This window comes from Mycobacterium sp. DBP42 (assembly GCF_005924235.1).
Classification (GTDB): Bacteria; Actinomycetota; Actinomycetes; order Mycobacteriales; family Mycobacteriaceae; genus Mycobacterium; species Mycobacterium syngnathidarum.
The window spans coordinates 112,632-168,917 of record NZ_VCMY01000009.1; the positions used below are offsets into that span (position 1 = coordinate 112,632).

Genomic DNA, 56,286 nt, shown 5'->3' on the forward strand with positions numbered 1-56,286 from the left:
GCCCACGGGATCGTCCCGCTCGGCAGCACCGGTGAGTCGGCCTATCTCGCCGAGGCAGAGTTCGACGCCGTCGTCGACACCACGATCGGCGTGGTCGACGGTCGGGTTCCCGTCGTCATCGGCGCGTCAGATCTCACCACTGCCAACACCATTCGCCGCGCGCGATACGCCCAGCGGGCCGGTGCGGATGCGGTGATGGTGCTGCCTATTTCCTACTGGAAACTGTCAGAACGAGAGATCGCCCAGCATTACGCAGCGATCGGCGCCGCGATCGACATTCCGATCATGGTGTACAACAACCCGGCCACCAGTGGCATCGACATGCGGCCGGAACTGCTGGTCCAGATGTTCACCGACATCGACAACGTCACCATGGTCAAGGAATCCACCGGGGACATCGCCCGCATGGAGCGCCTGTCCGAGCTCACCGACGGCGGGCTGCCGTTCTACAACGGCAGTAATCCGATGATTCTCAAAGCCTTCAAGGCGGGTGCGAGGGGCTGGTGCACGGCGGCGCCGAACCTGCTTCCGCAGCCGTGCCTGGATCTCTACGCCGCGGCACAGGGCGGAGACTGGGCCAAGGCCGAGACCATCTACACCGAACTCAAGCCGTTCCTGGAGTTCATCGTGGCCGGCGGTCTGCCCACCACGATCAAGGGTGGACTCGAGCTGCTCGGCCGGGGTGTCGGAGACCCGCGTCCGCCGCTGCTGCCTCTCGACGCGGGCGGACGCGAGGAATTGCGCCGGCTCCTGCTGTGAGCCTTACCTGCCCAACAACTTTCGCGTGCGGGTCGGTGCCGCAGCCGGGATGTCGGCGAGGATGTCGGCAAGTGTGACGCCGTCGAGGCTGGCCCGCCAGGCCTGGTGGGCGTCGGCCATCTTCACCGCCAGGATGCACTCGTGGCGGCACCAACTCGCAGGAAGCGCACCGCGGCCCTGCCGCCGAATCTCGCGGCATTCGTAGGGTGGCGACGCGCCGTCGACGGCCTCGACGATCTGCAGCAGGGTGGTGTCGGCGGGTGCCCGCCCGAGCCGGAATCCGCCGCGCGGCCCGGTCGTCGCGGCCAGCACACCCGCCCGCGTCAAGGCTTGCAGTTGCTTGGCGAGGTAGGCGGCGGGCAGGTCGAAATGCTCCGCGAGATCGGCGGCCGACGCGGTGGTCCCGGGCTCGAGCTGCGCCAGCGACGTCGCGCAGTGCAGGGCCCACTCGGTGGCCACGGGAAGTTTCACGACTCCTACCTTATTACAGATATTGCGGACCTATATAGTCCGAGATATCCATCGTCGAGGACGGGAGACATCATGCGAATCGCAGTTGCCGGGGCTACGGGAAACATCGGGGCACGCGTGGTCGCGGCCTTGCGGGGCGCGGGACACGAGGTGGTGGCGATCAGCCGCTCGTCCGGGGTGGACTTGTCCACCGGGGACGGCCTCGACGCCGCGCTGGAAGGGGTGCAGGCCGTGGTCGACGCTATCAGTGCCCCGCCCGCCGATCGTGAGCGCACGGTCGACTACCTGGGTACCGCCACCCGCAATCTGTTGGTCGCCGAGCACCGCGCCAACGTTTCGCATCACGTGTTGCTGTCCATCGTGGGGATACACGGCATCGACGGCAATCCGCACTACGCCGGAAAACGCGAGCAGGAGAAGCAGATCGGGGCGGGGCCAGTGCCGTGGACGATCGTGCCGGCCACCCAGTTCCACGACTTCGCCGAGATGGTGGTGGGCTGGACCGAGCAGTCCGGTCCCGACGGTGCCAGTGCCGAGATCGCGCCCCTGCTGGTCCAGCCCATCGACCCCGACGACATCGCCGCCGTGCTCGCCGAGGTCGTGACGGGCGACCCGCGGGGCCGCTACGCCGATGTGGCCGGCCCCCAGACCCAGGACCTGGTGGACATGGCCCGGCGAACCCTGGCAGCTCGCGGGCGGGAGGTGACCTTGGTGCCGACGTGGTCGTCGATCTTCGGTGTCGAGATGGCGGGCAATGCGCTACTGCCCGGCGACGACGCGCGCATCGCTCCCACCACCTTCGACCAGTGGCTGAGCCGACAGCGGTAGTTGCCGGGCACGCCGGGACCGGGATTGTCAGCGGTCTCTGACACCATGGACTGCATGCCGTTGGAGGCTCCCTCGTCCGCACTGGGCGATCTGGACGATGAGCAGCGGGAGGCAGTGCTGGCCGCCCGCGGCCCGGTGTGCGTGCTGGCCGGCGCGGGCACCGGCAAGACCCGCACCATCACCCGTCGCATCGCGCACCTGGTGGCCGCCGGTCATGTCGCACCCAGCCAGGTGCTCGCGGTGACGTTCACCGCGCGGGCCGCGGGGGAGATGCGCGGCCGGTTGCGGGCACTGGGCCAAGAGTCGGGCGTGAACACGTCGGCGGTGCAGGCGGTGACATTCCACGCTGCGGCACGTCGGCAGTTGCAGTACTTCTGGCCTCGGCTGGTCGGTGACACCGGTTGGGAGCTGCTGGACAGCAAGTTTGCCGTGGTGGCGCAGGCCGCGAACCGGGCTGGTATGCAGACCAGCACCGACGACGTCCGTGACCTGGCCGGCGAAATCGAGTGGGCCAAGGCATCTTTGATCACCCCGGAGAGCTACGGCACAGCGGTGGCCAAGGTCGGCCGCGACATCCCGTTCGATGCCGCCAAGGTCGCCGCGGTCTATTCGAACTACGAGAAGCTCAAGGCCCGCCGGGACGGCTCGGCCCTGTTGGACTTCGACGATCTGCTGCTGCACACCGCCGCGGCAATCGAGAACGATGCCGCCGTCGCGCAGGAATTCCGCGACCGCTACCGCTGTTTCGTCGTCGACGAGTACCAGGACGTCACGCCCCTGCAGCAGCGCGTACTCGACGCCTGGTTGGGGGAGCGCGACGATCTCACCGTGGTCGGTGACGCCAACCAGACCATCTATTCGTTCACCGGGGCCACCCCGCGCTTCCTGCTGGACTTCTCGCGGCGCTTCCCCGACGCCGCGGTGGTGCGCCTGGAGCGTGACTACCGGTCGACGCCGCAGGTGGTGTCGTTGGCCAACCGGGTGATCGCCGCCGCCCGCGGTCGGATGGCAGGCAGCAAGCTGCATCTGGTGGGGCAGCGGGATCCGGGCCCCGAGCCGACGTTCTCCGAGTATCCCGACGAGGTGGCCGAGGCGAATGCCGTGGCCCGGTCCATCAAGAAGCTGATCGAAAACGGAACGGAGCCCGCCGAAATCGCGGTGCTCTACCGGATCAACGCCCAGTCCGAGGTGTATGAGGAGGCGCTCACCGAGGCCGGCGTGGCGTTCCAGGTTCGTGGCGGTGAGGGCTTCTTCAGCCGCCAGGAGATCCGCCAGGCGCTGGTGGCCATGCAGCGCTTCGCCGAACGTGACATCCCCGAGGACGACCTGTCCGCGCTGGTGCGTGAACTGCTCGAGCCGCTCGGCCTGACCGCCGAACCGCCGGCCGGCACGAAAGCCCGCGAGCGCTGGGAGGCGTTGACGGCGTTGGCCGAATTGGTCGACGAGGAGGTGGCGCTGCGCCCCGGTCTGGATCTGCGCGCACTGGTCGCCGAGCTGCGTCAGCGGGCCGACGCGCGGCACCCACCGGTGGTGCAGGGCGTCACGTTGGCCTCGTTGCATGCGGCCAAGGGCCTGGAGTGGGATGCGGTGTTCCTCGTCGGCCTGGCCGACAACACGCTGCCCATCTCGCATGCACTCGCACACGGGCCTGACAGCGAGCCCGTGGAAGAGGAGCGGCGCCTGCTCTATGTCGGGGTGACCCGCGCCCGGGTTCATCTCGGGCTGAGCTGGGCGCTGGCCCGCACACCCGGCGGGCGCCAGGGCCGTCGGCCGTCGCGATTCCTCAACGGCATCGCACCGCAACTGCAGAATTCGGTGGGCACCGGGCCGGACCGCACGCGCCGCCAACGCGGTCCGGCTCCGCGCTGCCGGGTGTGCAACGCCGCGTTGACGACACCGCCGGCGATCATGTTGCGCCGCTGCGAAACCTGTCCGTCGGATCTGGATGAAGAGCTGCTTTCCGAGCTCAAGGAGTGGCGGCTGCGCGTCTCCAAAGAGATGAAGGTGCCGGCCTATGTGGTGTTCACCGACAACACCCTGATCGCCATCGCCGAGTCGCTGCCGTCCGACGAGGCCGCGCTGGTGGCCCTGCCCGGAATCGGTGCGCGCAAGCTCGAGCAGTACGGCCCGGACGTGCTCGAGTTGGTCAAAGGCCGCCAAAATTCGTAAAGATCACGCCAAAACCGCAGGTAGAAAATATGTTGTGCGATTTGGCTGCTAGGCTTTAGCCTCGTAACACAGCTCTGGTGACGAGACGGAAGGAGGGTGCCCGCAATGGATAACAACATCGAATTCAGCGGTGTAGCGGTTGCTGGCATGCCGTTGTCCGTACTCGCCGTCGGCGTTTCCCCGGTTGCCCCGGAGGGCCGCCGGCATGCCGCATCCGCTGCCCCCGCCGCCGCTGGATGGCCCGTCGCTGCCGCCGCCGCTATTGCGCCGCAGCACAAGCGCCGCCCCGCCGCCGCGACAGGCGCGTCCGTGGATCGGAGATTCTTCTAGGAAGAGCTCCCATCACCCGCCAAATGGCCACGGACCCGCAGTCAACCGGATCCGTGGCCAAATTTTTTGGGAGTTGTTCCACCCCGAGAAACCTGGTCGCAGATCCCTCGAAAAGACAGATCGCCGACAACTACGACCAGGAAGCAGGGGGACATACACATGTCCATTGCGATGACCGCTCCGCAGATGAGCGTCGCGCCGGTGACATGCGAACAGCGGCTACCGGCGGTGCCGTGCCACATCGGGAATCCCGATCTGTGGTTCGCCGAGAGCCCAGTCGATCTGGAGCAGGCCAAGGCCCTGTGTGCGGATTGCCCGATCCGCAACGAGTGCCTGGCCGCTGCGCTGGAACGGCAAGAGCCGTGGGGTGTTTGGGGCGGTGAGATCCTCGACCGCGGAACCATTGTGGCCCGCAAGCGGCCGCGGGGTCGCCCGCGGAAGGTGGCCGCCGCCTGACACACCCGCGCACCCGCGCACCCGCCATTGTCACGCTGGAGTGACGCCCGAAGCCGGGCGTCACTCCAGCGTGACATTCGAGAGACAACTGCGGTACTAGGCGGCTTCCTCGGTGAAGCCCGGAACGAATTGCGTGGCAATGGCTTTCACTGGCACATGGGCGTCGAGCTGGCAGCAGATTGCCGTTATCGAGGCGATGACCCGCGCCGGGATCGCCAGATTCGCCGGCAGATCGAGCTGCCGGGCCATCTTGATCTGTGCGACCGAATTGTCCATCTGCCCGGCAGCCATCTTCTGCAGCCACCGGCGGTTGTAGTGGAAAACGTCGACCTCGATGGGTTCGACATACTGGCGCAGCATGTCGTTGACCTCTTCGATGGAGACCTGTTCGCCCTTCTGGATGAACCCCGCTGTTTCCATCACCGGAAGTAGCTCGTCATAGTTCTTGTCGCGGGCCAGCCGGATCATCTCGCCGAGCGCGTAGGGCAACCCGCCGGGCAGCGGTGCCACCGCTCCGAAGTCGATGACACCCATCCGGCCGTCGGGCAGCAGCATGAAGTTCCCCGGATGCGCGTCGCCGTGCATCATCTCCAGCCGATCGGGCGAGCCGAAGGTCAGCTCGGTCAGCCGGGTGCCCATCAGGTCGCGTTGCTCGGCCGTTCCGTCGCGGATGATCTCCGACATCGGGATGCCCTCCATCCATTCGGCGATCACCACCTTGGGGGCGCTGGCCACGATGTGGGGGATCGCGAAATGGGGATCGTCGGCGTAGGCCTTGGCGAAGGCCCGCTGATTGTCTGCCTCCAGCCGGTAGTCGAGCTCCATCTCGGTGCGTTCGATCAGCTCGTCGACCACGCCCTGGATGTCCGCACCCGGGGCCAACTGCTTGAACACCCCGACCAGCCGCTGGATGGACTTGAGGTCGGCGCGTAGCGCCTCGTCGGCCCCGGGGTACTGAATCTTGACGGCCACCTCGCGGCCGTCCGACCACACCGCCCTGTGCACCTGGCCGATGCTCGCCGAGGCCACCGGGGTGTCATCGAAGGAGGTGAACCGTTCCCGCCACTTGGTGCCCAGCTGAGTGTCGAGCATCCGGTGCACCTTGGCAGCGGGCAGAGGCGGGGCCTCGCGCTGCAATTTGGTCAGGGCCTCGCGGTACGGCTTGCCGTACTGCTCGGGGATGGCTGCTTCCATCACCGACAGGGCCTGGCCCACCTTCATCGCGCCGCCCTTGAGCTCACCCAATACGGTGAACAGCTGCTGTGCGGCTTTGTCCATCAACTCGGCAGTGACTTCGTCCTTGGACTTGCCGGTCAGACGCTTGCCGAAGCCTAGTGCGGCCCGACCCGCCATGCCGCCGGCCAAGCCGGCGAGCTTCGCATTCCGTGCCACGCTTCCACGTTTGATGTCAGACACCAGACCATCATCCATGACTCGCCTGAATGGCCCACAACCAACTGGCAACAAACGTTTTCAACACGGACAGTCGGGGTGCCGGGACCAGTGCCTCGCGATGATCGTGTACCCGTCGGCGCCGAGTTCCAGGGTGGTGTTCAGGGTGGGCGGTACATCGGGTGCAGGTTGGTCTTCGCCGGTGCGCCCGACCGCCCGGATCACCAGGTCCACCTGGTGCAACGCCAAGGCGGCGGTGGCCAGGATGGTCGCCCGGCCGGCGCTGCCCACGGCGCCCCGCAGCTGGGTGGCCAGAGCCGGCCAGGCCGCGTCGCGATCGGTGCGGTGCAGATCGGTGCAGTGCAGGCAGCACGTCAGCCCCGGAATCACCAGCGGACCTACCAGCCCGGCTCCGTCGCGGACGCACACCGACAAATGGGCGATGCCGTCGCGATGCAGGTCCTGCAGGAGCCGTGGGTCGTTGACCTGATCGTCGGCCAGCACCATCAGGTCGGTGGCGGCCGCCACGGTGGTGGTGTGCGGATTCGAGCTACGCCTGACCTTCGCGCCCGAGCAGCGCAGGCCATTGGCCAGCAGCTCTGACAGGGGACCGCGGCCGTGGATACGGATGGACGGCGAGCGGGTCGGTCGTGCCCGCCGCGTGCGCAGGGCTGTGAGCATGCCGGCCGCGGTGAGCGCGTCGATCAACTCGTCGATCGCCTCGGTGTCGTCGAATGGGTCTGCGGCGGTGACCAATTCGTCGCGGGTGGCGCCCGCCTGCAGGCAGCGCAGCAGGTCGGCCAGTTGGTTCTGGGTCATCCCACCAGGAGGCCGGACCAGCACCGCGCGCCGCGGATCCCAGCCGAGCTGGACCGCCTCGTCCGGACGCAGCAGGATCTGCCGGCCTGCGGCGAGAACATAGCGCGTCATGGGATGACTCTGCCACGGAGGCGGGGACCGCCGTTTCAGTTATCCACAGGCCTTGGGGTTAGTCGTCACCTTCGGTGTCGCGGCGCTCGTCCTGCTCTTTCTCCAAGTCGGCGATCGCCTGCTCGAAGGCGCTGTCGATGCCGGTGGTGTCGCCGCCGATCATCCGGTCGATGAAGCCGGCCGGCTCGTCGAGATCGGACGCGCTCGGCAGCAGGTCGGGGTGCTGCCACACACCGTCGCGGGCGTCGGTGCCGACGGCCTCGGTCAGCCGTTCCCACAGCATCGCGGCCTCGCGCATCTTGCGGGGGCGCAATTCGAGGCCCACCAGCGTGGCGAAGGTCTGCTCGGCCGGCCCGCCGGTGGCACGACGCCGCCGCAACGTCTCGGCCAGTGCCGAGGTGCCGGGGATCCGGTCGCCCAGGGCAGCGGTGACGACGGTCTGTACCCAGCCCTCGATCAGCGCGAGCAGGGTTTCCAGCCGTTCCAGGGCGGCTTCTTGCTCAGGGGTCGCTTTCGGTTCGAAGATGCCCTGGTTGAGCAGCTGCTCCATCTCCGACGGGTCGCCGAGGGAGGCCGGGTTGAACCCTCGGGCGAAATCCTCGATGCCCGACATGTCGACCTTCATGCCCTTGGCGAAGGCCTCGACGGCGCCGAGCAGCTGGCTCGGCAGCCACGGCACGTGGCTGAACAGCCGGTGATGGGCGGCCTCGCGGGCAGCCAGGAAGGTCAGGATCTCGCTGCGGGGGCGTTCGAGCCCCTCGGCGAGGGTTTCGACGGCCTCAGGCATGAGTGCGGCGACGCCTTTGGGCCCCAGCGGCAGGCCGACATCGGTAGAGGTCAGCACCTCGCGGGACAGCTTGCCCAGCGCTTGGCCCAGCTGTGAGCCGAACGCCATGCCGCCCATCTGCGACATCATCGCCAGCAGCGGGCCGGCCATGCTCTTGGCCTCTTCGGGCAACGCCGAGGCCCACACCGACGAGATCTGTTCTGCCACCGGGTCGCACAGTCGCTTCCAGGTGTCGAGGGTGTTGTCCAGCCAGTCGCTGGGCGTCCAGGCCACCGTCCGGGTGGTGCCGGCAGGCAGCGGGGTGACCCCGTCGAGCCACGTCTCGGCCAACCGAACCGCGTCGGCGACGGCACCGGTGGTCTTCTCCGGTACCGGCGCGACGAACCCGATCGAGTTGGATGCCAACTGTCGGGCCAGGTCGTAGTTCACGGGGCCCGATTGTTTGCCACCGGCCATCGCGCTGCCGGCGCCACTGAACATCTCGCCGAGTTTGGTGAAGATCTGCCCCAGGTCGCCCATGTCGAAGTTGGCTCCGCCCATGCCGAGACCGAACGGATCCGATCCCGGACCTGGTCCGGAGTTGCCGGAACCGGACCCCGAATCGGGGTCCTTCTTGTCTTTGTCTCGGTCGGGGTCGTTCCCGGCGGAGAAGCCGAAAGGCAGGTCAGCCATACCCACAACGGTACTCATGACGGGGTGCTCGGGTGCGGCTGCGGGTCACGCTGTGGGTGAACACGGAGGTGCAGGCTTTACTGTGGGCGGCGTGAACAGGCGGATTTTGACACTGCTGGTTGCGCTGGTGCCGATCGTGGCGTTCGGTGTGCTGCTGTCGGTGGTGACGGTGCCCTTCGTCTCGTTGGGGCCCGGTCCGACCTTCAACACGCTCGGCGAGGTCGAAGGCAAGCAGGTCGTCGACATCAAAGGCACCGCAGGGTCCGGCGATTTGGTCCACCCCACCTCGGGGCACCTGAACATGACCACGGTGTCCCAGCGTGACGGCCTGACCCTCGGCCAGGCGATGGCGCTGTGGATGTCGGGTCGTGAGCAGCTGGTGCCGCGCGACCTGGTGTACCCGCCGGACAAGTCCAAGAGCGAGATCGACGAGGCCAACAACTCCGACTTCAAGAAGTCCGAGGACAGCGCCGAGTACGCGGCCCTGGCGTTCTTGAAGTACCCGGTGGCGGTCACCGTGCAGAGCGTCACCGACCCCGGCCCGTCGGCGGGCAAGCTGCGCGACGGTGACGCGATCGACGGCGTGAACGGCACACCGGTGGCCAACCTCGACGAGTTCCAGGCCCTCTTGAAGAAGACCAAGCCGGGCGATCAATTGGTGATCGACTTCCGGCGCAAGAACGCTCCGCCCGGAGTCACCACCATCACGCTCGGCGACAACCCGGACCGGGACTACGGGTTCCTCGGCGTTGGCGTGCTCGACGCCCCGTGGGCGCCGTTCAGCATCGACTTCCACCTGGCCAACATCGGCGGCCCGTCGGCGGGCCTGATGTTCAGCCTGGCCGTCGTCGACAAGCTGACCACCGGCGACCTCAACGACGGCAAGTTCGTCGCCGGCACCGGAACCATCACCGGCGAGGGAAAGGTGGGGTCGATCGGCGGCATCACCCACAAGATGCTGGCCGCCAAGGAAGCCGGCGCAACGGTGTTCCTGGTGCCGGCCGACAACTGCACCGAGGCGCGGTCGGCACCGCAGGACGGCATGGATTTGGTCAAGGTCGAGACGCTGACCCAGGCGGTCGACGCGCTGCACACGATTTCTGCCGGTGGCGAACCGCCTCGCTGCTAGCCCGCACCCGGCCGGTGGATGACTAGAGTTGTAGAAAATCGGGCGGCCCCGTCGGGCATGTCACGAGTCCACCGAGGCTGAAACGGGAGTTCGCGAGTGGGGATGCGGCCGACGGCGAGGATGCCGAAGCTGACACGACGTAGCCGGGTACTGATCGGGCTGGCACTGGTGGTGGTGCTGGCGTTGTTGATCGGACCCCGCGTGGTCGACGGTTACGTCGACTGGCTGTGGTTCGGTGAGTTGGGGTACCGCTCGGTGTTCACCACCGTGCTGGTGACCCGGCTCATCGTGTTCCTCGTGGTGGGGCTGTTCATCGGGGCCGTGGTGTTCGCGGGGCTGGCGTTGGCCTACCGCAGCCGTCCGGTGTTCGTCCCGGCCGCCGGCCCGAACGATCCGGTGGCGCGGTACCGCACCACCGTGCTGGCCCGGTTGCGGCTGTTCGGGATCGGGGTGCCGGTCTTCATCGGCCTGCTGGCCGGTGTGATCGCGCAGAGCTACTGGGTGCGCGTGCAGTTGTTCCTGCACGGCAGCGATTTCGGGATCACCGATCCGCAGTTCGGCCGGGATCTGGGTTTCTACGCCTTCGATCTGCCGTTCTACCGGCTGGTGCTGACGTACCTGTTCGTCGCGACGTTCCTGGCTTTCGTCGCGAATCTGCTGGGCCATTACGTGTTCGGCGGGATCCGGCTGACGGGGCGCAGCGGAGCGCTGAGCCGTGCCGCACGTATCCAGCTGATCAGCCTGATCGGCTTCCTGATCCTGCTGAAGGCGTTCGCGTACTGGCTGGACCGCTACGAGCTGCTGAGCAATACCCGCGCCGGCAAGCCGTTCACCGGTGCCGGTTACACCGACATCAACGCCGTGCTGCCGGCCAAGCTGATCCTGCTGGCCATCGCCGTGATCTGTGCGGTGGCGGTGTTCTCGGCGATCGTGCTGCGCGACTTGCGGATCCCGGCCATCGGTGTGGTGCTGTTGCTGCTGAGCTCGCTGGTGGTCGGCGCGGGATGGCCACTGGTCGTCGAGCAGTTCAGCGTCAAGCCCAACGCGGCGCAGAAGGAAAGCGAGTACATCAGTCGCAGTATCGCCGCGACCCGGCAGGCCTATGGGCTCACCAGTGACACGGTGACGTATCGCAGCTACGAGAGCAGCGGACAGACGACGGCCCAGCAGGTCGCTGCGGACCGCGCGACGACATCGAACATCCGGCTGCTCGATCCGACGATCGTCAGCCCCGCCTTCACCCAGTTCCAGCAGGGCAAGAACTTCTACTTCTTCCCGGATCAGCTGGCCATCGACCGCTACGCCGGCCCCGATGGCAATCTGCGCGACTTCGTGGTCGCCGCACGCGAACTGAACCCGGACCGGTTGATCGAGAACCAGCGCGACTGGATCAACCGGCACACCGTCTACACGCACGGCAACGGCTTCATCGCCTCACCGGCCAACACCGTGCGCGGAATTGCCAACGACCCCAACCAGAACGGCGGTTACCCCGAGTTCCTCGCCAGCGTGGTCGGCGCCAACGGCAACGTGGTCTCACCCGGACCGGCGCCGCTGGACCAGCCCCGGGTCTACTACGGGCCGGTGATCGCCGACACCGCGGCCGACTATGCGATCGTCGGCAAGAACGGCGATGTCGACCGCGAGTACGACTATGAGACCAACACCGAGACGAAGAACTACACGTACTCGGGCAGCGGCGGTGTGCGGATCGGCAACTGGCTGGCCCGCACGGTGTTCGCCGCGAAGTTCGCCGAGCGCAACTTCCTGCTGTCCAACGTGATCGGTGAGAACAGCAAGATCCTGTTCAACCGGGATCCGGCGGAACGCGTCGAGGCGGTGGCGCCGTGGCTGACCACCGACACCAGCGTGTACCCGGCGATCGTCAACAAGCGCATGGTCTGGATCGTCGACGGATACACGACGCTGGACAACTACCCGTATTCGGAGTTGACCACACTGTCCAGTGCGACAGCCGATTCCAACGAAGTGGCGGTCAACCGGCTGGCCCCGGACAAGCAGGTGTCCTACATTCGCAACTCGGTCAAGGCCACCGTCGACGCGTACGACGGGACGGTCACGCTGTATGCCCAGGATGAACAGGATCCGGTGCTCAAGGCCTGGATGAGCGTGTTCCCGGGCACCGTCAAACCCAAGTCGGACATCTCCCCGGAGCTGCAGGAGCACCTGCGTTATCCCGAGGATCTGTTCAAGGTGCAGCGTTCATTGCTGGCCAAGTACCACGTCGACGATCCGGTGAAGTTCTTCACCAACGCCGACTTCTGGGATGTTCCACTGGATCCCAACCCGACGGCCAGCAGTTTCCAACCGCCGTACTACATCGTGGCGCGGGATCTCGCCAACAACGACAGCTCGTCGTCGTTCCAGTTGACCAGTGCGATGAACTGGATTCGCCGTGACTTCCTGGCCGCCTATGTCAGCGCCAGCTCCGATCCGTCGAATTACGGCAAGATCACCGTGTTGACGATTCCGGGTCAGGTCAACGGACCCAAGCTGGCCTTCAACGCGATCAGTACCGATACCGCGGTCAGCCAGGATCTCGGTGTGATCGGCCGGGACAACACGAACCGGATCCGATGGGGCAATCTGCTTACCCTGCCGGTGGCCGACGGCGGATTGTTGTACGTCGCACCCGTTTACGCCTCGCCAGGCAGCAGCGACGCGGCGTCGTCGTATCCGCGCCTGATCCGGGTGGCCATGATGTACAACGACAAGGTCGGCTACGGCCCCACGGTCAGCGACGCACTGACCGAACTGTTCGGCCCGGGTGCGGGCGACACCGCCACCAATGTGGCTCCTACGGACGGCAAGCCGCAGGCGGCCGCAGGCACCCCGGAAGAGCCACCGGCCGCCCAGCCGCCGGCCAATGCGGACGGTCAAGCGCCTCGGGCAGCTACGCCGCCGCCCGCGGCGGTCCCGCCGGGCGAGCCGGTGCAGCTGTCCCCGGCGAAGTCGGCTGCGCTCAAGGAGGTCGAGTCGGCCCTGTCGGCGGCCCAGGATGCGCAGCGCAGCGGTGACTTCGGCAAGTACGGGCAGGCGTTGCAGCGGTTGAACGATGCGATGAACAAGTTCAATTCGTCCAAGTAGCGTCCCAGCACGACTGCCAAGAGTGCCCACTTTCCCTGGAAGGTGGGCACTTTTGGTCTGCCCAGTCCTGCTGAGCTGGCCGCCAAGTGGATACCAAGTGGCCTCCGCGATGCTGGGCGCCGAGAAATTCGCACCGGCTGCCTGAGCAGCATTCCTGGGAGGACCCCGATGACCCTGACCGACCTTGCGCACGACGGCCTGGACGACGCGCTGGAGGGGCTACGTGCCCACGTCGCGGCCCCGGTCGCGCTGCCGGGCGAGGCCGGCTACGAGCGGGCCACCCCGTGGAATCTGGCGGCCACCGTGCGGCCCGCCGCCGTGGTGTTGGCGGCCACCGCCTATGACATCGCCAACACGGTCGGATACGCGGCCGTCCGGGGATATCGGGTGGGTGTCCAGGCCACCGGCCATGGTGCCCTGTCGGTCGAGTCCGACACCATCCTGGTGGTGACGTCCGGCATGACCGAGGTCACCGTGGATCCGGTGGCCCGCACCGCACGGGTGGCGGCCGGGGCGACGTGGCAGCACGTGCTCGACGCGGCCGCTGGCCACGGCCTGGCCGGATTGGGTGGCTCCGCAACGCATGTCGGTGTGGTGGGGTTCCTGACCGGCGGAGGGATCGGGCCGCTGGTCCGCAGCGTCGGGCTGTCGTCGGACTATGTGCGATCCTTCGAGTTGGTCACCGGCGCAGGAGAGTTGCTGCGCGCCACACCCGAGGAGAACGCGGAGCTGTTCTGGGGACTGCGCGGCGGAAAGTCGACCCTGGGTATCGTCACCGCCGTCGAGATCGAACTCCTCCCGATTCGGGAGTTCTACGGCGGCGCGGTGTATTTCGATGGTGCGGACGCCGCGGTGGTGTTGCACGAATGGAACCGCTGGTGTGCCGACCTGCCCGAGTCCATCTCGACTTCGATCGCGCTACAACGGCTTCCGCCGCTGCCCGGGATTCCTGAGCCATTGGCCGGGAAGTTCACCGTTGCGGTGCGCTACGCGGCCCTCGGTGACTTCGCCGAGGCGCAACGTCTCCTGGCGCCGATGCGCGCGGTTGCCACGGCGGTGCTCGACACCGTCGCGGTTATGCCGTACGCCGCGATCGGTGCGGTACATGCCGATCCGATCGATCCGATGCCGATCTACGAACACCACACGCTGCTGCGGGAATTGACTGCGGAGACGGTCGAGGTGCTGCTGGCCGCGGCCGGTCCGGATTCGGGCTCGGTGCAGACGATCGTCGAAGTCCGGATGCTCGGCGGGGCACTGGCACGTGAGGCACGACACCGCAGTGCGTTCTGCCACCGCGACGCCGCGTTTGCGGTAGCCGTCATCGGAGTCCTGGCACCGCCGGCCGCCGAGTTGGTGGTGCCGCAGGCCGGCGCGCTCATCGTGGCCCTGTCACAGTGGTCCAGCGGCGGCCAGATCGCCAATTTCGCACCCTCGGAGGACGCCGGGAGGGCCGTACGGGTCTACGACGAACAGACCCGGCACTGGCTGGCCGCACTGGGTGATCGGCACGACCCGGCAGGGGTGTTCCGGTGCGGCCAGGTGGTGCGCTCCGTGGGCTGATTCTGCGGTCGTTTTCGGGTCAGAAACCCCTCTGAGCACCCGATTTGGAGCTCTACGTAAGACCCCGGTAACCTTGTATTCGCAACGCGGGGTGGAGCAGCTCGGTAGCTCGCTGGGCTCATAACCCAGAGGTCGCAGGTTCGAATCCTGTCCCCGCTACCAAGAGGAAATGGCCCTCGGAGGAAACTCCGGGGGCCATTTTCATCGAGGGGTTTGGATCGTTCCGGCACAGGCCGCGCCGACTTACGTCGTCAACCTCTCCTGCATCCCCGGCGCAAGTACGCCGGCAAGGGCGTCCCAGCTCACGGTGACCGGGTAATAGTCGCCGAGCACGTGGGCGACGGAGATGTAAACAACCAAGCCGTCGTCATCGGGCAGCCAGTTGGCGAGCTGATCGGCAACCGGTTCGGGCGCAGGCTGATTGGCCAGCTTGTCGTCGGCTGCGATCTGGGCCTCGATGCCGTCCACCAAAGCGTTGAGCCCGGCGGTCCGGTCGGTGAACAGATCGGTGATCATGATCGGCTTGGCGGTGTGGGCGTCGATCACGATTGTGGACACCGTGTTGAACGGATGCGCTGCGTGGTCGACGAAGATGTTGAGCAGCAACACACCCGCCACCGCGCCCGTACCGACGTGGGTTACCTCGCTGCGCGCGTCCTCGGCGAGCACGCCGGGCGCGACCGTGACCGGGAGGTTGTTCTCGGTGGGTTTGAGGTAGTCGTCGAGGGCGGCGCGCATGCTGGCGTTGAACTTGTCGCGGACCGCGGCGTCGCCGCCTTTCAGCTGCGGGAGTTCCGCCTTGTAGGTGACCTTTCCTGCGGTGCCGTCGACGGGCTCGATGCAACCCGCGAACGACGGGGCGTCGGCGGTCGGTGACGCGCTGGTGGTCGTCGACTCTGCGGGTTCGGAACGGTCTGACCCGCATGCTGTCCCGGTGCCGATCATCGACAGGATGACTGCTGCCGAGGCCAGCTTGCGTCCCACCGTTGAGTCGCCCATTTTCCGACCCTAGCCCGCGGTGTCCCCGGTCGGAGCCAAAATTGAACTGGCCCAAAGTGAACGGCGCGATGAGACCCGGGCTGATCGGTGGCGGTGCTCAGGTTCCCGCAGTGAGGATCGTGGCGGTTCGGCCCGCGCTGATCAGTCCGCTGATCACGTCGGACACAGTGTGTGCGGCCTCGTGCAGGAGCATGTGCCCGGCGGTCGGCCAATGGATGTGCGTGGCGTTGGGGATCGTGCCGGCAAGTTCGTGAGAATGTGCCGGCGGGGTGAGGACGTCCACGCCGCCGCTGATCACGGTGGTGGCCGCGGTGATTCGAGACAGTGTCGAGCGTTGGTCATAGTTTTTCAGGGCCCGAAGAAATCCGAGCGCGGTGGTCCACGGTGTGCGCTCCAGCCCATCAGCGGCGGCGGCAAGGGTGCTGCGTTCTGCGGGGCCGAAGGCATTGTGGTGGGTCAGTAGGGCCCAGATCGGTCGAGCGAGGGTTCGCAGGAGATGTTCGGCGGCTCGGTGTGGCGCGTAATCGATGAGGCCGGTGAGGGTGAGGAGGCCGGGTGTGGCGAGCAGCCGTCCGAGACCGTGATCGGTGAGGCGTCCCGCTGCGGTGGCGACCAGAACGAGCCCGCTTGGCTGAACGGGTTGGTGGCCGGCCGGGCGTGCGAGGTATGCGAGTGCACACATGCCTCCCATGGAATGACCGGCGAGAGTGGTGGGTCCGGTGACATGCAGGGCAGCCAGGACCTCGGACAGGTCACTGGCCAGCTGGTGGATGCTGTAGCTGTCCAGCGGTGCAGAAGTGGACCGGCCGTGGCCGCGGTGGTCGTAACTGATGATGCGGAGGCCGGGGTGGTCGGATCGCTGGAGTTGGTTGATTTGGTTCTCCCAGGACAGCTGGGTGAGGCACAGCCCGTGTAGGAGGACCACGGTGTGCTCAATGGGGGTCGGTGGCCAGTGGTCGCGCACCGCCAGCGCCACACCGTCGTGCGTCGTGACAGTCCGATGCGTGCAGCGGTACAGACCGGGCTCCGGCGTCGGAGTGGTGACGCTGTGCAGGACGGCGTTGCGTGTATGCATCGTGGTCATGGTCGGTGCGCCTCGGCTCGGATGGGGTCAGCGAATGGCCAGATGACGCCTCGTTGGCCGTCGGTCGCCCAGCGGCAGTTGTGTCCGCCGCGGTTCTCTCCTCGCCCGCAGATCCGGCTGTGGTGAACCGGGCATCCGGCTGCGAATCGGGCAACGGCAGCGCGCAGCGTCGGGTGGGCGGGACGTAGCAGAGCGATGGTCCCGCTCAGGCTCGTTGTGGGGCAGCGGATGTCGGCGATGTCGGCGCCGAGCTGCTCCAGTTCGTCTGCCAGCAGAGTGACCTCGCTGCTGGACAAGGGGTTGAGGGGGCCATTCGTCCCGAGGCCCCAGTGAACGTGCGCGACTTCGACGACGATGCCAGGTTTCCAAGCCCACCCCAGCGGTACGAGACGTATGACGCGATTGACCGACGCGAGCCGGGTGGAGGCGACGCGGCCGTCGATGACGGCCTCCGCCGGCTGCGCGGTGTCGTAGAGCCAGCGCAAGCCTTGCCGGAGCAATTCAGCTGTGCGGCAGTCGGTTTGCTGCTGTCCCGGTGGGTTGAACCGCTCAGTCACTGCGGAGGTCATCGGACGATCTCCCTGCGGACCGGTGGTGGCATCGACGCGGCCGGGCCCCGTAACGGTGCCCACGTCGGCTGTCGACGCCCAGGGCGGATTTGCGTCACGCGATTTGTGTGCACTACCGATTGCACGGTGCGACGTGGTGCGGCAGAGGCGAAGCCTTCGACGATGCCGCGGAGGTACTCGTATTCTTCGTGCCCGGCGTAGGTCGCGAGCCATGTTCTGCACAGCAGCACCAGCCGGGACTGCAGTGGGATTCGTTTGGCCGCAATGATTTTGAGTAGCTGGTGAACGGCGGCGAAGGTGTCTCCCGCTCCGAGCGCCACGAAGGTGTAGTTGCGTTCGAGGGCGCTCAGATGAGGTTTCGCGACCTCGACGAGCGCCCAGGCCAGGTCGGGTCCGTGCACGTTGCTCACGCCCATGACCGACCATTCCGGCGGTCGTGCGAGCCGCAAAGTCTCACGAGCTCCCACGGGCACACCATTCGCGAGATGCCCGTGGTTGTCTTTATCTGGACGAGTACTGTTCCCACATCGGCCACCGTGCCGACGTGCATGCCTTCGCGGACTACATCGCCCGTGCGGAATTGTGCGTCGTTCGTCACAGCCGTCCCCGCCCGTAATCGAGTCGCGGGACAGTCAATTCATGGCGGCCGTGCCAGGCCAGGGTGTCCCTGCCGTCGCGCCAGTAGACCTTGTACCTGATCGCATCTGTGTCAACGATGATGCCGGCACCGCGGTGATGGTCGCTTTGCGCGAGCACGGTGTCGCTGATCACGGGAGTTCGTGGGTTGCGTCCGACGATCATCGCCACGGCCTTCCGGTGCGATGCCGGATCTCGGCGATGAAGCGCCGTCCCCCGTCGTCGACGACGTCCCAGGAAAAGGGGCCGCGCAATTGTGTGGTGCCCAGAGTGTGAACGGTGCGGCGCGCATCCTGTTCGGACCCGATGTTCGCGAGTCGAAGCCCGTCACTGGTGATGAGAGTCCACATGGTCACGGCCGATCGCTGGGTGGGCTTTCGCAGCACCTTGTCGATGTGTTCGTCATCGGTGGCGGCTCCTCTCACTCGTAGTCCGAGACGGCCAGGCGGTCGAGTGAACGAGTGACGTTTTACGTAATATGTCACACTGTCGCGCAATAGGGAAGTATATGGAGGTAAAAGAACCATGAGAGGTCGACGCGACACGCGAATGGTTACAAAATGACGAAAAACGTCCAGCGTGCCCTAGGATGGGCGCATGCCTCGAGGTGCGCGCAACCGGTCGACCGAACCCGCGGCGAAGGGCGATACGCGTGATCGCATCCTTGATGCCGCCGAGCGCTGCATCATCCGCCATGGAGTTCGAAAGACCACCATGGAGGACATTGCCTCCGAGGTGGGTATGTCGAGGCCTGGTGTCTACCGCTATTTCAGCGACCGGGATGATCTGCTCATCGAACTGGTAACTCGGCACGCAGCGACGCTGCGCGAGCGCGCACACAAGCTGATGTCCCGGCAGGACGGCCTTCAGGATCAGATCGTCGAGGGGCTTGTCTTCACCGTCAAGGAAGCCCGCCTCGATCCGGTGATGCGATACCTCGTAGACCCTGAAGGCTCCGGCCTTGGTCGCCGAATCATCGATTCGCGCTTGGGGCAGATGATGGCCGCGGAGTTCTTCGACCCCTTCCTCGACGTCGCGTATGTCAACAACGAATTGCCTCGCGACCTACCCCGAACAGACGTCTACCTCTGGTTGAGCAACCTGGTATGGATGCTGCTGCGAGGGCTGGAGGGTGGCGAAATCGACGTCGCACGGTACCGGTCGATATTGCGCCGTTTCGTCGCGCCGGCTTTTGCTCCAGCCGGAAGTTGACGTCGCGCCGTTCGAGCTCATCAGCTTCGGGCGGCGCCGCCAATAACCCGTTTCCTTCACGTCGGGTGCCCCACCTACCCTGAATGGCTGCGCAGACGAGTCTCGGGGGAGACAGGGGAGTGGTAATGACATCGGGCCCGAGCACCAGGGAGGTCGCGGCGCCACCGCGTGCCCAGGCGAGCGCCAACGTCGTCATCGCGCTGTTGGTGGGCTCGGCATTCGTGATGATTCTCAACGAGACGATCATGAGCGTGGCGCTGCCGGCGCTGATCGTGGACCTGGACATCTCGGCGAGCACGGCGCAGTGGCTGACCAGTGGTTTCCTGCTGACGATGGCGGTGGTCATCCCGATGTCGGGTTCGCTGCTGCAGCGCTACCCGGTGCGCAGCATCTACCTGGCGTCGATGACGTTGTTCTGCACCGGCACCCTGGTCGCCGCGCTGGCGCCGGGGTTCGCGGTGCTGTTGGTGGGGCGGATCGTGCAGGCGTGCGGGACGGCCGTGATGATGCCGCTGTTGATGACGACGGTCATGACGTTGATCCCGGCCGACCGGCGCGGCCAGATGATGGGCACCATTTCGATCGTCATCGCCGTCGCACCGGCGATCGGTCCCACGCTGTCGGGGTTCATCTTGGGCTCGCTCGACTGGCGGTGGATGTTCTGGATCGTGCTGCCCATCGCGATGGTCGCGCTCGGCGCCGGTCTGGCCTGGCTGCGGGTCGCCGACAAGCGTGAGGAGCCGACCCCGATCGACCCTGTCTCGGTACCCCTGTCGGCGATTGCGTTCGCGGGCTTGGTATTCGGGTTGTCGCTGATGGGCGAATCGGCCCACGGCCGGCAGTCGCTACCGGCCTGGGTGCCGATGTCGATCGGTGCGGTGGCGATGGTGCTGTTCGGCGCGCGGCAGATACAACTGCAGCGACGCGACCGCGCGTTCCTCGATCTGCGCCCGTTCACCTATCGCCGGTTCTCCGTGTCGCTCGGCCTGGTCGTCCTCGGGTTCATGGGGCTGTTCGGCGCCATCATCATGGTGCCGCTGTACGTCCAGGACGTGTTGAAGCAGAGCGCGCTGGTCGCCGGTTTGGCGACGCTGCCGGGTGGGCTGCTGATGGGAATGGCGGGCCCGCTGGTGGGGCGAGCCTACGACCGCCACGGTGCCCGGGTGCTCGCGCTGCCCGGGTCGGTGCTGCTGTGCGCGTCTCTGTGGGGATTCACGCTGTTGTCGGCGACTTCTCCGGTGTGGGAACTGGTTGTGCTGCAGACGATCATGATGGTGGGCTTGTCGATGATGTTCACCCCGTTGATGACTGATGCACTGGGTGTTCTGCCCGACCGGTTCTATTCACACGGCAGTGCCATCTTGACGACGCTTCAGCAGGTTGCGGGCGCGGCGGGGACGGCGTTGTTCGTCACCGTCATGACAAAGGCCTCCCGATCGGGCGGCGCCCCGGACCTGCCCGGAGTGCACGCGGCGTTCACGGTCGCCGCGTTGATCAGCGTGATCGGCGTGATAACCGCGCTCTTCACCGCACAGCGCCCGAGCCCGGCCGGCGGTACGCCGACGCATTGAGTGCCGGCGGTCGGGCACAATCGGCGCATGGACAAAGTCGTGGTCATCACCGGCGCCGGCAGTGGCATCGGCCGCGCCACGGCCCGGGTCCTGTTGGATGCCGGCCATCGCGTGGTGCTGGCAGGCCGCCGCGCCGAACCGCTGGCCGAGGTGGGTGGCGGGAACCCGAATGCCCGCGTGGTCCCCACTGACGTCACGGATTCGGCTTCGGTGCAGGCGCTGTTCGCCGGGACGGTGTCGGCATTCGGACGTGTCGACGTATTGTTCAACAACGCAGGCGTTTTCGGTCCGTCGGCGTCGATCGCCGACATCGACGACCAGCGGTGGCACTCCACGTGGCGCACCAACGTCGACGGTGCGGTGTTCTGCGCCAGGGAAGCCGCGCGGGTCATGGCCGGCCAGCTGCCCAGGGGTGGGCGAATCATCAACAACGGATCGATCTCTGCGCACCGGCCCCGGCCGAACAGCCTCGCCTACACCGTCACCAAGCACGCGATGAGTGGCTTGACGGCGTCAATGTTGTTGGATCTGCGCGATATCGACATCTGCGTCACCCAGATCGACATCGGCAATGCCGCCACCGAGATGACCGCCGGGTTCAGTCACCAGACTCTGCAGGCCGATGGGAGTCTGGCGGCTGAGCCGACGTTCGACGTCGAGCATGTGGCGCGCGCCATCGCGCATCTGGTCGATCTGCCACTGGAGGTGTCGGTTCCGTCGCTGACCGTGATGGCGCGGTCCATGCCGTACTTCGGCCGAGGCTGACGCCGGATCCGGCCAGGACCCGCTGAATCCACGACGGCGATTCCGTCGTGGGCGGTCGTCAGCGGAAGGCCGCGTGCCCGGTCAGTGCCTTGCCGATGGACAGCAGATGCATCTCGGAGGTGCCTTCATAGGTGAGGACCGATTCGAGGTTGTTGGCGTGCCGCAGGGGTGAGTATTCGAGGGTGATTCCGCTGCCGCCCAACAGGGTTCGGCACTCTCGTGCGATGGCCAGCGCTTCGCGGACGTTGTTCAGCTTGCCCAGGCTGATCTGCTCGGGGCGGACACCCTCGCCGTCCTTGATGCGGCCGAGGTGGATCGCCAGCAGCATCCCCTTACCGAGTTCGACGGTCATGTTGGCCAGCTTTTCCTGGGTGAGCTGGTAGCTGGTGAGCGGTTGGTCGAAGACCTCGCGCGAGCCGGCGTAGTCGATCGCGGTCTCCAGGCTGTCGCGGGCCGCGCCGAGCGAGCCGAACACGATGCCGAACCGGGCTTCGTTGAGGCACGACAGCGGGGCCGACAGCCCTTCGGCCAGGGGTAGCCGCGCCGAGGCGGGCAGCCGGACATTGTCGAGCACGAGCTCGGAGGTCACCGAGGCGCGCAGGGACAGCTTGCGGTGAATCTCGTTCGCGGTGAACCCCGGGGTGTCAGTGGGGACCAGGAAGCCGCTGATATCCCCGTCGCCGTTCCCAGTTCTAGCCCACACCGTGGCCACGTCGGCGAGGTTGCCGTTGGTGATCCACATCTTGGTGCCGTCGAGTACCCAGTCTGCATTCTCTCCGGCGCCCGAGCGCCGAGCCCGGGTGCGCATGCCCGCGGGGTTGGAGCCGAAGTCCGGCTCGGTCAGGCCGAAGCAACCGATCGCGTCACCGGCGGCGAGCCGGGGCAGCCATTCGTTCTTCTGTTCTTCGGATCCGTAGCGGTAGATCGAGAACATCGACAGCGAGCCCTGTACGGACACGAAACTGCGGAACCCGCTGTCGCCGGCTTCCAGCTCCATGCATGCCAGGCCATAGCTGACGGCGTTGGTTCCGGCGCAGCCATATCCCTGCAGATGCATGCCGAGCACGCCGAGCTTGCCGAACTCCTTGGCCAGTTCCTTGGGCAGCGTGGCCGATTCGAACCACTGCCCGACGTTGGGCTTGAGCCGGCTGTCGACAAACTTGCGAACGGTGGCGCCGATCTCGCGCTCGTCGTGGTCGAGCAGCCGGTCGGTGTCGAACAGCTCCAGCGGCCGGTAGGTGGACTTCTTGGCAGCCGGTGCGGTGGTGGCGGTCATGGGTCAAGGCTAGATTTTCCGGGCCGATGCGCCTATGGCCGGTTGTACAACGAGGGGACGGGACCTTGTCCCGTCGGGCGTCGGGATGCGTCTCGCCGCCGGAAGCGGCCCGGTTGCGGTGGCCTATGCTCTGGGCGGCGAACGGAGTGGCCCCAGGTGTTCTCGTCGTCATCGACCGGCGAAGGCGGGCCAGGGAAAGTTGACTGTGCAGGCGATTGTTGACGATCCGGTTCGCGTTCCCGGGGTGCACCGGCGGGTTCGTGACGACCTGATCGGCCTGAGTGGTGTGGCCGTGGTCATGGTGGTCGTCTGTCATCTCTGGTTCGGTCGCGCTGCCGGTGGTCTGGACGTTCTGCTGGTCTTGGCCGGCTTCTTCACCGGCGGCCGGGTGCTTCGGGTGATCGGCACGGCGAGTGCGAGGACGCTGGTCGCCGAAGCCGGACGGGTGGTGCGCCGGCTGGTACCGCCGCTGGTCCTGGTGGTGGCCGTGAGTGCGGGGCTCACGGTCCTGGTTCAGCCGCAGACCCGGTGGGAGGCGTTCGCCGATCAGACGCTGGCCGGCCTGGGCTTCTTTCAGAATTGGCAGTTGCTCGGCTCGGCGGACGACTATGTGCAGGCCGGTGAGGCGGTGACCCCGTTGCATCACCTGTGGGCCGTCTCGGTGGTGGGTCAGTTCGCGCTCGCGTTGTTTCTGCTCGCCGGCGCCGTCATCGCGCTGACGGCGGTCCGGGGCCGTGGCGCACGGCGTACCAGCCTGGTCGTCGCGTCCGGTATCGCGGCGGCAGCGTCGCTGTACTACGCGCTCACCACGCAGTCGGCCAATCCGATGCTCGCCTACTACAGCACCGCCGCCCGCGGCTGGGAGCTGTTGGTGGGAGTGCTGGCCGCGGCACTCGTGGCCGGCCCGACGGGGCGGACTCGGTGGCCCGGCTGGGTGCGCGGAGGTGCGGCTGCCGTCGGTGTGGCGGCGATCCTGGTGTGCGGTGCGCTCACCGACCGGGCCGTGCAGTCCCCGGGCATGTGGACGTTGATTCCCGTGACGGCGACGGTACTGGTGATCCTGAGTGCTGCCGGGGACACACCACCGAGGACGAATGAATACTTGCGCAGCGCCCCGCTGGTCGCCGTCGGGGCCGCGGCCTATCCGCTGTATCTGTGGCACTGGCCGTTGTTGATCTTCTGGCTGGCCACTGTCAACGACGATGCCGTGGGCCTGACTGACGGCATTGTGATCCTGGGGGTGGCGGTGGTGCTGGCCCTGCTCACCGTGCGATGCGCCCAGTTGCCCTGGCGTCGGTGGCCGGGCATGTGGATGGTGTCGGGCGCGGTCGTCGCGTTGGTGGCGGGAGTGCTCGTGGCGACTTCGCTGATGTGGCAGGGGCATGTCGCGCACGCTCGGGCCAGCGGTGCCGAACTCGGCATGCTCCCGATCCGCGACTATCCGGGCGCGCAGGCGCTCATCGAGAATCGACCGGTCGCCAAGCTGCCGATGCGTCCGAGTGCGCTGGAGGCCGACAACGACCTTCCTCCGTCGTCGATCGACCACTGCGTGACCGGGTTCACCGGTGCTGAGGTCGGCACCTGTGTTTACGGAGATCCGAAGGGCGCCCGCACGATTGCGCTGGCCGGCGGGTCGCATTCGGAGCATTGGCTGACCGCGCTGCATGAGATCGGGCGGCAACACGGTTTCAAGGTGATCACCTACCTGAAGGCCGGCTGCCCGCTGACCACCAAGCGGCTGCCGATCATCGCCGGATCCTTCGAGGCGTACCCGTCCTGCCGGGCATGGTCGGACAACGCGCTCGCCCAGATCATCGCCGACCGGCCGGATTACGTGTTCTTCACCTCGACGCGCCCGATCCTCAACGGCCCGGGCGACTATGTACCCGACTACTACCTCGGGATCTGGGATGAGTTGTCCGCCAATGTAATTCCGATGCTCGGCATACGGGATACGCCGTGGATGATCCGCGACGGCTGGTTCTTCTCACCGGTCGACTGTCTGTCCAACGGTGGCGACGCCGACACTTGTGGATTGCCGCGGGACGAGGCCCTGGCCCAGCGCAATCCCACCCTGGACCATCTGGCCGCCTATCCGCTCATGAAGGCACTCGACCTCACCGATGCGGTGTGCCGGCCGACCATCTGCCGTGCCGTGGAGGGCAACGTGCTGGTGTACCACGATGCCCACCACCTGTCGGCGGCCTACGTTCGCACGCTCACCACCGAGTTGACGCGGCAGATGTCAGCCGCCCTCGGTTGGTGGTAGCCGTCATTCGACGATGAAGACCGGAATCTGTCGAGTGGTCTTGGTCTGGTATTCGGCGTACGGCGGGTAGGCCTCGACGGCCAGCTTCCACCAGTGTTCGCGCTCGTCACCGGAAAGCTCGCGGGCGGTCAGCGACGCGGCCTTGTCGCCGTCTTGGACCGTCACGGCCGGGTTGGCCTTGACGTTGAAGTACCACGACGGGTGCGCCGGGTCACCGCCCTTGGAAGCCACCATCGCGTAGCGGCCGTTCTCCTCGACACGCATCAGCGGCACGTACCGCTTCTTGCCTGATTTGGCACCGGTGGTCGTGAACAGCACGATGGGGCGGTCCAGTACCTCGACGCCGTCGGTGGTGCCTTGTTCCAGGATGCGTTCGGTCTGTGCGCGTACCCAGTCGGTCGGGCTCAATTCGGCATGTTCGGTCACGCGGTGCACAACGCCGGCCGCTGCGCCGCTATTCCGCGATCACCGCAGCGTCAGCACCACTTTGCCCTTGGCGCTGCGGTTCTCCAGGGATGCGATGGCCTGGGCGGCCTGCTCCAGTGGATAGACCTCGGGCCGGGGTGCGGGCAGCGCGCCGGAAGCCAGCAGCGGTTGCAGTTCGGCCCACTGTTCCTGCAGGTAGCCCGGGTGAGAGAAGGTCCAGGCGCCCCAACCCGCACCGATCACGTCGACGTTGTTGAGCAGCAGGCGATTGACCTTGACGGTGGGAATCTCACCGCCGGTGAAGCCGACGACCAGCAACCGCCCACCCACAGCCAGCGACCGCAACGAATCCGTGAAGCGATCGCCGCCCACCGGGTCGAGCACGAGGTCCACGCCCCGGCCGCCGGTGAGTTCCTTGACCGCGTCACGGAACCCGTCGGCCAGCACCACATCCGAGGCGCCTGCGGCCCGGGCGGTCTCGGCCTTCTCCTCGGTGGACACCACCGCGATGGTGCGCGCAGCGCCCAGCGCCGGTGCCAGTCGCAGCGCCGAGGTGCCGATACCGCCCGCCGCGCCGTGCACCAGCACGGTCTCGCCCTGGGCCAGCCGGCCGCGGGTGCGCAACGCGAACTGAACGGTCAGGTCGTTGAACAGGATGCCGGCTCCGGCCTCGAACGACACCGAGTCCGGCAGGGGGAACACCCGCTCGGCGGGCAGCGCCACGACTTCGGCCATGCCGCCGGACAGCATGGTCAGGCCCAGTACGCGGTCACCGGCGCCGACATGTGCACCGGCCGGCGCGCTGCGCACCACACCGGCGATCTCGGCGCCCGGGCTGAACGGCAGCTCGGGCTTGTACTGGTAGAGACCGCGGGTCAGCAGGGCGTCGGGGAACGCCACGCCGGCCGCGTGGACGTCGATCACCACGTCACCGGAGTCCGCGTTCGGTTCCTCGACCTCGGCCACCCGCACCGCGTCGGGACCGTCGAGGGTGGTGATCTGGGCTGCACGCATCGGTGTCTCCTTCTGGTGGGGGCGCCAGCCAATTGTGACAGGTGTCAACTCGGTGGTTAGCATCACCGGATGCTCAACGCCCGCGCCGCGGTGGTGCTCGAGGCTGGTGCCGATCCGCAGCTCACCGACGTCCAGATTCGTGAACCGGTCGGGGACGAGGTGCTGGTCCGTATCGAGGCCGTAGGCATCTGCCATACCGATGTGAGTGTGGCAGCACGGTTTCGCAAGTTACCGATGGTGTTCGGTCACGAAGGTGTGGGCACGGTGGTCCAGGCGGGGCTGGAGGCCACCCCCATCCCCGGCGACCAGGTGGTCCTCACCTTCGCCAGTTGCGGCACCTGCCCCAACTGCCGGGCGGACATGCCGGCCTACTGCGAGCGCTCCACCGACCTCAACATGCGCGGCAGCCGCCGCGATGAATCCAGTGCGCTGTACCTCGACGGCGCTCCCGTTGGTGGCGGCTTCTTCGGCCAGTCCAGCTTCTGCACCTACGCGCTTGCCGGCAGCCGCAACGCGGTGGTGCTGCCCGAACCGATCGACGCCGCACTGGCCGCACCGCTGGGCTGCAGCGTGCAGACCGGTGTGGGCGCCGTGCTCAACGTGCTCGCTGTGCAACCTTCCGATGCGATCGTGGTGTTCGGGGCCGGCGCCGTCGGGCTCTCGGCGGTGATGGGTGCCCGCATCGCGGGCTGCCACACCATCGTCGCCGTCGACCCGATCGCGCAGCGGCGCACGCTGGCAACCGAACTGGGTGCTACCGCGACCCTCGACCCGACCGCTTCCGATGTCGCCGCCGCGGTGCTCGAGCTCACCGGGGGAGCGGCCTGCGCCGTCGACACCACCGCCCGGCCCGACGCTCTGGCCGCCGCGGTCGCAGTGCTGCGGGAGCGCGGCACCCTGGCGCTGTTGGGCCTCGGCGCGTTGACGGCAGAACTGCCCGTCGCGGCGATCATGGGCAAGGGCCTGACCCTGCGCGGTGTGGTGGAAGGCGACAGCGATCCGCAGACCTTCATCCCGCGCCTGGTCGATCTGCACCGCCGTGGCGAACTTCCGCTCGACAGAATCGTGAGCCGCTACCCGTTCGACGACTTCGACCGGGCCTGGGCCGCCGCCAAGGCCGCTGACGTCGTAAAACCGGTGTTGGTCACCGGCGAGGTAGGCTCGTAAACCCTCGGATTCACCCGGCAACGACGCCAATGATCGGAGCATCATGACCCTTCCTCAGCTACCACCGGGACGCGCTGTCGAGGTGCGCGCCGTCGATGGCGTCCGGTTGCATGCCGAGGTGTTCGGCCCGGAGGACGGCTACCCGATCGTGCTGGCCCACGGCATCACCTGCGCCATCGGGGTCTGGGCCCACCAGATCGCCGACCTGGCCACCGACTACCGCGTCATCGCCTATGACCACCGCGGGCACGGGCGCAGCGAGACCCCGCGCGGGCGGAACCGCTACAGCCTCAACCACCTCGCAGCCGACCTTGACGCGGTACTCGACGCCACACTGAATCCCGGCGAACGGGCCGTCGTCGCCGGACATTCGATGGGCGGCATCGCGATCACGTCGTGGTCGCAGCGCTACCCGGCCCGGGTGACCGCCCGAGCCGACGCCGTCGCACTGATCAACACCACTACCGGTGACCTGGTGCGCGACGTGAATCTGCTCAGGGTTCCGGCGCCGTTGGCGGCCACCCGAGTTCGGGCCGCCGGTACCGCGATCAGGGCCATGGGAGGGGCATGGATGCCCCGGATCACCGAGCGCCCCAACAAGCGTTTCGTCGCACACCTGGCGGTCGGCCATGATGCCGAGCCGTGGGTCGCCGAGTTCGTCTACCAGCTGTTCGCCCAGACCCCGGCCGCCGGTCGCGGCGGGTGGGCCCGCACGCTGGTCAACGGTCTGGGGTCCCAGCACATCTCGGTGCGCAACCTGACGGTGCCGACGCTGGTGATCGGCAGCGTCAAGGACCGGCTGCTGCCCATCAACGCCTCGCGCCGGATTGCGGCCGATGTCCCGAACCTCAGCGCCTTCGTCGAGATGCCCGGTGGGCACTGCGCCATTCTGGAGTGCCCGTCACGGGTGAACGCCCAGCTGCGCGCACTGGCCGAGTCGGTGGCCTTGCCCCCGGCGGTCAGCCAGTAAGCCGGCCCGCCACTTCGGCTGCTGCGCGCTGACCGGACCGGACCGCCCCGTCGAGAAATCCGGTCCACTCGTCGGCGGTTTCGGTGCCGGCCCAATGAATGGAGTCCACTGGTTCGCGCAGCCACTGGCCGTACTGTGTCCACGATCCGGGCGGCACCGCCGCGGTCGGTCCACCGGGCGCGAATTGTTCTGTGCCCCAACAGTGGTCGATGTAGTCGATCGGCTGCAGCGCCGCGTCGCCGAACAGGGTGGCGAATCCGTTCAGGGCCTGCTCGCGCCGCTGATCGGCAGACAGCTGGTCGAACGTGCGGGCGTCGGTGAACCCCAACAGGATTCCGGGCCCCTCGTCGCCGGGGCTGACATCGAACGTGATGAACACCGGACCCTCGTCGGACACGGCCTCGCCCGAACAACCGTTGGCGCGCCAGAATGGTCGTTCGTAGGCGGCGTAGGCCTTGCTGAGGTTGCCCTGCGGCCAGTTCTCCGCCAACTCGGTGTACGGCTTGGGTAGCGGCGGGTTGAACTCGATACCGGCACGGTGCTGAGGCGGTATCGCCACGACCACCGCGCGCGCAAGTATCTCTCCGGCCGGGCAGTTCACCGCCACGGTGCCGTCGGGGCGGCGCTCGATGCTGCCGACGGGGGCGCTGAGCACCACCCGATCTCCGAGTTCGTCGGCCATCTTCGATGCGATCTGCTGGGTGCCGCCGGGAAACCGGTCCTGTTGGGCACCGTCGCGCACGTCGAGCATGCGGTCCAGCCCACCGGCGGCCTTGACGTAGCGGGCCGCGTGCAGCATCGAAACCTCGTCGGGCTCGGCGCCCCACGTGACCCGGGACATGATCGCCATCAGGTTGCGGGTCGAGGCGCTCGCGCCGGCCGAGCGCAACCAGCTTTCCAGGGTGAGCTCATCGAGATTCTCGGCGTTCGCACTTTTCCACGGCTCACTGACCCGGATGCCTCGGGAGAGCCGTTCGAAGCGCCACTGGATCCGGGAGACGTCGAACAGTTCCATCATCGACAGGCGCGGGATGGTGCTCCGATATGAGCGCACCCGCCCGTGCCACTGGATCAGGTTCTTGCCGCGGTCGTAGGTGGACACCGTGGGGCACCCGAGTTCGTCGGCCAGCGCCAGCACCGCGTCCTGAGTGGGGCCGACGAACGTCCCGCCCAGGTCGACGGGCACATCGGCGATCGTCGCGGTCGACGAGCGGCCACCGACGCGGTCCCGCCCCTCCAACACCACCACCTGGTGTCCGAGTCGGACCAGGGCGCGGGCGGCGGACAGACCGGCGAAGCCGGCGCCGACCACGACGACGTCGGTGCTCGTTGGGATGCTCACCTGTCCAGGCTCTCACGCATGACGGTCATGCCAGCGTTGTTCGGTGCCGCGGGACGCGGTCGATCGGGCTGCGGCCGGATCGTTGACGCGCTGCGCGACCGAGCACCTAGGCTAGGTGGTACTCGTCGGGACCAGAGGAGGTTCGCCATGGGTGCGGTGGATCCGGAGTACACCGATGTACTCATCGTCGGGGCCGGGATCTCAGGGCTGGGTGCGGCCTACCGGGTGCACGAGAAGAGTCCTGGTCTGACGTACACCGTGCTGGAACGCCGGGAGCGGATCGGCGGCACCTGGGACCTGTTCCGCTATCCGGGCATCCGCTCGGACAGCGACATCTTCACGCTGAGCTATCCGTATCAGCCCTGGACCAAGCCGGAGAACGTGGCTGACGGCGGCGACATCCGCGACTATCTCACCGAGACGGCGCGCGAACACGGCATCGACCGTCATATCCGGTTCAACACCCACGTGTTGTCGGCGGATTGGGATTCGGGTACCGACACCTGGACCGTGCGGACCGAGCAGGACGGGCAAGCCGGCACCTACCGGTGCCGGTACCTGTTCTGCGGCACCGGCTACTACAACTACGACGAGCCCTACACCCCGGATTTTCCAGGTATCGACAGCTTCGCCGGCGACGTGGTGCACCCGCAGTTCTGGCCCGAGTCCCTGGATTACTCCGGCAAGCGCGTGGTGGTGATCGGCAGCGGCGCCACGGCGATCAGCCTGGTGCCTGCACTCGCGCAGCAGGCGTCGCACGTGACGATGCTGCAGCGCTCGCCGACGTACATGATGTCGATGGCGCGCATCGACCCGATGGTGCAGGCCATCCGGAAGGCGCTGCCGCGCAGGCTGTCTCATCAGGTGGTGCGATTCCGCAACGCGGCGTTCCACGTGCTGACGTACTTCTTCTTCCGCAAAGCGCCCAAGGCCGGGCGCTGGCTGATCCGCAATCGCACGATAGCCGCGCTGCCCGAGGGCTATCCCGTCGACGTGCATTTCAAGCCCCGCTACAACCCATGGGACCAGCGCATGTGCCTGGTGCTCGACGGCGACCTCTACGAGCACATCAGCGACGGCCGGGTGGACATCGTCACCGATCACATCGACCACATCGACGCCGCGGGCATCGTGCTGAAATCCGGTGCACGGGTGGACGCGGACGTGATCGTCACCGCGACCGGCCTGCAGCTGCAGGCCCTCGGCGGGATCAGGCTGGCGGTCGATGGTCATGAGGTCAAGCCGACCGAGCGGTTCGTCTACAAGGAGTTCCTGCTGGAGGACGTCCCGAACCTGGCCTGGTGCATCGGTTACACCAACGCGTCGTGGACACTGCGGGCCGACATGACCGCTCGGGCATTCGCAAACCTGTTGGCTTACATGGGTGCTCACGGTTACACCCACGCCTATCCGCACAGGGGCGCGGTACCGATGCCCGAGAAACGGACGTGGGACCTGGAGGCCGGTTACATCCAGCGTTCTGAGCACGCGTTGCCGCGTTCGGGCACCAAGCGGCCGTGGCACGTCCGGCACAATTATGTGCTGGACGCCATCGACCACCGGCTCGACCGCATCGATGAGTCGATGGTCTTCGGCCGTGCGCCCGCCACGCCGGAGGCTGCAGCCGCCTCCTGATTCCGCTGTCCTGTTTGTCACGCCAGAGTGGCTGTCGCACCCGAGCGTCACGCCAGCGTGGCGACGCGGCGCGGACTCCTATCGCAATGTCACGCCAGAGTGGCCGTCAACGGCGACAGTCACTCTGGCGTGACAGTCGCTGGGCGGGCTGAGGGGCTGCGATCGAGGGGCTGCCGATCAACGGGATTACGGGGCGACGGTGAGCCAGTCGGCGAATCCGGAGGGGTCGTGCCGGCCCAGCGCGCCGTGCTCGAACAGCCCCCAGCCTTCCACCGGGGCAGCATTGCCCTCGGTGCACACGGCGCGACCCACATGGTCGATCACGCCGAACGCGGTCCGGCCGACGACTGCCGGATCATTCATGTCGTAGGTGCGGCGCTCGGTGAACTTCTCGCCCCTCCACACGCCGTGGATCCAGTCGACATCGCCGCCGTAGCCGCCGCCGACGTGGATCGGCACGGGCAGTTTGGATTCCACGTCGAACCGGACCGGGGTGCCGTCGGGCGTGGCGGCCTCGATGGTGGCCCCGGTGGGGATTCGTGTCCCGGAGCGGTAGTGGATCTTCACCCGCGGCCAGCCGAGCTGCTCGACGCGGCCGTCCTTGAATACCCGGCTGCAGTCGTTGAGCGAGCGGAACCCGCTGGGATCCTCCTGGATGATGAAGACGATCGAGAAATCGTCGAACGCCATCGGCACGTACAGCCACCACATGCCTTCGAACGGCGGGTCGGCGGGACGTCCGGCGGGCTCGGCCTCACCGACCGGCCGGATGCCCCAGGACCGGTCGCGGGAGCCGATCCAGGTGTCGGGGTCGACGTCGATGCGTTGGCCGTCGATCTCCAGATAGCCACTCCAGGAACCTGTTTGGGCGAAACGTTGTGCGTCGAGAGTGACCCGGTTGCCCTGACGCATCAGGTGGGGCTGTTCCTGCACGGCGTCGAATAGCCCGTTCCAGGTGAGATCCGCGGCGATACCCTCGGTTTCGTCGAGCACGATGCGAACCTTCTTGAGCGGCTCGGGGACCTCGATCCGGTAGCCGCCGACGTGCTGGTTGAGCCGGTCCTGATCGATCGCGTCGGACAGATGAACGGCCGTCTGCTCATCACCGCGCCGTACCAGGAAGTAGGCGTCCTTCACCCCGAGATTGGGGTAGTAGCCCAGGCCGGTGATGACGAAGATGTCTCCGGTGCGGTCGTGGGCGTTGAAATACGACCGGTCGTAGAAGTTCCGGTCCGACGATCCGGGCCAGGCGATCGGCTGGGGGACTTGGTGGACCGGGAATTCGTCCATCGGGCCGAGCACTCAGGCCTCCTCCTCGATCAGGCGCCGCAGCAACGGCGCGTGGTAGAACATGGTTTCGACATTGTCGGGCTTCTCGGTTTCACCGAAGTGGACCCGCCGGGCGCCGGTGCGCATGAACACGCAGCACCAGATGACACCGGAATAGACGTAGAACCAGCGCAGGTCACCGAGCTCCGCGCCGGTCAGCTCGCGGTAGGTGGCGCGGACATCCTCCTCGCGCATCACGTCCGGCAGGCCGGGTAGCCCGGCCATGCCTGCCAGCTCCTGAAACACCATGTGCGCAAAGATGATCCAGGAGACGTCGAGTTCGCGAGGTCCTACCGTGGCCATCTCCCAGTCGAGTACCGCCGCCGGCCGGAAGTTGTCGTAGAGCACGTTGCCGATGCGGGAATCGCCCCACGTCAGAACGGATTCCGACGCCGCCACGTCCTCGGGGAAGTTGTCCTGAAGCCACGTCAGTGCGCGCTCGACCAACGGGGAACGGCCGATGTCGGGGACCGCGTACTCATACCAGTTCTTGAGCCAGCCGAAGTGCCTGCGCAGCGCGGTGTCGCCGGGTGGATCGACCTCGGACAGATACGCGAACCGTTCTGCGGCGTCGGGGATCGCGTGCAGTTTCGCCAGTACCTCGACGGTGCTGTCTTGCAACTCGCGCTGGCGATCGAGGGGGGCGTCGGCGAACCAATTGCCGCCGAAGGTGTACGGCATGACATCCGGAGGGACCTGGCCGTCGACGCGGTCCATCAGAAAGAACGGGGTGCCGAGCACCTCTCCGGTGGTGTCGATCCAGCGCACGGTGGGCACCGGCACGTCGGTGAGCTCGCCGACCTGACGCATCACCTCGAATTGGTGATCCAGCCGGTAGGACGAGAACACCGGGACGTCGTCGACGGTGGGGGCGACGCGTGCCACCCACTTCTGCTCCTGGGGTTCGCCGTTGTCTTCCCAGCGGCCGGTCAGCATGATCGTTTCGGAGGACATGCCGTTGGAGTCGACTCCGCTTTCCACGGTGATCTCGGGAGCGATGCCGCCGGGCATCACGGTGGACAACCAATTGGACAGCACCGATGGCAGGGTGGTGACGTCACGGCTGGAGCGTTGCAGGTGGTCGACGTTCTCGACAGGAGCGTCCACGGCCTCGTTTGCCATTCAACTGTTCCTTACGGCCACAATTACGATACTGTTAGTAGCGTTATGAAAGCAGAGCCATCACCACTTGGCAAGACCGCCGGAGCGGGACGTCCCCGAGACCCGCGCATCGACGCTGCCATATTGCAGGCGACTACGGACCTGCTTGTCGAAATCGGTTACGCCAACCTGACCATGGCGGCCGTCGCCGAGCGGGCTCAGACCACGAAAACCGCGCTGTATCGCCGCTGGTCGAGCAAAGCGGAGTTGGTGCACGAGGCAGTGTTCCCGGCTACCGCAACCGCGTTGACGACGCCGGCGGGGGACATCGCCGCGGACATTCGGGCGATGATCGCTGCCGCCCGTGACGTGTTCACCAGCCCGGTGATGCGTGCGGCCCTGCCTGGTCTGGTCGCCGATGTCGTCGCCGACACCGACCTCAACGCCCGGGTGATGCAGCGGTTCGCCGGGACGTTCGTCACCGTGCGCGCCCGTATCGTCGACGGCATCATGCGCGGTGAGGTTCAACCGGATGTCGACCCGGACCGCCTGGTGGAGCTGATCGGCGGGTCGACCATGCTGCGGATGCTGCTGTGGCCCGAACGCGAACTCGACGACGAGTGGGTGGCGCAGACGGCGGCGATCCTGGTGCACGGGGCCACTGTCAAGCCGTGAGGTTGACATGAACCGCACTTCAGGTTCGACACTGGTGTGGTGAAAGCCAACGACGAACAGGAGATCCGGGCCGTCATGGCCACCACGACCGATCTGTGGATCGCGCACGACATGGACGGCTGGGGCCGGTATTTCACCGAGGACGCAGACTTCGTCGCGCACAGCGGAACGTGGTGGACCTCGCGTGACGCCAATGTGGAAGGGCACCGGGATGTCCCGGAATCCGTTGTCCGCCAGAAGCGGAACTACACCCAGCGGGTCGAGGCCATCGATGAGATCGCGCCCGGGGTGGCGCTGGTGCACACCCACTGGGACTGGCCGGACCACGTTCAGCCGGGCGCAACCGCGCAGGACCGCAGCGGCATCATCAGTTACGTCTTCGTCGACAACGACGGTCGCTGGCTGATTCGATCGGCCCACAACACCCGGGTGAGCTGACGATGGACATCCAGCCTTTTCCCACCGACTGGCAGACCGCGCTCGTGTTGGTGGCGCACCCGGATGATCCCGAGTACGGCGTCGGCGCGGCCGTGGCCAAGTGGACCGCCGCCGGCAAGACCGTGCGGTACGCGCTGGCCTCGCGTGGCGAGGTGGGTATCGCCGGTATGGCGCCCGAAGAAGCCGGGCCGCTGCGAGAAGAGGAGCAACGCCGATCGGCGGCCATCGTCGGTGTGGACGACGTGGTGTTCTGGGACTTTCCGGACAGCAACATCCGCGACACGTCCGAGCTGCGGGAGAGGATCGCCGAGACCGTCACGGCGATGCGTCCCGACGTCGTCATCACCATCTACAGCGGGCCGAGTTGGTCGCCCGGCGAACCGAACCAGCGTGATCACATCGAGTTCGCTCACGCGGTGGCAGCTGCCTACGACTCGCTGGCTGATCCGCCGGCGTGGCTCTTCGAGAACGGGCCGGAGCCGACCCACTGCGAGGTGGTCGACGGCTATACCGAGCTGGCAGTGAGTTCTCTTGCTGCCCATGAGGTTTACCTGTCGGTGCTCGACTCGCGGACTCCCGTGGTCGAACAGGCGCGCCGGCAGGTGGAGATGTCGACGCCGGCATCGCCGGGATTCGGCGAGCGCACCGTAGGCTTCATCCTCAAGCGGCATCGCTGAGCCGACCCGCCGAGTAGGCCTACCATCGCAGCTGTGCGTGCAGTGGTGTTTTCCGGGATCGGCGTGCTGCCGGAGGTCGTCGAGGTCGCCGATCCTGAGTGTCCCGACGACGGTGTGGTCGTCGAAGTGGCGGCCACCGGCCTGTGCCGGTCCGACTGGCATGCCTGGCGTGGACACGACCACGTGGCCCTGCCGATCATTCCCGGGCACGAGTTCGCCGGAGCCGTCGCGGCTGTCGGCACCGATGTCTCGGGCTGGCAGGTGGGCGACCGGGTGACCGCCCCGTTCGTGCTGGGTTGCGGGCGGTGCGAGTTCTGTGAGGCCGGGGCTGCCCAGGTGTGTCCAAACCAGGAGCAGCCGGGTTTCACCTTGCCGGGATCGTTCGCCCAGCGGGTGGCGGTGCCGCGGGCTCAGACCAATCTCGTCCGCCTGCCCGACGGTGTCTCGTTCGCCGCGGCTGCGTCGTTGGGGTGCCGGTTCGCGACCTCGTTCCGGGCCGTGGTCACCCACGGAGGGGTAGCGCCAGGCCAGTGGGTGGCGGTGTACGGCTGTGGCGGAGTCGGTCTGTCGGCAGTGATGATCGCGAAGGCGTTCGGCGCCAATGTGATCGCGGTCGACGTGACCGAGGCCGCCCTGGCCGCGGCGGGCGGGCTTGGTGCTGACGAACTCGTCCCCAGCAGCGAAAGCGCCGATGTCGCCGCCGAAGTCGTAAAACGCACCGGCGGTGGTGTGCACATCGGTATCGACGCCCTCGGTGATCCAGCACTTGCGGCGGCCTCCGTAGCCGCATTGCGGCGGCGGGGCCGGCACATTCAGGTGGGCCTGCTCCTCGGGAGCGCCGCGCTGACCGCGTTCCCGATGGATCGGGTGATCGCCCAGGAGCTGGCGATCCTCGGGTCGCACGGGATGCCCGCCGTCGACTATCCGGCAATGCTCGACCTCATCGCTTCGGGAGCGCTGGACCCGGAGCGTTTGGTGACCCGTGTGGTGGGTCTCGACGAGGCAGGTGCCGCGATGGCAGCCATGGACGCACCCACCGGCCCCGGGATGACGATCATCGAGCCGAACCCGACGGCCTAGCCGATCTGTCCTCGGTTGCGTTGAGCCACTGCTTGATAGCGGTCGCCCAGCCCGTCGAAATCGCGGGTCTGCGCGCCGGCGATCTCCGTCTCCGCGGCCAGCGCGGGGGACAGCAGTGGCGTCGTACCGCGGGTGTAGATCTCCTTGAGCCCCGCCATGATCGGTCCCGGTACCTCGGCGATCTGAGCGGCGAGCTCCAGCGCGCGGTCCAGAAGGGCCTCATGCGGCACCACCTCGGTGACCAGACCCAAGCGTTCGGCGCGCGCGGCATCGATGACCTCGCCCGTCATCGACAGCCGGCGCGCCATGGCGGCGCCGACCACGTGCGGGAGCCGTGCCGTCATCCCGCCGCCGGGCAGGATGCCGACCCGGGCGTGGGTGTCGGCGAAAACCGCACGCTCGGAGGCGATCAGGAAATCGCAGCCCAGCGCCATCTCCAGCCCGCCGGTAAACGTCGCACCGTTGATCGCGCCGATGATCGGAGTACGCAGCTCGCCGGTCTTGGTGATGCAGTTGTGCGACCGGAACTCCGCGAAGTACTCCGTGCCGAGGGTTTGCGCTTCCTTCAGGTCGACGCCGGCGCAGAATGCCGGGTCGGTTCCGGTGAGTACGATCGCCCGCACGTCGGTGTCGGCGTCAGCGGCCTCCAGGCCGGCATAGAGCGCCTCGATCAACTCGCGGCCCAGGGCATTTCGCGCCTGTGGGCGGTTGAGGGTGAGAACCCGGACAGCACCGTGGTCAGCGGCCAGGACAACATCGCGAACAGACATAAAATTGCATGCTACGCCGCATATTTGTGCAAGTTTGGGTCTGCTCGCGGTGAGCAGTCAGCGCAGGAAAGTCTGCGCATTGTCGGCCAGGTCCAGCAGGGGCTGCGGTAATGCGCCGAGTGCGAACGTGACAGCCGCGGTGACGGTGATGACGGCAGTGGACAGCCCGCTGGGGACGACAACCTCCGGTGCGTCCTCGGGGGCGTCGGTGAAGAACATCAGCACGATCACCCGCACGTAGAAGTACGCCGCGACGGCACTGGCGATGACACCGACGATGACCAAGGGGATCGCACCGCCCTCGCCCGCGGCTTTGAACACCGCGAACTTGCTGACGAATCCACTGGTCAGCGGGATCCCGGCAAACGCCAGAAGGAACAGTGAAAACACCACGCCGACAATCGGATACCGTCGTCCCAGGCCAGCCCACTGGGCCATCCCGGTGGCCTCTTCGCCGGTGCTGTTGCGCACCAGCCCGACGACCGCGAACGCGCCGAGCGTGCTGAATCCGTAGGCGAACAGATAGAACAGCGTCGAGGACACTCCGGCCGGGTTGGCCGCGATCACACCGGTGAGGATGAACCCCGAATGTGCCACCGCGGAGTAGGCGAGCATCCGTTTGACGTCGGTCTGGGTGACGGCGGTGATGGTGCCGACCACCATCGTCAGGATGGCAATCGCCCACAGAATCGGCCGCCAATCGTCGCGCAACTGGGGTAGCGCGACGTAGAAGATGCGCAGCGTTGCGCCGAACGCGGCGATCTTGGTGGCCGCGGCCATGAACGCGGTGATCGCGGTGGGAGCGCCCTGGTACACGTCGGGAATCCACGAATGGAACGGAACGGCGCCGACTTTGAACAGCAGTCCGACCAGCAACAGGGCCACACCGACCAGCGCCAGCGGGGTGTTGGGTGCTTTGGTGTCCACCGCAGTGGCGATCCCGGCCAGGTCCAGCGTCCCGGCGTAGCCATACAGCATGGCCGCGCCGTAGAGGAAGAACGCCGACGAGAACGCCCCCAGCAGAAAGTATTTGAGCGAGGCCTCTTGTGACAGCAGACGGCGGCGCCGGGCCAGACCACATACCAGATACAGCGGAAGAGAGAGCACCTCCAGTGCGATGAACATGGTCAGCAGATCATCGGCGGCCGGGAACAACAACATGCCGCCGATCGCGAACATGGTCAACGGGAAGACTTCCGTCTGCATCACACCGGTCTTGGTGGCCAGCCGCTCGGCGACACTGCCCGGTACTGCCGACGCCTGTGGGGTGAACCCGCTGAGGCCGCGGGCGTCACCGGAAGTCTCTGCGGCCGATTGACGTTCGGCTATGAGCAAGATGCCGAGAATACCGACGAGGGCGATCGTCCCCTGCAAGAACACCGCCGGTGCGTCGAGCACCACCGAGCCGAGTACCGCGGGCTTGCCGGGGGTGCCGTGCAGGTCCCGGGCCAGCAGGACCACTGCCACCACTGCTGCCAGCAACCCGCCCAGCGCGAGGGCGACCTGCACCGCGTAGCGCGCCGGGCGCGGCAGGAAGGCTTCGACGAGCACGCCGGCCACTCCCACCCCGAACACGATCAGCATGGGGGAGAGCAGGGCGTACTCGATGCTCGGCGTCACCATGGTCAGCGGCTCCCCTCGGCGATGGTCGGTGGTGCGCTCGGTGCCGGATCGGTTTGTCCGATGGTGGTCAACGTGTGCTGTACCGCCGGATTGATCACGTCCAGTGCGGGTTTGGGGTAGATGCCCAATACCAGCAGCAGTGCGATCAACGGTGCCACCACCACCAGTTCGCGCGGCACCAGATCGTGTAAGCCGCGCCCACCGTCGTCACCCTCGAGCAACCCGTCGGGGACCGGACCCGTCATCATCCGTTGGTACATCCACAGGATGTACACCGCCGACAACACGAGTGCGGTGGCGGCGAACACCGCGACCACCGGATAGCGCGTGAATGTGCCGATGAGAACCAGGAATTCACTGATGAACGGCGCCAGGCCCGGCAGTGACAACGTCGCCAAGCCTGCGACCAGGAACGTTCCTGCGAGTACCGGCGCCACCTTCTGTACGCCGCCGTAGGCGTCGATCAGCCTGGAACCGCGCCGAGATACCAGGAACCCGGCGATCAGGAACAGGGCGGCCGTGGAGATTCCGTGATTGATCATGTACAGCGTCGAACCGGCCTGGCCCTGACTGGTCATCACGAAGATCCCGAGAATGATGAAACCGAAGTGCGATATCGACGTGTAGGCGATCAGGCGCATCACATCGGTCTGACCGATCGCCAAAACCGCGCCGTAGATGATACCGATCACCGCGAGCGTGATGACCAGTGGGCGGAAATACGTTGAGGCGTCGGGAAACAGGGGCAGGCAATAACGCAGCATGCCGAAGGTGCCGACCTTGTCCATGATCGCCATCATCAGCACCGCACTGGCCGGGGTGGCCTGGACCGCGGCGTCGGGCAGCCACCGGTGAAACGGCCACAGCGGTGCCTTGACCGCGAACGCGAACATGAACCCCAGGAACAGGAAGTTCGCGATCGCGGGGTTGATCACGAACTCGCCCGAGGACACCGCGGCGACGATCGCCCGGAAGTCGAAGGTGCCTGATGCAAACGCATCAGTGCCTGCGGTCACCACGTACAGGCCGATCACCGCGGCCAGCATCACCAGACCGCCGAACAGGTTGTACAGCAGGAACTTCACCGCCGCTTTGGAAGCTTGAGCGCGGTGTTCTCCAAACCCGCCGATCAGGAAGTACATCGGGATCAGCATGGCCTCGAAGAACACGTAGAACAGCAGGATGTCCAGCGCCACCAGCGACATGAACACCATGCCCTCGACAGCCAGGGTGAGCGCCAGGTAGGCCTGCACACCGCGGCCGCCGAGACCGGTCTGGCGGGCAGCGTCATTCCAGCCCGCGATGATCAGCAGCGGGAGTAACACGGCGGTGAGAACAACCAGGGCCAGCGCGATGCCGTCGACCCCGAGGATGTATCCGGTACCGAACGACGGGATCCAGCGGTGTGACTCGACGAACTGGTACTGCTCGCCGGCCGGATCGAAGCCGGCCGCGATCAGCCCCGCCAGACCCAGGGCCGCCAATGAGATCACCAGGGCCAGCCACTTCGCCAGTGTCCGTTGCGATGCAGGGAGCAGCATCACCGCCGCGGCACCCACCGTCGGGAGCGCCCACAGCGCCGTCAGCCAAGGAATCGTGCTCACCACAGTCGCACCGCCAGAATCGTCGCCACCACCAGAGCCGCACCGCCGAGCATGGACAGCGCATAGGAGCGGGCGAAGCCGGTCTGCAGCTCACGCAGCCCATCCGATGTTCGGCGCACCAGCGCGGCCAGCCCGCCCGCGGTGCCGTCGACCACCTTGTCGTCGACGGTGACCAGGGCCGCGGTGAGGGTCTGACCCCCTCGCATGAACACCGCCTCGTTGAATGCGTCGCCGTACAGATCGCGCCGGGCGGCCACCGTCAGCACCGCCCCGTCGGGCACCTCGGCCGGAACCGGCCGCTGCGCATACATCCGATAGGCCACCGCGATGCCGACCGCGACGACCGAGAGCACGACCACCGTGACTACCCACGCCGGGATCGCGTGGTGCGCCTCATGAGCACCGACCACCGGCTCCAGCCAATGCGACAGCGTGCCACCGATGGCCAGCGCACCACCGGAAACCACCGAGCCGACCGCGAGCAGGATCATCGGCCAGGTCATTACGGCAGGCGCCTCGTGCGGATGAGCATCGGGGGCCCAGCGCTTTTCGCCGAAGAACGTCATCAGCATCACCCGGGTCATGTAGAACGCGGTGATCCCGGCGCCCAGGATGGCCGCGCCGCCGAGGACCACGCCGCGGACGCCGCCGGCACCGAGTGCCGCTTCGATGATGCTGTCTTTCGAGAAGAAGCCGGCCAGTGGCGGCACCCCGATGATCGCCAGATAACCGAGCCCGAAGGTGGCGAAGGTGACCGGCAGGACCTTCCGCAACCCGCCGTAGCGGCGCATGTTCACCTCGTCGTTCATGGCGTGCATCACCGACCCGGCGCCGAGGAACAGGCCGGCCTTGAAGAAGCCATGGGTGAGCAGGTGCATGATCGCGAACGCGTATCCGGCCGGGCCCAGCCCGGCGGCCAGCACCATGTAGCCGATCTGGCTCATCGTCGATGCGGCCAGGGCCTTCTTGATGTCATCTTTGGCGCAGCCGATGATCGCGCCGAACAGCAACGTGACGGCGCCGACGATGACCACACCGGTCTGGGCGCCCGGGGCGAGGTCGAAGATCGGTCCGGACCGCACGATCAGGTAGACGCCGGCGGTCACCATCGTTGCGGCGTGGATGAGCGCCGAGACCGGCGTCGGGCCCTCCATCGCGTCGCCGAGCCAGGACTGCAGCGGCACCTGGGCTGATTTGCCGCACGCGCCCAACAACAGCAGCAGGCCGATCGCGGTGAGGGTGGCTTCGCTCAATGCCGGTGCGGCGCTGAAGACTCCGGCAAACGAGATCGACCCGATGGTGGCGAACATGATCATCAACGCGATGGCCAGGCCCATGTCACCGACCCGGTTGACGACGAAGGCCTTCTTGGCCGCGGCGGCGGCCGAGGGTTTGTGCGACCAGAACCCGATCAGCAGATACGAGGCCAGGCCCACGCCTTCCCACCCGGCGTACAGGCCCAGGTAGTTGTCGGCGAGCACGAGCAGCAGCATGGCCGCCAGGAACAGGTTCAGATACGCGAAAAACCTTCTCCGGTGGGGGTCGTCGGACATATACCCGATCGAATAGATGTGGATCAAAGACCCGACGCCGGTGATCAGCAGCACGAAGCACATCGACAGCTGATCGAGCTGCAGCCCGAAATCGACCTGCAGGCCGGCCACCGGCACCCAGGAGAACAGCGCCTCCGAGACCGCGCGGTGTTCACCGTCGCGGCCCAGCATCTGGCTGAACAGCACCGCGCCGAAGACGAACGCGCCCAACGCAGCGGCACAACCCAGCAGGTGCCCCCACCGGTCGGTGCGTCGGCCGCCCAGCAGCAGCACCGCGGCTCCGGCGGCGGGGAGCGCGATCACGAGCCATACGGGTATCGTCATGGTGCCCTTAGTGCTTCAGCAGACTGGCGTCGTCGACCGAGGCCGAATGGCGGGTGCGGAAGATGGCCATGATGATCGCCAGACCCACCACCACCTCGCAGGCGGCGACCACCATGGTGAAGAACGCCACCACCTGGCCGTCGAGATGACCGTGCATGCGGGAGAATGCGACGAACGCGAGATTGGCGGCGTTGAGCATGAGCTCGACGCACATGAACATCACGATGGCGTTGCGCCGCAGCAGTACTCCCGACGCACCGATGGTGAACAACAGTGCCGACAGGTAGAGATAGTTGTCGGGATTCATATTGCTCCTCGCGTGCGCGGATTCATCGCGTCACTCCTCCCCGTTGACCGAGTTACCGACCGAGTTGCTGATCGCGCGCTGCGGCAGAATCGCGCTGACCGACAATGCCGCATCGGAGCCGTCGGGCAGGCGAGCCGGGACGTCTACGGCGTTGTGCCGGGCATAGACCCCGGGGTTGGGCAGCGGGGTCGGATGTCCGCCGGCCTGGAACCGTTCGACTGCCAGTTCGCGCTGGGTCTTGCGGCGCTCGAAGCGTTCCCGGTGGGCCAGCACCATCGCGCCCAGGGCCGCAGTGATCAGCAGTGTGCTGGTCAGTTCGAACGCCCACAGATAGCGGGTGAAGATCAGTGCCGCCAACCCCTCCACGTTGCCGTAGCTGTTGGCCTGTGCCAGCCCGGTGAAACCGGCAACCGAGACGTTGCCGATCCCGGCGATCAGCAGGATGCCGAATCCGGTGCCGGCGGCCACCGCCGCAAGGCGTTGTCCCCGTAGCGTTTCGGCGAACGATTCGGACAGGTCGACACCGATGAGCATGAGCACGAACAGAAACAGCATCATCACCGCGCCGGTGTAGACCACCACCTGCACCACTCCGAGGAACAGTGCGTCCTGGGCGATGTAGAGCACAGCGAGCGCGATCATGGTGCAGGCCAGGAACACTGCGGAGTACACCGCCTTCGGGGCGGCCACCACTCCGATGGCGCCGAGCAGTGCGACCGCGCCGAGGATCCAGAAGAGCACCGCCTCCGAGGTTGACGTACGCGCCGTGCCCTCGGCGGCGAGCCGCGAAATGTGCTCCGCGGCCGGCAGCACGAGGTCGGGGCTCACGGGGTGTCCTGCGGCAGTGCGTTGACCCGGCCGAGGTAGTAGTCGTCGTCGGTGCTGCCCGGTGCCATCTCATGCGGCGGTGCCTGCATGCCGGGTTGCAGGGGGGCCAGCAGTTTGTCCTTGCCCCAGATCAGATCTGCCCGGTTGTCGTCGGCCATCTCGTACTGGTTGGTCATGGTCAGGGCACGGGTCGGGCAGGCTTCGATGCACAGTCCGCAACCGATACAGCGCAGGTAGTTGATCTGGTACACCCGGCCGTATCGCTCACCCGGGGAGAAGCGTTCTTCTTCGGTGTTGTCCGCACCTTCTACGAAGATCGCGTCGGCCGGGCAGGCCCAGGCGCACAGCTCGCAGCCGATGCACTTCTCCAGACCGTCGGGGTAACGGTTGAGTTGATGACGGCCGTGATATCGCGGCGCCACGGGGCCCGGCTTCTCCGGATATTCTTCGGTGAGCGGCTTTTTGAACATCGAGCCGAAGGTGACGGCAAATCCGGCCAGGGCGTCGAGAAACTTAGGCATCGACAGCCTCCTTTCCAGCATTTGGTAGCGGCGGCACCGGATATGCTCCGGCGCTCTGCTCAGGTGACAGCTGAATCGTTCTGCCCCGCAGGGATTTCCACAATGCAGCGGCCAGCACCGCGACGACGATGACCGCGGTGGTCACCAGGCCGGTGGCCCAGTTGTGGTAACCCTGCTCACGCAGGCTGTGGGTTACCGCGACGACCATGATCCAGACCAGTGACACCGGGATCAGCACCTTCCAGCCCAACGCCATGAACTGGTCGTAGCGCAACCGGGGCAGGGTGGCCCGGAGCCAGAAGTACAGGAACATGAACGTCCACACCTTGGCGACGAACCACAGCAGCGGCCACCAGCCGCTGTTGGCCCCGTCGATGAGGTTGAACGGAAACGGTGCATGCCATCCGCCGAGGAACATCGTCGTGGCCAGCGCCGACACGGTGGTCATGTTGACGTACTCGGCGAGCATGAACATCGCGAACTTCAGCGACGAGTACTCGGTGTGGAATCCGCCGACCAGTTCACCCTCGGCTTCGGGCAGATCGAAAGGCGCCCGGTTCGTTTCGCCCACCATCGAGGTCACGTACACCACGAACGAGGGCAGCAGAAGGAATACGTACCAGGTGCCGTCTTGGGCCGCGACGATACCGGAGGTGGACATGGTTCCCGCGTAAAGGAACACTGCGGCAAACGACAATGCCATCGCGATCTCGTAGGAGATCACCTGGGCGCTCGATCGCAGGCCACCCAACAGCGGGTAGGTGGAACCGGAAGCCCAGCCGGCCAGCACGATGCCGTAGACCCCGATCGAGGTGACGGCCAGGATGTAGAGCACCGCCACGGGCAGATCGGTCAGTTGCAGTGCGGTGCGGTGTCCGAACACCGATACCTCACCGCCCATCGGGATCACCGCGAACGCCATGAACGCCGGGATCACCGCGATGATCGGGGCCAGAAGGTAGATGGGCTTGTCGATGCCCGCCGGAGTGAGACCCTCTTTGAGGGCGAGTTTCACGCCGTCGGCCAACGACTGCAGCAGACCCCACGGGCCAACTCGGTTGGGGCCGGGCCGCCTCTGCATGCGGCCCAGCACCTTACGTTCGATCAGGATCGCCGAGAGCACGGTCAGCAACAGAAAGACGAACACCCCGAGCGCTTTTGCCAGGATCAACCACCACGGGTCGTGGCCGAACAGGGTGGGGTCCGGGTACGTCATGAGTCGGCCCGCTCGCTTGGGGCCGGCCCGATCGAGACCAGCGCTCCGGCGCTCACCCCGAGCTGGCGGTGGATCGCCGAGCCGGGAGAATTGGTGGGCAACCACACCACGCGCTCCGGCATCTCGGTCACCGTCAGCGGCAACGTGACGGCACCTCGTTCGGTGCTCACGGTCACCGGATCTCCCGGTGCCACTCCGATTTCGGCAGCGGTTGCCGGGGACAGGCGCACCACGGCTTGCACGGCGGTGCCGGCCAGATGCGGTTCGCCGTCCTGCAGACGCCCGGCATCCAGAAGCAGACGCCAACTGGCCAGTATGGCGTGCCCGGGAGGCGGGCTCGGGGGAGCCTCGGGCCCGACCGATGGTTGTGCGGTGCGGGGCCCGGTCCAGGGACCGAGCCGGCCCAGTTCGGTGTCGGCGGCTTCGGGACCGTTCAGGCCGAGGTCGACGCCGATCTCGTCGGCCAGGTAGTGCAGGACCCGCAGATCGGGGATGGCGTTGGTCTGCAACGCCGGCCCAAATGGTCGAATCCGGCCTTCCCAGTTGAGATATGCACCCGCCTTCTCCACCACGGGAGCGACGGGGAAGACCACGTCGGCCAACTCGGTGACCTCGCTCTCGCGCAGCTCGAGGCTCACCACGAACGGGGCGGCCCGTAGCGCGGCCAGCGCCGCCGCCGGGTCGGGCAGGTCGGTGATCTCGACACCACCGACGATGAGGGCCGAGAGCGTGCCGTCGCCGGCCGCGGCCAGGATGCCGCTGGTGTCGCGGCCCGCGGTGGCCGGCAGGTCGGAGGTGTTCCACACCGCCGCGGTCTGCGCGCGGGCGTCGGCGTCGGCGACGGGCCGTCCGCCGGGCAGCAGGTTCGGCAGGGCACCGGTCTCCAGGGCGCCACGCTCACCGGCCCGGCGCGGGATCCAGGCGATCTGGGCCCCGGTGGCCGAGGCGAGCCGCAGCGCGGCCGACAGTGCACCGGGGGAGCCGGCGAGCCGTTCACCGACCAGGATCACCGCCCCCGGACGTCGCAGCCGCTCGTCGGACTCCAGGGCGTCCAGGGCAGCGGCTTCGGTCCCGGGGACCGTTGGGATCAGGGTGCCCGCCATCTTGGTCAGGCCACGGCTGGCGAACGGGGCCATCGCGAGTACCTGCAGGCCGTTCTTGCGGGCGGCCTTGCGCAGCCGCAAGAAGACGATGGGGGATTCCTCTTCGGGTTCCAACCCGACGAGCAGGACTGTCTGGGCCTTTTCCAGGTCGGCGTAGCGCAGCGTCATGGGCTGCCCGGCGATGCGTGCGGCGAGGAATTCCGCTTCCTCGCCGGAGTGCGGCCGGGCACGGAAATCGATGTCGTTGGTGCCCAGCACCATTCGGGCGAACTTCGAATATGCGTAGGCATCTTGCACGGTGCAGCGCCCACCCACCAGCACACCGGTGTTCGCACCTGCGGTCAGCAAGGCCGCACCCGCGACCGTCAGCGCCTCCGGCCACGAAGCCGGCCGCAGTACACCGGCGTCACGGATCAGCGGTGTGGTGATCCGGTCGCCGGCTGTCGCATAGGTGAAGGCCCACCGGCCCTTGTCGCAGTTCCACTCCTCGTTGACCTCGGGGTCGTCTCCGGCCAAGCGGCGCATCACTTTTCCGCGCCGGTGGTCGGTGCGCTGAGCACAGCCCGATGCGCAGTGCTCACAGACGCTGGGGCTGGACACCAGGTCGAACGGTCGGGCCCGGAACCGGTAGGCGGTCCCGGTCAGCGCGCCGACCGGGCAGATCTGCACGGTGTTGCCGGAGAAGTACGACTGGAAGGGCTCCCCTGGGGCGATGCCCACCTGTTGCAGTGCACCGCGTTCCAGCAACTCGATGAACGGGTCGCCGGCGATCTGGGCGGAAAACCGGGTGCAGCGTGCGCACAACACGCAGCGTTCGCGGTCCAGTAGCACCTGTGAGGAGATGTTGATGGGTTTCGGGAAGGTCCGCTTGACGTCTTCGAACCGGGTCTCCGGGCGCCCGTTGGACATTGCCTGGTTCTGAAGCGGACATTCACCGCCCTTGTCGCAGATCGGGCAGTCCAGGGGGTGGTTGATCAGCAGCAGCTCCATCACGCCGCGTTGGGCCTTGTCGGCGGCCTCGGAGCTGAACTGGGTGTGTACCACCATGTCCGGGCTGACGGCAGTGGTACACGAGGCCATCGGTTTGCGCTGGCCCTCGATCTCGACCAGACACTGCCGGCACGCCCCGACCGGATCGAGCAGCGGGTGGTCGCAGAACCGGGGGATCTGGACACCCATCAGCTCGGCGGCGCGGATCACCAACGTGCCCTTGGGGACACTGATCTGCTCACCGTCGATGGTCAGCGACACCATCTCGACCGGCGGGGTGTCCTTGGTCGGCTCAGCCAGCGTCATGCACGCCCCTCCTTTCCTTCCGCGAGCAGAGGTATATGTCCCGAAATCGTCGTCGTGTCGAGTACATATATGTCTGCTCGCGCGATGGACATCTACGCACCCGCCCCTTCGGTCGCCATCAATGTCGAGGCGTGCGGATCGAACGGACAGCCTCCGTCCAGGTGCGCCAGGTACTCGTCACGGAAGTACTTGATCGAGGACGTGATCGGGCTGGCGGCACCGTCACCCAACGCGCAGAACGACTTTCCGAAGATGCCGTCGGCGATGTCGAGCAGCTTGTCGATATCGGCTCGGGTGCCTGCGCCGGTCTCCAATCGGGCGTAGATCTGGGCCAGCCAGTAGGTGCCCTCGCGGCACGGTGTGCACTTGCCACAAGACTCGTGCGCGTAGAACTGGGTCCACCGGCGCACCGCCCGCACCACGCAGGTGGTCTCGTCGAATATCTGCAGAGCCTTGGTGCCGAGCATGGAGCCGACCGACGCCATGCCCTCGTAATCCAGTGGAACGTCGATGTGTTCGGCTGTCAGCAGCGGCGTCGACGACCCGCCGGGAGTCCAGAACTTCAGGGTGTGCCCGTCGCGGACTCCGCCGGCATAGTCGAGCAGTTCGCGCAGCGTGATCCCCAGCGGCGCCTCGTACTGGCCGGGCCGGTTGACGTGGCCCGACAGCGAATACAGGGTGAAGCCAGGGGATTTCTCCGAGCCCATGGACCGGAACCAGTCCACCCCCTTGAGCATGATCGGCGGCACGCTGGCGATCGACTCGACATTGTTGACCACCGTCGGGCACGCGTACAGACCGGCGACCGCGGGAAACGGCGGACGCAGCCGTGGTTGGCCGCGGCGGCCCTCCAGAGAATCCAGCAGCGCGGTCTCCTCACCACAGATATAGGCTCCCGCACCGGCGTGCACGGTCAGCTCCAGATCGAAACCCGAGCCGAGGATGTCGGTGCCCAGATACCCGGCCGCATACGCCTCGGCGACCGCGGCCTGCAGACGCCGCAACACCGGCACCACCTCACCGCGGACGTAGATGAAGGCATGGCGGGCACGGATCGCGTAGGCCGCGATGATCACACCCTCGATCAGAAAGTGCGGCGTGGTCAGCAGCAGCGGAATGTCCTTGCACGTACCGGGTTCCGATTCGTCGGCGTTGACCACCAGGTAATGCGGCTTGGCGCCGGCACCTTCGTCCCCCTGGGGGATGAACGACCACTTGGTCCCGGTCGGGAACCCGGCGCCGCCGCGTCCGCGCAACCCGGAGTCCTTCACCAGCGCGATCACGTCGTCCGGTGCCATCGTCAGGGACCGCTGCAGCCCGCGGTAACCGTCATGGCGGAGGTAGGTGTCCAACGTCCACGGTTCTGGTTCGTCCCAGAATCGGCTCAGTACCGGGGTCAGCGGGGTCATGCGATCGGACCTGCCTCAGGGGTGGACATTCCGCGTTCGCGGGCTTCGCGCAGGCCGGCCAGGGTGGCGGCGCCCGGGGCTCCACCCGAGGTGTGCGGATCGCTCAGGCCGGCCAGAGTGCGCGCCGTCTCGCGGAAGGTGCACAGCGGTGCGCCGCGGGTCGGCGCCGGCGGTGTTCCGCCGCGGAGCCCGTCCACCAGATCCCTTGCCGACGACGGTGTCTGGTTGTCGTAGAACTCCCAGTTGACCATGACCACCGGGGCGTAGTCACACGCCGCATTGCACTCGATGTGTTCGAGTGTGACGCGGCCGTCAGCAGTGGTCTCGCCGGCGTGGATGTCCAGGTGTTCCTGCAAGGCGTCAAGGATGGCGTCACCGCCCATGATCGCGCAGAGGGTGTTGGTGCACACCCCGACGAGATAGTCACCCGTCGGGGTGCGCCGATACATCGAGTAGAACGTGGCCACCGCGGTGACCTCGGCATCGGACAAGCCCAACAGCGTTGCACAGAAACCGATTCCGGCCGGGGTCAGACAGCCGTCCTCGGCCTGCACCAGATGTAGCAACGGCAACAGGGCCGAACGGGCATCGGGGTAGCGGGCGGTGATCTGCTCGGCCTCGGCGGCCAGCCGGGCCGTCACCTCGTCCGGATACGCCGCGGGCCCGTTGATCGGCGGGCCCGCTTCGTCGGGGCGTTGCCCCAGTTCCAGGAACACTTCAGTCACCTGTGCTGCCTCCCCTTCGCGCAAGCGCTCACAGTCTGCTTCTTCTTCGCGCAAGCGCTCACAGTCTGTTTCTTCTTCGCGCAAGCGCTCACAGTCTGTTTCTTCTTCGCGCAAGCGCTCATCAGCGGTCAACACCGCCCATCACCGGGTCAATCGATGCCACCGCGGCGATGGCATCGGCCACCATGCCGCCCTCGCACATCGCCGCCACTGCTTGCAGATTCGTGAACGAGGGGTCGCGATAATGCACGCGGTAGGGGCGGGTGCCGCCGTCGGACACCATGTGCACTCCCAGCTCCCCGCGCGGGGACTCCACCGCGACGTACACCTGGCCGGCCGGTACCCGGATCCCTTCGGTGACGAGCTTGAAATGATGGATCAGCCCTTCCATGGAGTGACCCATGATCTTGGCGATGTGCTCGGGGGAATTGCCCAGCCCGTCGGGCCCGACTTTCAGATCGGCCGGCCAGGCCAGCTTCTTGTCGTTGATCATCACGGGGCCGTCGCCCATCTTGTCGAGCCGGTCCACACACTGCTCGACGATCTTGAGCGACTCCCGCATCTCCTTGACGCGGATGATGTAGCGGCCGTAGGAATCGCAGCGGTCATCGGTGATCACGTCGAATTCGTAGTCCTGGTAGCCGCAGTACGGTTGCGCGCGCCGCAGGTCATGGGGCAGGCCGGTCGAGCGCAACACCGGGCCGGTGATCCCCAGCGCGATACAACCGGTGAGGTCGAGATACCCGACGCCGACGGTGCGGGCCTTCCAGATGTAGTTCTCGTTGAGCAAATCCTCCAAGTCCTGCAGGCGTTTCGGCAGCAGGTCGAGCAACGCCCCAACTTGACTGACCGCATCGTCGGGCAGGTCGGCGGCCAGACCGCCCGGCCGGATGTAGGCATGGTTCATACGCAGACCGGTGATCGCCTCGAAGACCCGCAGGATCTCTTCGCGTTCCCGGAATCCGTAGAACATCGCGCTCATCGCACCGAGTTCCATTCCGCCGGTGGCCAGTGCCACCAGATGCGAGGAAATCCGGTTGAGCTCCATGAGCATCACCCGCACGATGCTGGCGCGCTCCGGAATGTCGTCGGTGACGCCCAGCAGCTTCTCCACACCAAGGCAATACGCGGTCTCGTTGAAGAACGGGGAGAGGTAGTCCATCCGCGTGACGAACGTGACGCCCTGTGTCCAGTTGCGGTACTCCAGGTTCTTCTCGATGCCGGTGTGTAGATAGCCGATACCGCAACGGGCTTCGGTGATGATCTCGCCCTCGATCTCGAGGATCAGCCGCAGCACTCCGTGTGTGGACGGGTGCTGGGGACCCATGTTGACCACGATGCGTTCGCCGGCGTGCTCGCGGGCCGCGGCCACCACGTCGTCCCAGTCCTGTCCGCCTACCACTACGACGGGGGATTCGGTACTCATCAGTTGTAGGACCTCCGCTGATCGGGCGGCGGAATCTGGGCGCCGTGGTATTCGACCGGAACACCACCCAGCGGATAGTCCTTGCGCTGGGGATGGCCGGTCCAGTCGTCGGGCATTTCGATCCGGGTCAACGCGGGATGTCCGTCGAACACGATGCCGAAGAAGTCATACGTCTCGCGTTCGTGCCAATCGGTGGTCGGATAGACCGAAAACAGCGACGGGATGTGCGGATCAGAATCGGGCGCTGCCACTTCCAGCCGAATGCGGCGGTTGTGCGTGATCGACATCAGCGGGTAGACCGCGTGAAGTTCACGGTCGGTGTCGTCGGGGTAGTGCACCCCGCTCACACCCAGGCACAGCTCGAACCGCAATTGCGGATCGTCCCGCAAGATGCTGGCCACAGCGGGTAGCTGGACTCGGCTGACCTCCAGGGTCAGCTCGTCTCGATGAACGATCACCCGCTCGATCGAGACCGCGTAGCGCTCCTCACCGAGAAGTCCGGCGAGCCGGTCGACCACCTCGTCGAAGTATCCGCCGTACGGCCGCGGGGAACTGCCCGGCAATGCCACCGACCGCACCAGGCGGCCATAGCCGGACGTGTCACCGCTGCCCGAGGCGCCGAACATACCGCGGCGGGTGGCGATCACCTCCGGACCCTGACCTGCGCCCGTGTTGCTTCCGTTGGCTGCGCTCATCGCAGCAGGCCTTTGAGTTCAATGGTGGGTGTGACCGACAAAGCCGCCTGTTCGGCCTCCCGAACGGCCTCTTCGCGGTTCACCCCGAGTGGCATCTGCTGAATCTTGTCGTGCAACTTCAGAATTGCGTGCAGCAGCATCTCGGGCCGCGGTGGGCATCCGGGTAGATAGATGTCCACCGGCACCACGTGATCGACACCCTGCACCACGGCGTAGTTGTTGAACATCCCTCCCGAGGAGGCGCAAACCCCCATGGCCAGCACCCATTTCGGCTCGGCCATCTGGTCGTAGATCTGTCGCAGCACCGGGGCCATCTTCTGGCTCACCCGGCCCGCCACGATCATCAGATCGGCCTGCCGCGGCGTCGCGGAGAACCGCTCCATGCCGAACCGGGCGATGTCGAAACGTGGTCCGGCGGTAGACATCATCTCGATGGCGCAGCAAGCCAAACCGAACGTGGCCGGCCACAGCGATCCCTTGCGCACATAGCCCGCGACCGCTTCCACCGTCGACAGCAGGATTCCACCGGGCAGGCGTTCTTCTAATCCCAATTCAGACCCCCTCGTCGCCACACGTAGGCGTACGCCACGAACACCGTGAGCATGAACAGCAGCATCTCCACCAGCGCGAACAACCCGAGACGGTCGAACGCCACCGCCCATGGGTAGAGGAAGACGATTTCGATGTCGAAAACGATGAACAACATCGCCGTCAGGTAATAGCGGATCGGTATGCGCTGGCCTGTCACGCCGGCGGCGCCGGGCTGCATCGGTTCGATCCCGCATTCGTAGGCCTCGAGTTTGGACCGGTTGTAGCGGCGGGGGCCGATGACGAGCGCGATCCCCACGGAAACCACCGCGAATGCGGCCGCGATCCCTGCGAGAACCAGGATGGGCGTGTATAAATTCATGCCACTTATCGCTCCCTCGCCTGCTTGTCGATGTGAGCTAACCCACAGCCTAGCGAGCTTTGCGGCCTGTGCCACACATTTTGGTTAGTATCGTTTCATATCGGGGCAGCGTGTCGCTGCGGCCACAGCCATGCCGCGAACAATCAACGGCAACAGGGCAATTCGCAGAATCGCTATTGAGCCGGTGTGCGCAGTATCGACACCACCGCATCGCCCAACCGGATCGGATCGATCGGGTGCGGTACCGCCGCCTCGGCCTGTGACCAGCTAGCCAGCCAGGCATCGTCCGGCCGCCCGGTCAGCACCAGGATCGGCGGACAGTTCGCGACCTCGTCCTTGAGCTGTTTGGCCACGCCCATACCGCCCGCCGGGGTGGCTTCGCCGTCGAGAATCGCCAGGTCGATACCCCCGGCATCCATCCGAGAGACCACCATCGGCGCGGTGGCGACTTCCAGGTAGTCGAGTTCGGGTAGTTCCGGATGCACACGTTTGCCCAGTGCGAGACGTACCTGTTCGCGGGTGCGCGGGTTATCGCTGTACACCAAGATGTGCAGCGGCGCGGAGCCGGCCATGCTGCCGATGCTACTGCGCCTGTCGTCGCAGACCGGCCAACTCAACGAATTCGGTTGTGGGGCATCACACTCGGGTGAACACAAGTTCACCCGACAGGACGGTCGTGGGACCGACCATCCCGAGCAGGTCGCCCGACACACCGAAGTCGTCACGCTGGACCTCGCACTGCCCCGACAGTCGACGTGTGGTGTCGTCGAGAACCTCGACATCGACCGGCAACTCGACCGGCTTCGACACGCCGCGGACCGTCAGGACGGCCGTCAGGCGGATCCTCTCGTCGGACGGCTCCAAACCCGTCACCTCGACGGTGATATCGGGATGAGTTTCGACGTCGAAGAAATCGGCCGACCGCAGGTGTGCATCGCGTTTCGCGATCCCGGTGCGCACCGACGCCGCCGTGACCACCACGCGGCCGGTTACCCCGGCACCGGCGGAGCCTTCGCCGCTGAATTCGGTGAACCGCCCGGTCACGGTGGCCAGGCCCCACAGGGTCTTGTTCCGGAATGCCACGGTGGACCGGTCTGGTACGAGCGTCCAGTTTCCGGCACTGGCGGTCAGGATGTCGCTGGTCGTGGGCATGGCAGCTCCAATGCGTCGGGTCAGGCAAACAGGGGCGCGATGTCCCTCGGATCGAAGTATTCGTCGATGCGGTGGATCAGACCGTCCCTACCCACTTTGATCACGATGCACACCCGCAAGGCGATCAACGTGCCGTCGGGCGCGCCCGCGTGCAGCACATGCTGCTGGACGAACCCTCCCTCGAAGAATCGCCGCTCGAGCACTTCGTAACGGCGCTCGGTGGTGGTGTTGACGAACCAGTCGATGACTTTCAACGCCCGGACTCGGTCGTTGTCCTTGGAATCGCCGGCGTGCCATACCGCGACGTCGTCGGCCCACAACTGGGCCACGCCGTCCGTGTCGCCACGTGCGATCGCATCGAACAGCCGGTGCGCGATGTCGTCGACGCGTTCGGCTTCGGAAGGGGACATCATCGGCTCCTCGGTAGGGCTTGACCTCAACGGCTATTCAGGTTTCAGACTCGAATCATGAACTTCACGCCCGCACACTCCCTGTTCGACGAAGCCTACGAGTCCGGCACCGCGCCGTGGGTCATCGGTGAGCCGCAGCCGGCGATCGTCGAGTTGGAGCGGACCGGCCGCCTGGGCGGCAAGATGCTGGACGTCGGTTGCGGCGCCGGTGAGCACACCATGCTGCTGACGCGATTGGGCTATGACGTACTCGGCATCGACTTCTCCGAACATGCGGTTGCCCAGGCCCGCGAGAATGCCGCACGGCGGGGAATCGACGCGCGGTTCGCGGTGGCCGATGCGACCCGCCTGGGAGAGGCTCCGGGCCCGCGGTACGACACGATCGTCGACAGCGCGCTGTTCCACGTTTTCGACGATGCCGACCGGCCGCGCTACGTCGCGAGCCTGCACCGAGCGGCCCGAACCGGGGCGACGGTGCACGTCCTGGCCCTGTCCGACGCAGGTCGTGGATTCGGACCCCAGGTCAGCGAGGAAGTGATCCGTCGGGCCTTCTCCGAGGGCTGGGACCTGGAGTCGCTGGAGACCACGACCTATCGCGGTGTGGTGGGTCCGGCGCATGCCGAGGCCATCGGTGAGCCGGTTGGCGCCCGGGTCGACGAGCCGGCGTGGCTGGCCCGGATCCGCAGGCTCTGACGTGGTCACGGCTCGTCGTAACCCGGATGCGCGGCGGCCAGCCGTTGCCGTACCAGGGCGCGCAGGCAGGCGGTGACGTCGTCGGCCCGGTCATCGAGTTCGCCGGCCCGGATCGCCGACGCCAGCGCGGCCTCGTCGGTGAACCCGAGGCCGGCCAAGGCCTCGGCGGCCGGGCCAGGAGCATCGGCCAGCAGTTCGCGTTCGACCATGCGCAGCGCATTGGCTGCCACCCGGGCCTGAAATTTGACCGGAGCCGCGACCGACGCTCCGTCGCGCACCTCGGTGTCCAGGAACTCGGCGACCGCGGCGACGAGCTCGGCGGCGGTCGGGCGTCCGTACAGGTTGCTCACCAACTACTCCCGTCCAGTAGGCACAGCAGGTCCCACTCGGTTTCACAGACACGACGGCCGATGGTCGCCAGCTCCACCGATGGGGTCTGCCCGCTCAGGTGGCGCTCGGCCTGGTAGCGGCAGATGACGCCCCAGCGCAGCGTGGCCAGCACCAGCCACCAGCGGATCGCCGACCGGTCCAGCGTGGCGCCGCCGGCGTCCTCGTAGGCGCCCAGAAAGCTCTCGATGCTGCCCAGGCCGCCGGCCCCGAGCTGCGCCGGCGCCCCGAACCGCCAAGCCCGGATGCAGAACCAGGCCAGGTCCTCATAGACCTCGCCGAGGTGTACCAACTCCCAGTCCAGCACCGCGGCCAGGCCGGAGTCGTCGACAATGACATTGCCCATCCGGAAGTCGCCGTGCACCAACCCGAGCGGCGATGCAGGCGGGCGGTTGGCCTCCAGCCAGCGAAAAACCCACTCGAAAGTGGCAGTGGTATCGCCCATCTCGTCGAGTTGTCCGCGCCATTGGGACACCTGGTCCTGTTCGACGAGGCTGGGCAGGGC

At 66.7% G+C, this 56,286-nt stretch carries 56 protein-coding genes and 1 tRNA gene (1 of these 57 cut by a window edge); 20 read left to right on the forward strand and 37 right to left on the reverse strand.

Annotated elements, in window-relative coordinates; all coding sequences use genetic code 11:
- A protein-coding gene (locus E0T84_RS12210; RefSeq protein WP_138744568.1) for a dihydrodipicolinate synthase family protein crosses the window boundary here: on the forward strand, positions 1-759 show its 3' portion. The gene continues 120 nt to the left of window position 1, outside the view; the window shows 759 of its 879 coding nt (coding positions 121-879); its start codon lies off the left edge, out of view; the stop codon is at positions 757-759.
- Positions 760-762: 3 nt separating this feature from the next.
- Here the strand turns inward: E0T84_RS12210 and E0T84_RS12215 are convergent, their stop codons facing one another.
- Complete coding sequence (locus E0T84_RS12215) at positions 763-1,230, reverse strand: Rrf2 family transcriptional regulator (protein ID WP_138744569.1); 468 nt, start codon at positions 1,228-1,230, stop codon at positions 763-765.
- Positions 1,231-1,302: 72 nt separating this feature from the next.
- Between E0T84_RS12215 and E0T84_RS12220 the strand changes: the two genes are divergently transcribed.
- The 3 genes from E0T84_RS12220 (at position 1,303) to E0T84_RS12235 (ending at position 5,013) form a co-directional block, all read left to right on the forward strand.
- A complete protein-coding gene (locus E0T84_RS12220; RefSeq protein WP_138744570.1) occupies positions 1,303-2,058 on the forward strand; it encodes an SDR family oxidoreductase in 756 nt (251 codons plus the stop codon).
- 54 nt (positions 2,059-2,112) lie between these two features.
- Positions 2,113-4,227 (forward strand): ATP-dependent DNA helicase UvrD2, encoded by a 2,115-nt coding sequence (locus tag E0T84_RS12225; RefSeq protein ID WP_171054996.1) that lies wholly within the window; start codon positions 2,113-2,115, stop codon positions 4,225-4,227.
- A 489-nt stretch (positions 4,228-4,716) separates the two neighbouring features.
- A complete protein-coding gene (locus E0T84_RS12235; RefSeq protein WP_138744572.1) occupies positions 4,717-5,013 on the forward strand; it encodes a WhiB family transcriptional regulator in 297 nt (98 codons plus the stop codon).
- Between the two features lie 96 nt (positions 5,014-5,109).
- Here E0T84_RS12235 and E0T84_RS12240 read toward each other — a convergent pair whose 3' ends face one another.
- Genes E0T84_RS12240 through E0T84_RS12250 form a run of 3 tightly spaced genes read right to left on the reverse strand, consistent with a single transcriptional unit; the run spans position 5,110 to position 8,794 of the window.
- The gene (locus E0T84_RS12240) at positions 5,110-6,444 is read right to left on the reverse strand and encodes an AarF/ABC1/UbiB kinase family protein (protein WP_070188433.1); all 1,335 of its coding nucleotides are present in this window, start codon (positions 6,442-6,444) and stop codon (positions 5,110-5,112) included.
- Positions 6,445-6,486: 42 nt separating this feature from the next.
- Entirely contained in the window at positions 6,487-7,335 is an 849-nt protein-coding gene (locus E0T84_RS12245) for a cyclodehydratase (RefSeq protein ID WP_070188434.1), read from the reverse strand.
- Between the two features lie 58 nt (positions 7,336-7,393).
- Complete coding sequence (locus tag E0T84_RS12250) at positions 7,394-8,794, reverse strand: zinc-dependent metalloprotease (protein ID WP_070188435.1); 1,401 nt, start codon at positions 8,792-8,794, stop codon at positions 7,394-7,396.
- Between the two features lie 91 nt (positions 8,795-8,885).
- Here E0T84_RS12250 and E0T84_RS12255 point away from each other — a divergent pair, with 91 nt between their 5' ends.
- The 4 genes from E0T84_RS12255 to E0T84_RS12270 all read left to right on the forward strand — a co-directional run bounded on the left by E0T84_RS12255 (position 8,886) and on the right by E0T84_RS12270 (position 14,756).
- Complete coding sequence (locus E0T84_RS12255) at positions 8,886-9,923, forward strand: PDZ domain-containing protein (RefSeq protein ID WP_070188438.1); 1,038 nt, start codon at positions 8,886-8,888, stop codon at positions 9,921-9,923.
- A gap of 96 nt (positions 9,924-10,019) precedes the next feature.
- On the forward strand, positions 10,020-13,031 hold the full coding sequence (locus E0T84_RS12260) for a UPF0182 family protein (protein WP_070944496.1): 3,012 nt from the start codon (positions 10,020-10,022) through the stop codon (positions 13,029-13,031).
- A 168-nt stretch (positions 13,032-13,199) separates the two neighbouring features.
- Complete coding sequence (locus E0T84_RS12265) at positions 13,200-14,594, forward strand: FAD-binding oxidoreductase (RefSeq protein ID WP_138744573.1); 1,395 nt, start codon at positions 13,200-13,202, stop codon at positions 14,592-14,594.
- An 85-nt stretch (positions 14,595-14,679) separates the two neighbouring features.
- Positions 14,680-14,756: transfer RNA gene (locus E0T84_RS12270), tRNA-Met, on the forward strand.
- A gap of 81 nt (positions 14,757-14,837) precedes the next feature.
- Here E0T84_RS12270 and E0T84_RS12275 read toward each other — a convergent pair.
- The 7 genes from E0T84_RS12275 to E0T84_RS12305 form a co-directional block, all read right to left on the reverse strand.
- Positions 14,838-15,593 carry an RsiV family protein gene (locus E0T84_RS12275; protein ID WP_138744574.1) on the reverse strand — a complete coding sequence of 252 codons (756 nt, stop codon included), beginning with the start codon at positions 15,591-15,593 and terminating at the stop codon, positions 14,838-14,840.
- Between the two features lie 97 nt (positions 15,594-15,690).
- Positions 15,691-16,668 carry an alpha/beta fold hydrolase gene (locus tag E0T84_RS12280; RefSeq protein WP_171054997.1) on the reverse strand — a complete coding sequence of 326 codons (978 nt, stop codon included), beginning with the start codon at positions 16,666-16,668 and terminating at the stop codon, positions 15,691-15,693.
- 5 nt (positions 16,669-16,673) lie between these two features.
- The gene (locus E0T84_RS12285; RefSeq protein WP_138744576.1) at positions 16,674-17,246 is read right to left on the reverse strand and encodes a hypothetical protein; all 573 of its coding nucleotides are present in this window, start codon (positions 17,244-17,246) and stop codon (positions 16,674-16,676) included.
- Positions 17,243-17,713: a hypothetical protein gene (locus E0T84_RS12290; protein WP_138744577.1), complete on the reverse strand. Its 471-nt coding sequence runs from the start codon at positions 17,711-17,713 to the stop codon at positions 17,243-17,245. The genes E0T84_RS12285 and E0T84_RS12290 overlap by 4 nt, the downstream gene beginning before the upstream one ends.
- Positions 17,653-17,796 (reverse strand): hypothetical protein, encoded by a 144-nt coding sequence (locus E0T84_RS32715; protein WP_371725873.1) that lies wholly within the window; start codon positions 17,794-17,796, stop codon positions 17,653-17,655. Before E0T84_RS32715 ends, E0T84_RS12290 begins: the two co-directional genes overlap by 61 nt.
- Positions 17,797-17,840: 44 nt before the next feature.
- Positions 17,841-18,047, reverse strand: a complete 207-nt coding sequence (locus E0T84_RS12300) for a hypothetical protein (RefSeq protein WP_171054999.1) — start codon at positions 18,045-18,047, stop codon at positions 17,841-17,843.
- A complete protein-coding gene (locus E0T84_RS12305; RefSeq protein ID WP_138744579.1) occupies positions 18,044-18,307 on the reverse strand; it encodes a hypothetical protein in 264 nt (87 codons plus the stop codon). The genes E0T84_RS12300 and E0T84_RS12305 overlap by 4 nt, the downstream gene beginning before the upstream one ends.
- Positions 18,308-18,479: 172 nt before the next feature.
- Here E0T84_RS12305 and E0T84_RS12310 point away from each other — a divergent pair, with 172 nt between their 5' ends.
- The 3 genes from E0T84_RS12310 to E0T84_RS12320 all read left to right on the forward strand — a co-directional run bounded on the left by E0T84_RS12310 (position 18,480) and on the right by E0T84_RS12320 (position 21,430).
- Positions 18,480-19,094: a TetR/AcrR family transcriptional regulator gene (locus E0T84_RS12310; protein ID WP_138744580.1), complete on the forward strand. Its 615-nt coding sequence runs from the start codon at positions 18,480-18,482 to the stop codon at positions 19,092-19,094.
- 125 nt (positions 19,095-19,219) lie between these two features.
- Positions 19,220-20,665, forward strand: a complete 1,446-nt coding sequence (locus tag E0T84_RS12315; RefSeq protein WP_138744581.1) for a DHA2 family efflux MFS transporter permease subunit — start codon at positions 19,220-19,222, stop codon at positions 20,663-20,665.
- A gap of 27 nt (positions 20,666-20,692) precedes the next feature.
- Positions 20,693-21,430: an SDR family oxidoreductase gene (locus tag E0T84_RS12320; protein WP_138744582.1), complete on the forward strand. Its 738-nt coding sequence runs from the start codon at positions 20,693-20,695 to the stop codon at positions 21,428-21,430.
- 58 nt (positions 21,431-21,488) lie between these two features.
- Here the strand turns inward: E0T84_RS12320 and E0T84_RS12325 are convergent, their stop codons facing one another.
- Positions 21,489-22,706, reverse strand: coding sequence for an acyl-CoA dehydrogenase family protein (locus E0T84_RS12325; protein ID WP_138744583.1), 1,218 nt, complete (start codon positions 22,704-22,706; stop codon positions 21,489-21,491).
- Between the two features lie 205 nt (positions 22,707-22,911).
- Here E0T84_RS12325 and E0T84_RS12330 point away from each other — a divergent pair, with 205 nt between their 5' ends.
- Complete coding sequence (locus E0T84_RS12330; RefSeq protein WP_249383622.1) at positions 22,912-24,975, forward strand: acyltransferase family protein; 2,064 nt, start codon at positions 22,912-22,914, stop codon at positions 24,973-24,975.
- Between the two features lie 3 nt (positions 24,976-24,978).
- Here the strand turns inward: E0T84_RS12330 and E0T84_RS12335 are convergent, their stop codons facing one another.
- The gene (locus E0T84_RS12335; protein WP_138744585.1) at positions 24,979-25,401 is read right to left on the reverse strand and encodes a nitroreductase family deazaflavin-dependent oxidoreductase; all 423 of its coding nucleotides are present in this window, start codon (positions 25,399-25,401) and stop codon (positions 24,979-24,981) included.
- A 39-nt stretch (positions 25,402-25,440) separates the two neighbouring features.
- Entirely contained in the window at positions 25,441-26,415 is a 975-nt protein-coding gene (locus E0T84_RS12340) for an NADPH:quinone oxidoreductase family protein (protein ID WP_075910322.1), read from the reverse strand.
- A 69-nt stretch (positions 26,416-26,484) separates the two neighbouring features.
- On the opposite strand from E0T84_RS12340, the gene E0T84_RS12345 reads away from it, so the two are divergent.
- A complete protein-coding gene (locus E0T84_RS12345; protein ID WP_138744586.1) occupies positions 26,485-27,582 on the forward strand; it encodes an NAD(P)-dependent alcohol dehydrogenase in 1,098 nt (365 codons plus the stop codon).
- A 43-nt stretch (positions 27,583-27,625) separates the two neighbouring features.
- The gene (locus E0T84_RS12350; RefSeq protein ID WP_138744587.1) at positions 27,626-28,552 is read left to right on the forward strand and encodes an alpha/beta fold hydrolase; all 927 of its coding nucleotides are present in this window, start codon (positions 27,626-27,628) and stop codon (positions 28,550-28,552) included.
- On the opposite strand, the gene E0T84_RS12355 is transcribed toward E0T84_RS12350, so the two are convergent.
- Positions 28,542-29,894 (reverse strand): flavin monoamine oxidase family protein, encoded by a 1,353-nt coding sequence (locus tag E0T84_RS12355; RefSeq protein ID WP_138744588.1) that lies wholly within the window; start codon positions 29,892-29,894, stop codon positions 28,542-28,544. The two genes, E0T84_RS12350 and E0T84_RS12355, sit on opposite strands and share 11 nt — an antisense overlap.
- 147 nt (positions 29,895-30,041) lie before the next feature.
- Here E0T84_RS12355 and E0T84_RS12360 point away from each other — a divergent pair, with 147 nt between their 5' ends.
- Positions 30,042-31,529 carry an NAD(P)/FAD-dependent oxidoreductase gene (locus E0T84_RS12360; RefSeq protein ID WP_138744589.1) on the forward strand — a complete coding sequence of 496 codons (1,488 nt, stop codon included), beginning with the start codon at positions 30,042-30,044 and terminating at the stop codon, positions 31,527-31,529.
- A gap of 186 nt (positions 31,530-31,715) precedes the next feature.
- Here E0T84_RS12360 and E0T84_RS12365 read toward each other — a convergent pair whose 3' ends face one another.
- Positions 31,716-32,819, reverse strand: coding sequence for a hypothetical protein (locus E0T84_RS12365; protein WP_171055006.1), 1,104 nt, complete (start codon positions 32,817-32,819; stop codon positions 31,716-31,718).
- 12 nt (positions 32,820-32,831) lie between these two features.
- Positions 32,832-33,980, reverse strand: coding sequence for a phosphotransferase family protein (locus E0T84_RS12370; RefSeq protein WP_138744591.1), 1,149 nt, complete (start codon positions 33,978-33,980; stop codon positions 32,832-32,834).
- Between the two features lie 45 nt (positions 33,981-34,025).
- Here E0T84_RS12370 and E0T84_RS12375 point away from each other — a divergent pair, with 45 nt between their 5' ends.
- The 4 genes from E0T84_RS12375 to E0T84_RS12390 are packed head-to-tail and all read left to right on the forward strand — an operon-like array spanning position 34,026 to position 36,829.
- The gene (locus E0T84_RS12375) at positions 34,026-34,634 is read left to right on the forward strand and encodes a TetR/AcrR family transcriptional regulator (RefSeq protein ID WP_070186981.1); all 609 of its coding nucleotides are present in this window, start codon (positions 34,026-34,028) and stop codon (positions 34,632-34,634) included.
- A 39-nt stretch (positions 34,635-34,673) separates the two neighbouring features.
- Complete coding sequence (locus tag E0T84_RS12380) at positions 34,674-35,072, forward strand: SgcJ/EcaC family oxidoreductase (RefSeq protein ID WP_138744592.1); 399 nt, start codon at positions 34,674-34,676, stop codon at positions 35,070-35,072.
- A gap of 2 nt (positions 35,073-35,074) precedes the next feature.
- Positions 35,075-35,749, forward strand: a complete 675-nt coding sequence (locus E0T84_RS12385; RefSeq protein ID WP_070186980.1) for a PIG-L deacetylase family protein — start codon at positions 35,075-35,077, stop codon at positions 35,747-35,749.
- 33 nt (positions 35,750-35,782) lie between these two features.
- Positions 35,783-36,829 (forward strand): zinc-dependent alcohol dehydrogenase family protein, encoded by a 1,047-nt coding sequence (locus E0T84_RS12390; protein WP_070186979.1) that lies wholly within the window; start codon positions 35,783-35,785, stop codon positions 36,827-36,829.
- On the opposite strand, the gene E0T84_RS12395 is transcribed toward E0T84_RS12390, so the two are convergent.
- The 18 genes from E0T84_RS12395 to E0T84_RS12480 all read right to left on the reverse strand — a co-directional run bounded on the left by E0T84_RS12395 (position 36,826) and on the right by E0T84_RS12480 (position 54,701).
- Entirely contained in the window at positions 36,826-37,599 is a 774-nt protein-coding gene (locus E0T84_RS12395; RefSeq protein WP_138744593.1) for an enoyl-CoA hydratase, read from the reverse strand. The genes E0T84_RS12390 and E0T84_RS12395 overlap by 4 nt on opposite strands.
- Positions 37,600-37,656: 57 nt before the next feature.
- Positions 37,657-39,222 (reverse strand): NADH-quinone oxidoreductase subunit NuoN, encoded by a 1,566-nt coding sequence (gene nuoN, locus E0T84_RS12400; protein ID WP_138744594.1) that lies wholly within the window; start codon positions 39,220-39,222, stop codon positions 37,657-37,659.
- Positions 39,223-39,224: 2 nt separating this feature from the next.
- Positions 39,225-40,829, reverse strand: a complete 1,605-nt coding sequence (locus E0T84_RS12405; RefSeq protein WP_138744595.1) for an NADH-quinone oxidoreductase subunit M — start codon at positions 40,827-40,829, stop codon at positions 39,225-39,227.
- Entirely contained in the window at positions 40,823-42,703 is a 1,881-nt protein-coding gene (gene nuoL, locus E0T84_RS12410; RefSeq protein ID WP_070186975.1) for an NADH-quinone oxidoreductase subunit L, read from the reverse strand. Before nuoL ends, E0T84_RS12405 begins: the two co-directional genes overlap by 7 nt.
- A 7-nt stretch (positions 42,704-42,710) precedes the next feature.
- On the reverse strand, positions 42,711-43,010 hold the full coding sequence (nuoK, locus tag E0T84_RS12415) for an NADH-quinone oxidoreductase subunit NuoK (RefSeq protein WP_070186974.1): 300 nt from the start codon (positions 43,008-43,010) through the stop codon (positions 42,711-42,713).
- Positions 43,011-43,040: 30 nt separating this feature from the next.
- Positions 43,041-43,802: an NADH-quinone oxidoreductase subunit J gene (locus E0T84_RS12420; protein ID WP_070186999.1), complete on the reverse strand. Its 762-nt coding sequence runs from the start codon at positions 43,800-43,802 to the stop codon at positions 43,041-43,043.
- A gap of 32 nt (positions 43,803-43,834) precedes the next feature.
- Complete coding sequence (nuoI, locus tag E0T84_RS12425) at positions 43,835-44,359, reverse strand: NADH-quinone oxidoreductase subunit NuoI (RefSeq protein ID WP_070186973.1); 525 nt, start codon at positions 44,357-44,359, stop codon at positions 43,835-43,837.
- Positions 44,352-45,575, reverse strand: a complete 1,224-nt coding sequence (gene nuoH, locus E0T84_RS12430; RefSeq protein WP_070186972.1) for an NADH-quinone oxidoreductase subunit NuoH — start codon at positions 45,573-45,575, stop codon at positions 44,352-44,354. The genes nuoI and nuoH overlap by 8 nt, the downstream gene beginning before the upstream one ends.
- On the reverse strand, positions 45,572-47,974 hold the full coding sequence (locus E0T84_RS12435) for an NADH-quinone oxidoreductase subunit G (RefSeq protein ID WP_138744596.1): 2,403 nt from the start codon (positions 47,972-47,974) through the stop codon (positions 45,572-45,574). Before E0T84_RS12435 ends, nuoH begins: the two co-directional genes overlap by 4 nt.
- A gap of 92 nt (positions 47,975-48,066) precedes the next feature.
- Positions 48,067-49,383: an NADH-quinone oxidoreductase subunit NuoF gene (gene nuoF / locus E0T84_RS12440; protein ID WP_070186970.1), complete on the reverse strand. Its 1,317-nt coding sequence runs from the start codon at positions 49,381-49,383 to the stop codon at positions 48,067-48,069.
- Positions 49,380-50,108 (reverse strand): NADH-quinone oxidoreductase subunit NuoE, encoded by a 729-nt coding sequence (gene nuoE / locus E0T84_RS12445; RefSeq protein ID WP_070186998.1) that lies wholly within the window; start codon positions 50,106-50,108, stop codon positions 49,380-49,382. Before nuoE ends, nuoF begins: the two co-directional genes overlap by 4 nt.
- A gap of 121 nt (positions 50,109-50,229) precedes the next feature.
- Positions 50,230-51,534, reverse strand: coding sequence for an NADH dehydrogenase (quinone) subunit D (gene nuoD, locus E0T84_RS12450; RefSeq protein ID WP_070186969.1), 1,305 nt, complete (start codon positions 51,532-51,534; stop codon positions 50,230-50,232).
- Positions 51,534-52,229, reverse strand: a complete 696-nt coding sequence (locus E0T84_RS12455; protein WP_070186968.1) for an NADH-quinone oxidoreductase subunit C — start codon at positions 52,227-52,229, stop codon at positions 51,534-51,536. The genes nuoD and E0T84_RS12455 overlap by 1 nt, the downstream gene beginning before the upstream one ends.
- Positions 52,226-52,780: an NADH-quinone oxidoreductase subunit B family protein gene (locus E0T84_RS12460; RefSeq protein WP_065516690.1), complete on the reverse strand. Its 555-nt coding sequence runs from the start codon at positions 52,778-52,780 to the stop codon at positions 52,226-52,228. The genes E0T84_RS12455 and E0T84_RS12460 overlap by 4 nt, the downstream gene beginning before the upstream one ends.
- Positions 52,771-53,139: an NADH-quinone oxidoreductase subunit A gene (locus E0T84_RS12465; RefSeq protein ID WP_070186967.1), complete on the reverse strand. Its 369-nt coding sequence runs from the start codon at positions 53,137-53,139 to the stop codon at positions 52,771-52,773. Before E0T84_RS12465 ends, E0T84_RS12460 begins: the two co-directional genes overlap by 10 nt.
- A gap of 173 nt (positions 53,140-53,312) precedes the next feature.
- Entirely contained in the window at positions 53,313-53,711 is a 399-nt protein-coding gene (locus tag E0T84_RS12470) for a response regulator transcription factor (RefSeq protein WP_070186966.1), read from the reverse strand.
- A gap of 64 nt (positions 53,712-53,775) precedes the next feature.
- Positions 53,776-54,291: a YceI family protein gene (locus E0T84_RS12475; protein WP_138744597.1), complete on the reverse strand. Its 516-nt coding sequence runs from the start codon at positions 54,289-54,291 to the stop codon at positions 53,776-53,778.
- 20 nt (positions 54,292-54,311) lie between these two features.
- Positions 54,312-54,701, reverse strand: coding sequence for a nuclear transport factor 2 family protein (locus tag E0T84_RS12480; RefSeq protein WP_070186997.1), 390 nt, complete (start codon positions 54,699-54,701; stop codon positions 54,312-54,314).
- A gap of 57 nt (positions 54,702-54,758) precedes the next feature.
- Here E0T84_RS12480 and E0T84_RS12485 point away from each other — a divergent pair, with 57 nt between their 5' ends.
- Positions 54,759-55,394 carry a class I SAM-dependent methyltransferase gene (locus tag E0T84_RS12485; protein ID WP_138744598.1) on the forward strand — a complete coding sequence of 212 codons (636 nt, stop codon included), beginning with the start codon at positions 54,759-54,761 and terminating at the stop codon, positions 55,392-55,394.
- Between the two features lie 5 nt (positions 55,395-55,399).
- Here E0T84_RS12485 and E0T84_RS12490 read toward each other — a convergent pair whose 3' ends face one another.
- Positions 55,400-55,744, reverse strand: coding sequence for a DUF6285 domain-containing protein (locus E0T84_RS12490; RefSeq protein WP_070186963.1), 345 nt, complete (start codon positions 55,742-55,744; stop codon positions 55,400-55,402).
- Positions 55,741-56,286, reverse strand: a 546-nt coding sequence (locus tag E0T84_RS12495) for a phosphotransferase family protein (RefSeq protein WP_138744599.1), incomplete at its 5' end; no start/stop codon positions are given. The genes E0T84_RS12490 and E0T84_RS12495, both read right to left, overlap by 4 nt.

Coding starts and splice junctions, on each gene's coding strand:
- E0T84_RS12220 (WP_138744570.1), top strand. CDS start 1,303: ATGCGAATCGCAGTTGCCGGGGCTACGGGAAACATCGGGGCACGCGTG.
- E0T84_RS12225 (WP_171054996.1), top strand. CDS start 2,113: ATGCCGTTGGAGGCTCCCTCGTCCGCACTGGGCGATCTGGACGATGAG.
- E0T84_RS12235 (WP_138744572.1), top strand. CDS start 4,717: ATGTCCATTGCGATGACCGCTCCGCAGATGAGCGTCGCGCCGGTGACA.
- E0T84_RS12240 (WP_070188433.1), bottom strand. CDS start 6,444: ATGGATGATGGTCTGGTGTCTGACATCAAACGTGGAAGCGTGGCACGG.
- E0T84_RS12245 (WP_070188434.1), bottom strand. CDS start 7,335: ATGACGCGCTATGTTCTCGCCGCAGGCCGGCAGATCCTGCTGCGTCCG.
- E0T84_RS12250 (WP_070188435.1), bottom strand. CDS start 8,794: ATGGCTGACCTGCCTTTCGGCTTCTCCGCCGGGAACGACCCCGACCGA.
- E0T84_RS12265 (WP_138744573.1), top strand. CDS start 13,200: ATGACCCTGACCGACCTTGCGCACGACGGCCTGGACGACGCGCTGGAG.
- E0T84_RS12275 (WP_138744574.1), bottom strand. CDS start 15,593: ATGGGCGACTCAACGGTGGGACGCAAGCTGGCCTCGGCAGCAGTCATC.
- E0T84_RS12280 (WP_171054997.1), bottom strand. CDS start 16,668: ATGCATACACGCAACGCCGTCCTGCACAGCGTCACCACTCCGACGCCG.
- E0T84_RS12285 (WP_138744576.1), bottom strand. CDS start 17,246: ATGACCTCCGCAGTGACTGAGCGGTTCAACCCACCGGGACAGCAGCAA.
- E0T84_RS32715 (WP_371725873.1), bottom strand. CDS start 17,796: ATGCACGTCGGCACGGTGGCCGATGTGGGAACAGTACTCGTCCAGATA.
- E0T84_RS12300 (WP_171054999.1), bottom strand. CDS start 18,047: ATGATCGTCGGACGCAACCCACGAACTCCCGTGATCAGCGACACCGTG.
- E0T84_RS12310 (WP_138744580.1), top strand. CDS start 18,480: ATGCCTCGAGGTGCGCGCAACCGGTCGACCGAACCCGCGGCGAAGGGC.
- E0T84_RS12315 (WP_138744581.1), top strand. CDS start 19,220: ATGACATCGGGCCCGAGCACCAGGGAGGTCGCGGCGCCACCGCGTGCC.
- E0T84_RS12320 (WP_138744582.1), top strand. CDS start 20,693: ATGGACAAAGTCGTGGTCATCACCGGCGCCGGCAGTGGCATCGGCCGC.
- E0T84_RS12325 (WP_138744583.1), bottom strand. CDS start 22,706: ATGACCGCCACCACCGCACCGGCTGCCAAGAAGTCCACCTACCGGCCG.
- E0T84_RS12340 (WP_075910322.1), bottom strand. CDS start 26,415: ATGCGTGCAGCCCAGATCACCACCCTCGACGGTCCCGACGCGGTGCGG.
- E0T84_RS12345 (WP_138744586.1), top strand. CDS start 26,485: ATGCTCAACGCCCGCGCCGCGGTGGTGCTCGAGGCTGGTGCCGATCCG.
- E0T84_RS12350 (WP_138744587.1), top strand. CDS start 27,626: ATGACCCTTCCTCAGCTACCACCGGGACGCGCTGTCGAGGTGCGCGCC.
- E0T84_RS12360 (WP_138744589.1), top strand. CDS start 30,042: ATGGGTGCGGTGGATCCGGAGTACACCGATGTACTCATCGTCGGGGCC.
- E0T84_RS12365 (WP_171055006.1), bottom strand. CDS start 32,819: ATGGACGAATTCCCGGTCCACCAAGTCCCCCAGCCGATCGCCTGGCCC.
- E0T84_RS12370 (WP_138744591.1), bottom strand. CDS start 33,980: ATGGCAAACGAGGCCGTGGACGCTCCTGTCGAGAACGTCGACCACCTG.
- E0T84_RS12375 (WP_070186981.1), top strand. CDS start 34,026: ATGAAAGCAGAGCCATCACCACTTGGCAAGACCGCCGGAGCGGGACGT.
- E0T84_RS12385 (WP_070186980.1), top strand. CDS start 35,075: ATGGACATCCAGCCTTTTCCCACCGACTGGCAGACCGCGCTCGTGTTG.
- E0T84_RS12395 (WP_138744593.1), bottom strand. CDS start 37,599: ATGTCTGTTCGCGATGTTGTCCTGGCCGCTGACCACGGTGCTGTCCGG.
- nuoN (WP_138744594.1), bottom strand. CDS start 39,222: ATGGTGACGCCGAGCATCGAGTACGCCCTGCTCTCCCCCATGCTGATC.
- nuoL (WP_070186975.1), bottom strand. CDS start 42,703: ATGACGATACCCGTATGGCTCGTGATCGCGCTCCCCGCCGCCGGAGCC.
- nuoK (WP_070186974.1), bottom strand. CDS start 43,010: ATGAATCCCGACAACTATCTCTACCTGTCGGCACTGTTGTTCACCATC.
- nuoI (WP_070186973.1), bottom strand. CDS start 44,359: ATGCCTAAGTTTCTCGACGCCCTGGCCGGATTTGCCGTCACCTTCGGC.
- nuoH (WP_070186972.1), bottom strand. CDS start 45,575: ATGACGTACCCGGACCCCACCCTGTTCGGCCACGACCCGTGGTGGTTG.
- E0T84_RS12435 (WP_138744596.1), bottom strand. CDS start 47,974: ATGACGCTGGCTGAGCCGACCAAGGACACCCCGCCGGTCGAGATGGTG.
- nuoF (WP_070186970.1), bottom strand. CDS start 49,383: ATGACCCCGCTGACCCCGGTACTGAGCCGATTCTGGGACGAACCAGAA.
- nuoD (WP_070186969.1), bottom strand. CDS start 51,534: ATGAGTACCGAATCCCCCGTCGTAGTGGTAGGCGGACAGGACTGGGAC.
- E0T84_RS12455 (WP_070186968.1), bottom strand. CDS start 52,229: ATGAGCGCAGCCAACGGAAGCAACACGGGCGCAGGTCAGGGTCCGGAG.
- E0T84_RS12465 (WP_070186967.1), bottom strand. CDS start 53,139: ATGAATTTATACACGCCCATCCTGGTTCTCGCAGGGATCGCGGCCGCA.
- E0T84_RS12470 (WP_070186966.1), bottom strand. CDS start 53,711: ATGGCCGGCTCCGCGCCGCTGCACATCTTGGTGTACAGCGATAACCCG.
- E0T84_RS12475 (WP_138744597.1), bottom strand. CDS start 54,291: ATGCCCACGACCAGCGACATCCTGACCGCCAGTGCCGGAAACTGGACG.
- E0T84_RS12480 (WP_070186997.1), bottom strand. CDS start 54,701: ATGTCCCCTTCCGAAGCCGAACGCGTCGACGACATCGCGCACCGGCTG.
- E0T84_RS12485 (WP_138744598.1), top strand. CDS start 54,759: ATGAACTTCACGCCCGCACACTCCCTGTTCGACGAAGCCTACGAGTCC.